The sequence below is a fragment of the Rhodococcus sp. RDE2 genome (assembly GCF_020885655.1).
In the GTDB taxonomy this organism is placed as follows: domain Bacteria; phylum Actinomycetota; class Actinomycetes; order Mycobacteriales; family Mycobacteriaceae; genus Rhodococcus; species Rhodococcus pyridinivorans.
In genome coordinates this window covers 286619-342433 of record NZ_AP025186.1, presented here as the reverse complement: position 1 = coordinate 342433, position 55815 = coordinate 286619, and the positions used below count along the sequence as shown (strand labels likewise).

At 68.9% G+C, this 55815-nt stretch carries 55 protein-coding genes, 2 tRNA genes and 1 other RNA gene (2 of these 58 only partly in view); 29 read left to right on the top strand and 29 right to left on the bottom strand.

What is annotated here, in order from left to right; translation table 11 throughout:
- Window positions 1–616, bottom strand: the 5' end (the start) of a protein-coding gene (locus tag LPH33_RS01590) for a PucR family transcriptional regulator (protein WP_229566846.1). 1037 nt of this gene lie to the left of the window's left edge; only the first 616 of its 1653 coding nucleotides appear in the window; its start codon is at window positions 614–616; its stop codon lies off the left edge, out of view.
- A 328-nt stretch (window positions 617–944) separates the two neighbouring features.
- Here LPH33_RS01590 and LPH33_RS01585 point away from each other — a divergent pair, with 328 nt between their 5' ends.
- The 8 genes from LPH33_RS01585 (at window position 945) to LPH33_RS01550 (ending at window position 7711) form a co-directional block, all read left to right on the top strand.
- Complete coding sequence (locus LPH33_RS01585; RefSeq protein ID WP_006552488.1) at window positions 945–1394, top strand: GlcG/HbpS family heme-binding protein; 450 nt, start codon at window positions 945–947, stop codon at window positions 1392–1394.
- Window positions 1395–1434: 40 nt separating this feature from the next.
- Window positions 1435–2154, top strand: a complete 720-nt coding sequence (locus LPH33_RS01580) for a TenA family transcriptional regulator (RefSeq protein WP_006552489.1) — start codon at window positions 1435–1437, stop codon at window positions 2152–2154.
- Window positions 2155–2223: 69 nt separating this feature from the next.
- Entirely contained in the window at window positions 2224–2625 is a 402-nt protein-coding gene (locus LPH33_RS01575) for a Rieske (2Fe-2S) protein (RefSeq protein ID WP_420714470.1), read from the top strand.
- On the top strand, window positions 2622–3848 hold the full coding sequence (locus LPH33_RS01570) for an NAD(P)/FAD-dependent oxidoreductase (protein ID WP_229566845.1): 1227 nt from the start codon (window positions 2622–2624) through the stop codon (window positions 3846–3848). Before LPH33_RS01575 ends, LPH33_RS01570 begins: the two co-directional genes overlap by 4 nt.
- Window positions 3845–5299: an aldehyde dehydrogenase family protein gene (locus LPH33_RS01565; protein WP_088899625.1), complete on the top strand. Its 1455-nt coding sequence runs from the start codon at window positions 3845–3847 to the stop codon at window positions 5297–5299. The genes LPH33_RS01570 and LPH33_RS01565 overlap by 4 nt, the downstream gene beginning before the upstream one ends.
- 39 nt (window positions 5300–5338) lie before the next feature.
- Window positions 5339–5695, top strand: a complete 357-nt coding sequence (locus LPH33_RS01560) for a Rieske (2Fe-2S) protein (protein ID WP_006552493.1) — start codon at window positions 5339–5341, stop codon at window positions 5693–5695.
- Complete coding sequence (locus LPH33_RS01555; protein WP_229566843.1) at window positions 5692–7290, top strand: gamma-glutamyltransferase family protein; 1599 nt, start codon at window positions 5692–5694, stop codon at window positions 7288–7290. The genes LPH33_RS01560 and LPH33_RS01555 overlap by 4 nt, the downstream gene beginning before the upstream one ends.
- On the top strand, window positions 7280–7711 hold the full coding sequence (locus tag LPH33_RS01550) for a RidA family protein (protein ID WP_229566842.1): 432 nt from the start codon (window positions 7280–7282) through the stop codon (window positions 7709–7711). Before LPH33_RS01555 ends, LPH33_RS01550 begins: the two co-directional genes overlap by 11 nt.
- A 99-nt stretch (window positions 7712–7810) precedes the next feature.
- Here the strand turns inward: LPH33_RS01550 and LPH33_RS01545 are convergent, their stop codons facing one another.
- Together LPH33_RS01545 and LPH33_RS01540 are read right to left on the bottom strand one after the other, a co-directional pair.
- Complete coding sequence (locus LPH33_RS01545; RefSeq protein WP_088899627.1) at window positions 7811–8389, bottom strand: DUF2231 domain-containing protein; 579 nt, start codon at window positions 8387–8389, stop codon at window positions 7811–7813.
- Between the two features lie 71 nt (window positions 8390–8460).
- Complete coding sequence (locus tag LPH33_RS01540; protein ID WP_229566840.1) at window positions 8461–10704, bottom strand: DNA polymerase III subunit gamma and tau; 2244 nt, start codon at window positions 10702–10704, stop codon at window positions 8461–8463.
- Between the two features lie 131 nt (window positions 10705–10835).
- On the opposite strand from LPH33_RS01540, the gene LPH33_RS01535 reads away from it, so the two are divergent.
- On the top strand, window positions 10836–11483 hold the full coding sequence (locus tag LPH33_RS01535) for a PadR family transcriptional regulator (protein ID WP_229566839.1): 648 nt from the start codon (window positions 10836–10838) through the stop codon (window positions 11481–11483).
- Between the two features lie 4 nt (window positions 11484–11487).
- On the opposite strand, the gene LPH33_RS01530 is transcribed toward LPH33_RS01535, so the two are convergent.
- Window positions 11488–12177, bottom strand: a complete 690-nt coding sequence (locus LPH33_RS01530; protein WP_060653963.1) for a GntR family transcriptional regulator — start codon at window positions 12175–12177, stop codon at window positions 11488–11490.
- Window positions 12178–12301: 124 nt separating this feature from the next.
- On the opposite strand from LPH33_RS01530, the gene LPH33_RS01525 reads away from it, so the two are divergent.
- From LPH33_RS01525 to LPH33_RS01515, 3 genes are read left to right on the top strand one after another with little or no spacing between them, the layout of a single operon-like run.
- Entirely contained in the window at window positions 12302–13198 is an 897-nt protein-coding gene (locus LPH33_RS01525; protein WP_229566837.1) for a sulfurtransferase, read from the top strand.
- 60 nt (window positions 13199–13258) lie between these two features.
- A complete protein-coding gene (gene thiM / locus LPH33_RS01520) occupies window positions 13259–14104 on the top strand; it encodes a hydroxyethylthiazole kinase (protein ID WP_229566836.1) in 846 nt (281 codons plus the stop codon).
- A complete protein-coding gene (locus tag LPH33_RS01515; protein ID WP_229566834.1) occupies window positions 14104–15210 on the top strand; it encodes an LLM class flavin-dependent oxidoreductase in 1107 nt (368 codons plus the stop codon). Before thiM ends, LPH33_RS01515 begins: the two co-directional genes overlap by 1 nt.
- 21 nt (window positions 15211–15231) lie before the next feature.
- Here LPH33_RS01515 and LPH33_RS01510 read toward each other — a convergent pair whose 3' ends face one another.
- The 5 genes from LPH33_RS01510 to ffs all read right to left on the bottom strand — a co-directional run bounded on the left by LPH33_RS01510 (window position 15232) and on the right by ffs (window position 19774).
- Window positions 15232–16008, bottom strand: a complete 777-nt coding sequence (locus tag LPH33_RS01510) for a trypsin-like peptidase domain-containing protein (protein ID WP_229566832.1) — start codon at window positions 16006–16008, stop codon at window positions 15232–15234.
- Window positions 16005–16577, bottom strand: coding sequence for an HhH-GPD-type base excision DNA repair protein (locus tag LPH33_RS01505; protein WP_088899157.1), 573 nt, complete (start codon window positions 16575–16577; stop codon window positions 16005–16007). The genes LPH33_RS01510 and LPH33_RS01505 overlap by 4 nt, the downstream gene beginning before the upstream one ends.
- Before the next feature lie 22 nt (window positions 16578–16599).
- Window positions 16600–18030 (bottom strand): hypothetical protein, encoded by a 1431-nt coding sequence (locus tag LPH33_RS01500; protein ID WP_229566831.1) that lies wholly within the window; start codon window positions 18028–18030, stop codon window positions 16600–16602.
- Between the two features lie 309 nt (window positions 18031–18339).
- Window positions 18340–19632: an aminotransferase class I/II-fold pyridoxal phosphate-dependent enzyme gene (locus LPH33_RS01495; RefSeq protein ID WP_324256225.1), complete on the bottom strand. Its 1293-nt coding sequence runs from the start codon at window positions 19630–19632 to the stop codon at window positions 18340–18342.
- Window positions 19633–19679: 47 nt separating this feature from the next.
- Window positions 19680–19774: signal recognition particle sRNA small type (ffs, locus tag LPH33_RS01490), an RNA gene on the bottom strand.
- Window positions 19775–19891: 117 nt separating this feature from the next.
- Between ffs and LPH33_RS01485 the strand changes: the two genes are divergently transcribed.
- Both LPH33_RS01485 and LPH33_RS01480 read left to right on the top strand, forming a co-directional pair.
- Window positions 19892–19979, top strand: a tRNA-Ser gene (locus LPH33_RS01485).
- Between the two features lie 85 nt (window positions 19980–20064).
- Entirely contained in the window at window positions 20065–20328 is a 264-nt protein-coding gene (locus LPH33_RS01480; RefSeq protein ID WP_016691009.1) for a hypothetical protein, read from the top strand.
- Between the two features lie 23 nt (window positions 20329–20351).
- On the opposite strand, the gene LPH33_RS01475 is transcribed toward LPH33_RS01480, so the two are convergent.
- Window positions 20352–21443, bottom strand: coding sequence for a GmrSD restriction endonuclease domain-containing protein (locus LPH33_RS01475; RefSeq protein ID WP_026060905.1), 1092 nt, complete (start codon window positions 21441–21443; stop codon window positions 20352–20354).
- Window positions 21444–21582: 139 nt separating this feature from the next.
- Here LPH33_RS01475 and LPH33_RS01470 point away from each other — a divergent pair, with 139 nt between their 5' ends.
- Together LPH33_RS01470 and LPH33_RS01465 are read left to right on the top strand one after the other, a co-directional pair.
- Window positions 21583–22248: a YoaK family protein gene (locus tag LPH33_RS01470; protein WP_088899131.1), complete on the top strand. Its 666-nt coding sequence runs from the start codon at window positions 21583–21585 to the stop codon at window positions 22246–22248.
- Window positions 22249–22301: 53 nt separating this feature from the next.
- Window positions 22302–22886 carry a TetR/AcrR family transcriptional regulator gene (locus tag LPH33_RS01465; protein ID WP_088899132.1) on the top strand — a complete coding sequence of 195 codons (585 nt, stop codon included), beginning with the start codon at window positions 22302–22304 and terminating at the stop codon, window positions 22884–22886.
- A gap of 62 nt (window positions 22887–22948) precedes the next feature.
- On the opposite strand, the gene LPH33_RS01460 is transcribed toward LPH33_RS01465, so the two are convergent.
- Together LPH33_RS01460 and LPH33_RS01455 are read right to left on the bottom strand one after the other, a co-directional pair.
- A complete protein-coding gene (locus LPH33_RS01460) occupies window positions 22949–23686 on the bottom strand; it encodes a 3-hydroxybutyrate dehydrogenase (RefSeq protein ID WP_088899133.1) in 738 nt (245 codons plus the stop codon).
- Entirely contained in the window at window positions 23683–25071 is a 1389-nt protein-coding gene (locus tag LPH33_RS01455; RefSeq protein ID WP_229566829.1) for an MFS transporter, read from the bottom strand. The genes LPH33_RS01460 and LPH33_RS01455 overlap by 4 nt, the downstream gene beginning before the upstream one ends.
- 123 nt (window positions 25072–25194) lie before the next feature.
- On the opposite strand from LPH33_RS01455, the gene LPH33_RS01450 reads away from it, so the two are divergent.
- The 5 genes from LPH33_RS01450 to LPH33_RS01430 all read left to right on the top strand — a co-directional run bounded on the left by LPH33_RS01450 (window position 25195) and on the right by LPH33_RS01430 (window position 29769).
- Window positions 25195–26094, top strand: coding sequence for a LysR family transcriptional regulator (locus LPH33_RS01450; protein ID WP_016691002.1), 900 nt, complete (start codon window positions 25195–25197; stop codon window positions 26092–26094).
- Between the two features lie 9 nt (window positions 26095–26103).
- A complete protein-coding gene (gene gluQRS, locus LPH33_RS01445) occupies window positions 26104–27036 on the top strand; it encodes a tRNA glutamyl-Q(34) synthetase GluQRS (RefSeq protein ID WP_088899134.1) in 933 nt (310 codons plus the stop codon).
- Between the two features lie 86 nt (window positions 27037–27122).
- The gene (locus LPH33_RS01440) at window positions 27123–28049 is read left to right on the top strand and encodes a hypothetical protein (protein WP_229566828.1); all 927 of its coding nucleotides are present in this window, start codon (window positions 27123–27125) and stop codon (window positions 28047–28049) included.
- A 110-nt stretch (window positions 28050–28159) separates the two neighbouring features.
- A complete protein-coding gene (locus tag LPH33_RS01435) occupies window positions 28160–28912 on the top strand; it encodes an RDD family protein (RefSeq protein ID WP_229566827.1) in 753 nt (250 codons plus the stop codon).
- Window positions 28913–29037: 125 nt separating this feature from the next.
- On the top strand, window positions 29038–29769 hold the full coding sequence (locus LPH33_RS01430; RefSeq protein WP_088899137.1) for a queuosine precursor transporter: 732 nt from the start codon (window positions 29038–29040) through the stop codon (window positions 29767–29769).
- 32 nt (window positions 29770–29801) lie between these two features.
- On the opposite strand, the gene tgt is transcribed toward LPH33_RS01430, so the two are convergent.
- The 3 genes from tgt to LPH33_RS01415 form a co-directional block, all read right to left on the bottom strand.
- On the bottom strand, window positions 29802–31061 hold the full coding sequence (tgt, locus tag LPH33_RS01425; RefSeq protein ID WP_229566826.1) for a tRNA guanosine(34) transglycosylase Tgt: 1260 nt from the start codon (window positions 31059–31061) through the stop codon (window positions 29802–29804).
- Window positions 31058–32296: an MFS transporter gene (locus LPH33_RS01420; protein WP_420714469.1), complete on the bottom strand. Its 1239-nt coding sequence runs from the start codon at window positions 32294–32296 to the stop codon at window positions 31058–31060. Before LPH33_RS01420 ends, tgt begins: the two co-directional genes overlap by 4 nt.
- Before the next feature lie 161 nt (window positions 32297–32457).
- Window positions 32458–35199 (bottom strand): calcium-translocating P-type ATPase, PMCA-type, encoded by a 2742-nt coding sequence (locus tag LPH33_RS01415; RefSeq protein WP_229566825.1) that lies wholly within the window; start codon window positions 35197–35199, stop codon window positions 32458–32460.
- A gap of 148 nt (window positions 35200–35347) precedes the next feature.
- Between LPH33_RS01415 and LPH33_RS01410 the strand changes: the two genes are divergently transcribed.
- Complete coding sequence (locus tag LPH33_RS01410) at window positions 35348–35767, top strand: pyridoxamine 5'-phosphate oxidase family protein (protein ID WP_026060903.1); 420 nt, start codon at window positions 35348–35350, stop codon at window positions 35765–35767.
- Window positions 35768–35803: 36 nt separating this feature from the next.
- Entirely contained in the window at window positions 35804–36670 is an 867-nt protein-coding gene (locus LPH33_RS01405) for a cation diffusion facilitator family transporter (RefSeq protein ID WP_229568230.1), read from the top strand.
- Between the two features lie 5 nt (window positions 36671–36675).
- Here LPH33_RS01405 and LPH33_RS01400 read toward each other — a convergent pair whose 3' ends face one another.
- The gene (locus LPH33_RS01400; RefSeq protein ID WP_229566824.1) at window positions 36676–37278 is read right to left on the bottom strand and encodes a LysE/ArgO family amino acid transporter; all 603 of its coding nucleotides are present in this window, start codon (window positions 37276–37278) and stop codon (window positions 36676–36678) included.
- Window positions 37279–37350: 72 nt separating this feature from the next.
- Here LPH33_RS01400 and LPH33_RS01395 point away from each other — a divergent pair, with 72 nt between their 5' ends.
- Window positions 37351–38232, top strand: a complete 882-nt coding sequence (locus LPH33_RS01395; protein WP_229566823.1) for a LysR family transcriptional regulator ArgP — start codon at window positions 37351–37353, stop codon at window positions 38230–38232.
- 43 nt (window positions 38233–38275) lie between these two features.
- Here LPH33_RS01395 and LPH33_RS01390 read toward each other — a convergent pair whose 3' ends face one another.
- From LPH33_RS01390 to LPH33_RS01365, 6 genes are all read right to left on the bottom strand, one after another.
- Window positions 38276–39313, bottom strand: a complete 1038-nt coding sequence (locus LPH33_RS01390) for a MarR family transcriptional regulator (protein ID WP_229566822.1) — start codon at window positions 39311–39313, stop codon at window positions 38276–38278.
- A gap of 116 nt (window positions 39314–39429) precedes the next feature.
- Window positions 39430–41319, bottom strand: coding sequence for an ABC transporter ATP-binding protein (locus tag LPH33_RS01385; RefSeq protein WP_016690972.1), 1890 nt, complete (start codon window positions 41317–41319; stop codon window positions 39430–39432).
- Window positions 41316–43043, bottom strand: coding sequence for an ABC transporter ATP-binding protein (locus tag LPH33_RS01380; protein ID WP_160876134.1), 1728 nt, complete (start codon window positions 43041–43043; stop codon window positions 41316–41318). The genes LPH33_RS01385 and LPH33_RS01380 overlap by 4 nt, the downstream gene beginning before the upstream one ends.
- Before the next feature lie 93 nt (window positions 43044–43136).
- On the bottom strand, window positions 43137–45473 hold the full coding sequence (locus LPH33_RS01375) for an MMPL family transporter (protein WP_229566821.1): 2337 nt from the start codon (window positions 45471–45473) through the stop codon (window positions 43137–43139).
- A 94-nt stretch (window positions 45474–45567) separates the two neighbouring features.
- Window positions 45568–46161, bottom strand: a complete 594-nt coding sequence (locus LPH33_RS01370) for a TetR family transcriptional regulator (protein ID WP_120281132.1) — start codon at window positions 46159–46161, stop codon at window positions 45568–45570.
- A gap of 96 nt (window positions 46162–46257) precedes the next feature.
- Window positions 46258–46722, bottom strand: a complete 465-nt coding sequence (locus tag LPH33_RS01365; protein WP_229566820.1) for an RrF2 family transcriptional regulator — start codon at window positions 46720–46722, stop codon at window positions 46258–46260.
- Window positions 46723–46919: 197 nt separating this feature from the next.
- On the opposite strand from LPH33_RS01365, the gene LPH33_RS01360 reads away from it, so the two are divergent.
- Window positions 46920–47867, top strand: coding sequence for a sterol desaturase family protein (locus LPH33_RS01360; RefSeq protein WP_120281131.1), 948 nt, complete (start codon window positions 46920–46922; stop codon window positions 47865–47867).
- On the opposite strand, the gene LPH33_RS01355 is transcribed toward LPH33_RS01360, so the two are convergent.
- On the bottom strand, window positions 47848–48534 hold the full coding sequence (locus LPH33_RS01355) for a YceI family protein (RefSeq protein ID WP_229566818.1): 687 nt from the start codon (window positions 48532–48534) through the stop codon (window positions 47848–47850). The two genes, LPH33_RS01360 and LPH33_RS01355, sit on opposite strands and share 20 nt — an antisense overlap.
- Before the next feature lie 38 nt (window positions 48535–48572).
- Window positions 48573–50114 (bottom strand): MFS transporter, encoded by a 1542-nt coding sequence (locus LPH33_RS01350; RefSeq protein ID WP_160876142.1) that lies wholly within the window; start codon window positions 50112–50114, stop codon window positions 48573–48575.
- Between the two features lie 98 nt (window positions 50115–50212).
- On the opposite strand from LPH33_RS01350, the gene LPH33_RS01345 reads away from it, so the two are divergent.
- Window positions 50213–50755, top strand: coding sequence for a TetR/AcrR family transcriptional regulator (locus LPH33_RS01345; RefSeq protein WP_267499186.1), 543 nt, complete (start codon window positions 50213–50215; stop codon window positions 50753–50755).
- Between the two features lie 63 nt (window positions 50756–50818).
- Here the strand turns inward: LPH33_RS01345 and LPH33_RS01340 are convergent, their stop codons facing one another.
- Window positions 50819–51313 (bottom strand): metallophosphoesterase family protein, encoded by a 495-nt coding sequence (locus LPH33_RS01340; protein ID WP_088899154.1) that lies wholly within the window; start codon window positions 51311–51313, stop codon window positions 50819–50821.
- Window positions 51314–51408: 95 nt separating this feature from the next.
- On the opposite strand from LPH33_RS01340, the gene LPH33_RS01335 reads away from it, so the two are divergent.
- Entirely contained in the window at window positions 51409–52206 is a 798-nt protein-coding gene (locus tag LPH33_RS01335) for an SDR family oxidoreductase (RefSeq protein WP_016690961.1), read from the top strand.
- Window positions 52207–52276: 70 nt separating this feature from the next.
- Window positions 52277–52897: a hypothetical protein gene (locus LPH33_RS01330; protein ID WP_229566817.1), complete on the top strand. Its 621-nt coding sequence runs from the start codon at window positions 52277–52279 to the stop codon at window positions 52895–52897.
- Here LPH33_RS01330 and LPH33_RS01325 read toward each other — a convergent pair.
- The 4 genes from LPH33_RS01325 to LPH33_RS01310 all read right to left on the bottom strand — a co-directional run bounded on the left by LPH33_RS01325 (window position 52851) and on the right by LPH33_RS01310 (window position 55082).
- Window positions 52851–53654 (bottom strand): alpha/beta fold hydrolase, encoded by an 804-nt coding sequence (locus LPH33_RS01325; protein ID WP_229566815.1) that lies wholly within the window; start codon window positions 53652–53654, stop codon window positions 52851–52853. The two genes, LPH33_RS01330 and LPH33_RS01325, sit on opposite strands and share 47 nt — an antisense overlap.
- A gap of 253 nt (window positions 53655–53907) precedes the next feature.
- Window positions 53908–53998 (bottom strand) — tRNA-Ser (locus LPH33_RS01320).
- 46 nt (window positions 53999–54044) lie between these two features.
- Window positions 54045–54521 carry a nucleoside deaminase gene (locus LPH33_RS01315; RefSeq protein ID WP_229566814.1) on the bottom strand — a complete coding sequence of 159 codons (477 nt, stop codon included), beginning with the start codon at window positions 54519–54521 and terminating at the stop codon, window positions 54045–54047.
- Window positions 54522–55082: a tRNA adenosine deaminase-associated protein gene (locus tag LPH33_RS01310; RefSeq protein ID WP_202400029.1), complete on the bottom strand. Its 561-nt coding sequence runs from the start codon at window positions 55080–55082 to the stop codon at window positions 54522–54524.
- A 48-nt stretch (window positions 55083–55130) separates the two neighbouring features.
- On the opposite strand from LPH33_RS01310, the gene LPH33_RS01305 reads away from it, so the two are divergent.
- Window positions 55131–55815 carry the 5' portion of a prephenate dehydrogenase gene (locus LPH33_RS01305; protein WP_419957095.1) on the top strand. Its footprint extends 278 nt past the window's final position, so only the first 685 of its 963 coding nucleotides appear in the window; it begins with the start codon at window positions 55131–55133; the stop codon falls past the right edge of the window.

The window sequence follows — 55815 nt, the reverse complement described above, 5'->3', positions numbered from 1 at the left end:
TGTCGTGGTGCGCGTGACGATCCGCGGCCGTCACCGTCGACAGCTGCTTGTGCAGGATCCCCGAGATCTCTTCCGCCCGAGCGGCATCCACACCGTGGAAGGCGACGGCCTGACCGCGCGCGTCGAGCGCGATCGCCGGATGCTGGGCGAGCGCCGAGACCTCCTTGACGAGCAGGTTCAGTCCCGCGCCGCGGTGCAGCAGGCCGGCGAGCGTCGAGTGCACGTGCGCGGAATAGCGCATGACGTGCACTTCCTGCATCAGCGACCGCTCCGCGAGCAACCGGTTGAGTGCCGCGAATCCGACGGGCAGGTCGAGTTCGATCACCACCAGTCCCGCCGGCCAGGACACTCCGGCGGGCACCGCGCCGTCGACGACCAGTGCCGCCGCGTCGCGGGCCGCGAGCGCGGACAGGGCGTGCGCACTGTCGGCCAGTGCCTCCGGCCGCATGTACACGGCGACACCGGTGAGATCGTCGAATCGGCCGACGACCTCGCCGAACGGCAGCACCCAGGTGAGCGCCCGGTCGAGATCGGCCTCCCGATCCACGACCCGGGCGCCCTCCATGAGCGGTTCGTCGAGCAGTCCTCGGACTGTCAGACGCGGGCTCGATTCCATGGGGACCTGCTTCCATCGGGAGCATCGGCGGGCCGTGAGGGGGTGGACCCGTTGACACCGTGGCGGTGTGCACTTTCTACACCAGTTACCAGAGTCATGCGTCCCAGACACATGTGCACTGTGTACACCGAATCCCGAAAACAACGGTGATCTTGACCGTCCCCATCGGCGCACGGCCCTGTTAGAAATGAGCCACGCCGGACACACCGCTCCACCGCTCCGGCACCCGCCGACACTTCAGCGACGCGGCATCGGCGGGACGCACACGGATCCCGACGCGGACCAGGAATCGTCCGACTCTCCGACCCGACTTCGAAAGTGGAGACCAATGCATCGAATCCACCGCATCACCCTCGACGACGCACTCCCCCTGCTGGCCGCCGGCCGCGCGAAGGCCGAGGAGATCGGCGTGAAGCAGACCCTCTGCGTCTGCGACGAGAGCGCGAACGTCATTGCTCTGCACCGGCTTCCCGGCGCCCGCCTCACCGGCGTCGAGATCGCCATGGCGAAGGCGTTCACCGCCGCCGGCCACGAGCGCGCCACCCACCTGTTCAACGAGGGTCCCAACGGACCCGCCCTCCCCGGCAACGAAGCATTCGGCATCAGCCACATGCTCCCCGGGAAGTTCGCGATCTTCGTCGGCGGCTTCCCCCTCGTCTACGACGGACAGATCGTCGGCGCCGTCGGCATCAGCGGCGGCAACGGCGAGCAGGACAAGGCGGTCGGCGCCGCCATGATCGCCGAATTCGAAGCTCTGACCTCCGCGATCAACGCCTGATCGCATCCCCCGCACGACCTCCTCATCGAAAGGCATCATCATGACCGAACTGCTCGGACGCGACGAATTCCGCGCCGCACTCGAAGACGCCATCAAGGGACGCGAGGCGAAGAACGCATCGTTCAGCAAGGCGTGGGCCGAGGGCAAGCTCGAGAAGCACCACTTCGCCCGGTGGGCCGAGAACCACTACCACTACGTCGGCCCCTTCGCCGACTACCTGGCGAACATCTACTCCAACACCCCCGATCACTTCACCGACGCCAAGGACTTCACCCTCCAGAACATGTACGAGGAGGAGCTGGCCGACATCCGGCACACCGACCTGCTCATCAAGTTCGCCGAGGCGTGCGGCACCACCAAGGAGCGCGTCGAGGATCCGAACAACATGAACGCGGTCACCCGCGGACTGCAGGCCTGGTGCTACGCGGTGTCGCAGCGCGAACACTTCGTCGTCGCCACCGCGGCCCTGGTCGTGGGCCTCGAATCCCAGGTGCCGAGCATCTACAAGAAGCAGATCGTCCCGCTCCGCGAGGTGTACGGCTTCACCGAGGACGAGATCGAGTTCTTCGACCTGCACATCACCTCGGACGTCGTGCACGGTGAGCGCGGCTACCAGATCGTCCTGGACTGCGCGGACACCCCGCAGCTGCAGCAGCGCTGCCTGCAGCTCGTCCGCTGGGGAGCGGAGATGCGTTTCTCGTACACGAAGGGCCTGTACGACACGTACGTCGCCCCCGATCTGGAGCTGGCGTCCGCCTGATCCGATGCGCGGGAGCGGAAGTCGCTCGCGGCTTCCGCTCCCGTTCTCGCACACGAGCGAAGGAGAAGCATGTCCACCGAAATCATGGGCAGCGGGACCCCCGGCACCGACACCGCCGCGGAGTCCCCGACCTGGGTCGCCGTCGCCACGGTGAAAGAGGTGACCCGCCGCCGCAAACTCCGCGTGGAGGTCGACGGCCTCGCGATCGCACTGTTCCATGCGAACGACCGCATCTACGCCTTCGCCGACCTGTGCATCCACCAGGACCGTTCGCTCGTGAAGGGCACGCTCCTGCACGGCCGGGTCATCTGCCCCGGCCACCAGTGGCGCTTCGATCTCGAGACCGGATACGAAGAGGACCAGGACCTCTGCCAGCCGGTCTATCCCGTCCTCGTGCGCGACGAGACCGTCCTCGTGGACCTCACCCCGCGTCCGGCACCGGCCGCATCCGGAAAGGAGTGCACGGCATGACCGTTCGCACCGTAGTCACAGTGGGCGCCGGCCAGGTCGCCGCCGTCGCCGCACGCACCCTGCGCCGCCGCGGCTTCGACGGACGCATCGTGCTGCTCGGCGACGAGCAGCACGCCCCCTACCAGCGTCCGCCCCTGTCGAAGGAATTCCTCGCGGGTCGTGAAGGAATCGACTCCCTCGCACTGCTGACCCGGAAATGGCTCGACGCCAACGACATCGACATCCGCACGGGCGTGTCGGTCCAGCGCATCGACACCGCGACCCGCACCGTCGAGTTCGACGGCGGCGAGATCGCCGCCGACGCGATCGTCCTCGCCACGGGCGGACGCCCCCGCACCCTCGCCACCACCGGTTCCCGGCCCGATCTCGTCCACTACCTGCGCACCCTCGACGACGCGACCGCCCTCGCAGCCCGCCTGACCCCGGGTTCGAGTCTCGCGATCGTCGGCGGCGGCTTCATCGGACTCGAGATCGCCGCGACCGCACAATCTCTCGGGGTGACGGTGACGGTCCTCGAACAGGCCGAACACCTTCTCGGAGGCATCCTCGGCGAGCAGGTCGGCCGGCACTGCGCCGAACTGCACCGCCGCAACGGTGTCGACCTGCGCACCGGCACGGGCGTCGCGTCGGTGACCACTTCCGATCGCGGTGTGCGGATCGAGACCACCACCGGCGGGATCGTCGAGGCCGACGCCGTGGTCGTCGGCATCGGCATCGTCCCCAACACCGACATCGCGGCGGCGAGCGGACTCGCCGTCGACGGCGGGATCGTCGTCGACGCCACCGGGCGCACCTCGGTCGAGAACATCTACGCGGCAGGCGATGTCGCGAAGCGGTTCTCCCCGCGCGAAGGCCGGCACGTGCGCGTCGAACACTTCGACAACGCGAACCGCCAGGCGGCGGTGGTCGCCGACACGATCGTCGGGCGGCAGTCGCTCTCCGACGACCCGCACTGGTTCTGGTCCGATCAGTACGACTCCAACATTCAGTTCGCCGGATCAGCCTCCGGAACAACCGAACTCGTCGTCCGCAGGGACACCGACAGTGGAGAATTCTCGGTCTTCTACCTCGCCGGCGACGTTCTGACCGCCGCCTTCGCGATGGACCGCGGCGAGGACATCATGGCGGCCCGCGAACTCATCGGCCGCAGGGTCGACGCAGCGCTGCTCGCCGACGAGGACACCGATCTGTGGGAGATGTACGAGGAGGTCGAGCCCGCATGACGATCACCGGACTGAACCACATCGACGGCAACTGGGTACCGGCCGCCTCCGGCGCGGTCTTCGAACGCCGCAACCCCGCCGACGAGACCGATCTTATCGGCACCTTCCCGGACTCCGACGCCATCGACGTCCGCAACGCCGTCGACGCCCTCGACAAGGCCGCACCCGAATGGGCCGCCACCCCGCCCGAACGTCGCGCCGCGATCCTCGAGGCAGCCGCCGACCATCTCGCGGCACGCTCGGCCGAACTCGTCGACGAACTGATCCGCGAAGAGGGCAAGACCCGAGCCGAGGCCACGATGGAGGTGAGCCGCACCCCCATGAACCTGCGCTTCTACGCAGGTGAGGCACTGCGCGCCACCGGCGCGACCTTCCCCGGTCCGGGCTCCACCACCGTCTACACCGTGCGCGAACCGATCGGGATCGTCGGTGCGATCACGCCGTGGAACTTCCCGCTCAACATCCCCTCCCGCAAGCTCGGGCCCGCGCTCGCCGCCGGCAACACGGTGCTGTTCAAGCCGTCCGAGATCACCCCGCTGATGGGACAGCGACTCGTCGAGGCCCTGCTCGCCGGTGGTCTGCCGGCCGGCGCGATCGCACTCGTACAGGGCGACGGCAAGGCCGGTGCGGCAGTCTCCGGCGACGAGCGGATCGCCGCGGTGACCTTCACCGGGTCCACCGAGGTCGGACGCGCCATCCACCGCAGCGTCGGCCCCGACCGGCGCGTACAGCTGGAGATGGGCGGCAAGAACCCCGTCGTCGTCCTGGACGACGCCGATCTCGACGCGGCGGCCGCACTGATCGTCAAGGGCGCCTTCGGACTGTCGGGCCAGGCGTGCACCGGCACCAGCCGTGTCGTCGCCGTCGACGCGATCCACGACGAGTTGCTCGAGAAGGTCGCCGAACGCACCCGCGCCCTGCGGGTGGGACCGGGTTCGGGTGCCGCCGTCGATGTCGGCCCGCTCGCGAGTCGCGGTCAGCTCGACAAGTTCCTCGAGTACGTCACCATCGGCACGGACGAAGGCGCACGGCTGGTGTGCGGCGGCGTGCGATGCGAGGACGACACGCTGCGTGGCGGATTCTTCGTGCGGCCCACGGTCTTCGCGGACACCGCACCGGGGATGCGCCTGCTGACCGATGAGATCTTCGGCCCGGTCCTGGCCTTCCAGCGCGCCGGTTCCTTCGACGAGGCCCTCGCCCTTGCGAACGACACCGCCTTCGGGCTCAGCGCCTCCGTCGTCACCCGGAGCCTGTCCGCCGCACAGCGATTCATCGCAGGGTCGCGGACCGGACTCGTGAAGGTCAACCAGCCCACCACGGGAATGGCCATGAACGCGCCGTTCGGCGGCTACAAGCAGTCGAGCACGCAGACCTTCAAGGAACAGGCCGGCCCCACGCTCATGCAGTTCTACCAGTCCGAGAAGACCGTCTACCTCTCCCCCGACGCCTGACCGGCGACACCGACCCTCGACAAGCCTGGAGGAAAGACCATGGAGTTCAAGCGAGTGGCCCGATCCGGGCAGGTGCCCGAAGGCATCGTCCGCCGGTTCTACGCCGAGGACTACGAGTTCGCCATCTCCCGACTGGACGGCAAGGCGTACGCCACGTCCAACTACTGCTCACACCTCGACTGCCTGCTGTCGTCCGGCAAGCTCGTCCAGGACGGCATCGGATGCTCCTGCCACGGAAGCGCATTCGACCTCGAGACCGGCGAGCCGATCTGCCCGCCGGCCACCGAACCCATCAAGACCTATCCGTGCGAGGAGCGCGACGGCGAGATCTTCGTCGGGATCGACCCCGCCGAGCCGCCGGAAGGACCCCGTCGACGTCGGATGCGGTCGGCATGACCCGGCGCGCGACACGACCGGCGACGCTCGCGACCGGAGGCATGGTCGCGTCCAGTCATCCACTCGCGAGCCTCGCCGGGGTCCGCGTCCTCGAGGACGGTGGCAACGCCGTCGACGCGGCCCTGGCGATGGCAGCGGTCACCTGGCTGACGCTACCCGGCCAGTGCGGCATCGGCGGTGACGCGTTCGCCGTGGTCCGCGAGCCCGACGGGTCGGTGTGGACCGTCAACGGCAGCGGTTACGGACCCGACGGCGGCACACCGGACTTCTACCGGGAGCGGGGACTCGACGCGATCCCGCTCGACGGGGCGCTCGCCGTCGCCGTCCCCGGCGCGCCCGCCGCGCTGGCCGCACTGCACCGGCGGGGAGCGAGCAGGTCGCTGCCCGAACTGTGGGCGCCGGCAGCCCGGATCGCCGAGAGCGGCCTGCCGTGCTCGGCGAAGACCCGGACCGATGTGCAGGTCGCGCTGCGTGCGATCCGCGGCGACGCCGGACTCGCCTCGGTGTACACACCGGGCGACCACGTCCCGCGCCTCGGCGACGTGCTTCCCCAGCCCGATCTGGCCCGCACGATCCGTGCGCTGGCCGAGGATCCGGGCTCGTTCTACACCGGCACGCTCGCCGAGCGCTGCGTGGCTACGCTGCAGGGGGGCGGAGCACCGTTCAGCGGCGACGAATGGCAGGCCGGGGCGGCAGTGGACGCGGAGGCGGCTCTCACCGGCACCTATGCGGGGCACGTCGTGCACCAGACCCCGCTCCCGACGCCGGGATGGATGGTCCTGCACCAGGCCGCCCTGTGCGACGACGCGCTCGGTACCCACCCTGTGCTCGGCGCGGCGTCGATCGACCGGATGGCCCGCGCGGCCACCGTCGCCTTCGAGGACAGGCTCCGCTGGTGCTCGTCGGACAACGACGGGGTCGCACGGGTGCTCGAGCCCGCGAACATCGCAGCCGGTCGCGCACGGATCGAAGAGCGTGCACTCGCCGAGGCCTTCTCGGTCTCCGCCGGGGACACGACGTCGTTCGTCACCGTGGACTCCGAGGGGCGGGCGGTGTCGTTCATCCATTCGCTGGCGTTCACCTTCGGAGCGAAGCTCACGGTGCCCGGTACGGGCATCGTGCTCAACAACCGACTCGGTCGCGGTGCCTACCTGATCGACGGGCATCCGAACGAGGTGGCGCCGCGCCGCAAGCCCCTGCACACGCTCAACGCGTGGATCGTCACCGACTCGGCGGGCGAACTGCGGCATGTGGGCAACACGCCCGGCGGCGACGGGCAGGTGCAGTGGAACATGCAGTTGCTGTCGCACCTGCTCGACCACGGTCTCGACCCCCAGGAGGCGGTCTCGGCGCCGCGCTTCACCGTCTTCCCGGGATCGGACGCCAACGTGCTCGGCGAACCGACCGCGTTGCGGATCGAAGGCGACGTCGCCGACGGCGTGTGCGACGAACTGCGCGAACTCGGTCACCGGGTGGAAGTGCTCGAACCACTGGGCGCAGACGGAAGCGCACAGGTGATCTCGATCGACGACCGCGGAGTGCTGTCCGGAGGCAGCGATCCACGACAGGAGGGGGTGGCGCTGGGTGTCCTCTGACATTGCTGCTGTTGCACCTCGGCCGCAGGGCCGGTACGTCCCGGCCGTGCTGGCCGGTGACACCGTCCGCACGGCGGGCATGACCCCGCGTCGCGACGGCGAACTGATCCTCACCGGACGGGTCGGCGCGGAGGTCACCGTCGAACAGGCCCGGGCCGCCGCGGTCGTCGCGGTGGGCAACGCGTTGGCGGCGATCCGCGCAACGGTGCCGGAGGGCACGTCGTTCCGGCCGGTCGAGATGGTCGTCTACATCGCGAGCGCGCCCGGCTTCGTCGACCTGTCGGTGGTCGCGGACGGCGCGTCGGACGTGATCGAACGCGAACTCGGTGTGGACGCACTACCGGCACGCACCGCAGTCGGCGTCCACACCCTGCCCGGTGGAGCGCCGCTCGAGATCGCGCTGACCGCCGTGTGCCGGTAGGCGGGGGTTCACAACCGAGAAACGAGGCTCACAACCCTGGTGGTCGACCCTCAGGGTTGTCAGCCTCCTCTGTGGGTTGTGAACCTCGGCGACGAACGCTCAGCGCTTCGCGCCGATGTCCTCGAGTTCGGCTGCAAGATCGACGCTCTCGGACGGTCGCTGCCACCGATACACTCCCCCGCCCTGGGCGTAGGAGAGGTGACCGCCGAGGGCACCACCGACACCGACGGCGCCGAGACCGATCAGGGTCCACACCGTCCCCGCCCGGTCGTGGCGGGCACGTCGCGCGCGATAGGACGTCGCCATGCAGATCACCCCGATCGCGTTCGACACGGCGTGCACCGCGCCGACCCTGCGCTGAGGGACCTCCTCCAGCGTGGAGAAGTCGGTGTACCCGGTGACGATCGTCGGGACGGCCGCGCCCAGTCCCAACGCGACGAGTCGCCGGGACGCGGTGCGCTGCCCGGGCAGCGCGTCCAACGCCGCCGCGGACACCCACGACCCGATCGGGACGGTGACGAGAAGGGGATGGACGGGGTGTCCGAGCCAGGAACCTCGGAGCAGGTCGTCGACGACGGAGCCGTCGAGGACTCGCCGTATGCGCTGCGCGATGCGCTCGGCGGGCCGATCCACAGCGTCGAAGGATTCGACGGCGCGCAGGAGTTCGTGCAGGTTCATGATGAGGCCATACCCGTCGACAGCAGAGACGAATCGCCGACGCGGTCGATGCGACCTGGGACTCGGTACGACTACTTCTCGTCGAGCGGTTTCGCTCCCAGCACGTCCTTGAGCAGCTCGATCGCGACTTCCTCCGGATCGCGGCGCGTCGACGGGTCGCCGGGCGTGGCGGCCTCGGCGAACATCTCCTCGACGTCCGCCTCCGTCATCTGCGACGGGTCGGGCGGCGGCGCGTCGTAGCCCGAGCCCGGATCGTCGGGAAGGTCGGGCGCTTCGGGCGGCGGAATGTCGTCGACGTTCTCCGCGGACGGACGTGTGAACGTCGGAGCAGCCGACGGTGCCGCCGCCGGTCGCTGCGGTGGGGCGGGGGCTTCGACGGGAGCGGGCGCCGCGGCGTTCTTCGCCTGACTCGGCCGGGAGAAACGCGGTTGACCCGCCGGACGCGAATTCTTCTCGGGCGCCGGGGTTCTGGCAGGCGCCTCCGCAGCAGCGGAACCGTGGACGCAGGTGACCTCGAACTCCCCGCCGAAGACCGCCTTCAGCGCATCGGCGATGACCGTGGCGTTGCGCGCGTCGGCGAGTCGCTTCGCGAGCGGAGCGGAGTCGTGCACGAGCACGACGCGGGTGCCGTCGACCGACCGCACGGTGGCGCCCGAGAGCATCACTTCGACGGTGCGGCTGCGTTCGCGGACCTTCGCACGCACCTCCGACCACACACCCCGCATCTGGGCCGCGTCGGGACCGCCTGTCGCGCGGGCGGGTTCGGGTTCGGGTTCGGGAGCAACCGGCTCCTCGGGGGCGGGCGGCGGAACCTCCTGCGCGGCAACCTCGTCGGGCACACTCTGCGGCTGCGGCGCCTCCGGGACGACGGGAGGTTGCGCGGCGGCGGGAGACGGCGTCGGGGTCGGTACCGGCTGGGCCGGTTCGGGCTGCACCGGTTCGTGCTGGGCAGGGGGTTGCTGGGCAGGAACTTCCGGTTGCGGCTGCGCGGCCTCGCGGGGCTGAGCAGTCTCGGTGGACGGTGCGGCAGGTGCCACCTCGGCTGCCCGGCGCTGGGAGGGACGCTGGAAACGTGCCGCGGGTTCGTCGGGCGAGATGGGCGGTGCGGCAGGCGCGGCGGGTGCTGCCACCGGCTTCGGCGCGGCACCTCCGACAGGAGCCGCGACGATGCCCTGTTCGAGTCGTTCGAGACGTTGCAGGACAGCAGTTTCCCCGTCGGACGCCGCGGGGAGCAGCATGCGCGCGCACATCACCTCGAGCAGCAGACGCGGCGACGTCGCACCGCGCATCTCGCCGAGCCCGGCGTGCACGATCTCGGCGTAGCGGGTGAGGGTGGCCGGGCCCAAGCGGGTCGCCTCGTCGCGCATCCGCTCGAGGACGTCGCCGGGTGCGTCGACGAGTCCGCGCTCGGCGGCGTCGGGGACGGACTTCATGAGGATGAGATCGCGGAGGCGTTCGAGGAGGTCGACGGCGAAGCGACGCGGGTCGTGCCCGGCGTCCATGACCTTCTCGACGGTGCCGAACAGCGCCGCGCCGTCGCCGGCCGCGAGCGAATCGACGGCCTCGTCGATGAGCGCGACGTCGGTGACGCCGAGCAGCGACAGGGCGCGCTCGTAGGTGACACCCTCGGGGCCGGCACCGGCGAGGAGCTGGTCCATCACCGACAGCGAGTCGCGGGGGGATCCACCGCCGGCACGGATGACCAGCGGATAGACCGCGTCCTCGACCGGCACGTTCTCCTGGCCGCAGATCTGTTCGAGCAGACCCCGCATCGCCGTGGGAGCGAGGAGCCGGAAGGGATAGTGGTGCGTGCGCGACCGGATGGTGGGCAGCACCTTCTCGGGCTCGGTGGTCGCGAAGACGAAGATGAGGTGCTCCGGCGGCTCCTCCACGATCTTGAGCAGGGCGTTGAAGCCCTGCGTGGTGACCATGTGCGCCTCGTCGATGATGAAGATGCGGTAGCGCGACTCGGCCGGAGCGTAGAACGCGCGGTCGCGGAGTTCGCGGGTGTCGTCGACACCGCCGTGGCTCGCGGCGTCGAGTTCGGTGACGTCGAGGTTGCCTCCACCGCCCGGGCCGAGCGACACGCACGACCGGCACGTGCCACACGGCGTGGACGTGGGGCCGGTCTCGCAGTTGAGCGAGCGGGCGAGAATTCGGGCCGAGGACGTCTTGCCGCATCCCCGAGGACCCGAGAACAGGTAGGCGTGGTTGATGCGGCCCGTGTCGAGCGCCGTGCTGAGGGGCACGGTGACGTGCTCCTGCCCCACCACCTCCGCGAAGGTCGCAGGTCGATACTTCCGGTACAGAGCCACGCGCCGAGCGTACCGGCGGCTCCCGACATGCACGGAGGTCGGTCCGTCGACATCTGTGGCCGAGACCACTCTTGCGTTAACGATATATCGAGATCTATCGTGATCGTATCGACAAAGAAGGAGACGCACAGATGCGCACCCACGAACATCCCCGCGGCCGTCGCCGCGCTATGCACGATCGAAATCTCCCCGGCGGCCCGTTCCGCGCCGACGGACCCCGCCGTCGCGGACACCACCCGCACGACGACGAACCCGGCTTCCACCCGCACCGCGATGGCGGCGGACGGGGACGCGGAGGCCCGCGAGGAGGACGACGCGGCCGAGCACAGCGAGGCGACGTCCGCGCGGCAGTCCTGCGCCTGCTCGGCACCGAGCCGATGCACGGCTACCAGCTCATGGAAGCGATCGCCGAACGGACCGGCGGCGCCTGGCGCCCCAGCCCCGGCGCGATCTACCCGACGATCTCCCAGCTCGAGGACGAAGGACTCGTCACGGTCGAGAAGGAGGGCGGACGCAAGCTCGTCTCACTGACGGACGCGGGCCGCACGTACATCGACGATCCGGGGAACGAACTCATCGACCCCTTCGCCGGTCACGACGCCGATTCCGGCGCCCCCGACCTGCGACTCGCACTGCGCGAACTGCAGGTCGCGACTCGGTCGGTCGCCATGAGCGGTTCCGACGCCGAGGTCGCCGCGGCACACGCGGTCCTCACCGAAGCCAAGAAATCCCTCTACCGGATCCTCGCCGGGGACACCGACACGTCCGATCAGGAGTGAAGGCTCAGCCGCGGGCGAAGAGGCGGATGCGCTGCTCGCGGCTGCGCTCGAGATGAGCACGCATGTGCTCGCGGGCCGCGGACTCGTTCCGCGCCCGCAACGCGTCGAGAATCTGCGCATGCTCCCGGTTGAGCAGATCGGGCTCGCCGTAGTTGGACGGCGGCCCGGAGTCGTAGATCCGCAGCTGGGTGGTCAGTCGCACGAGCAACGCCATGATCGTCGAATTGTGCGCGGCCTGCCACAACGCCTCGTGGAACCGGAAGTTCCCGATGCGCACCGCGGCGTCGTCGGTGGCGGAGCAGCACGAATCGTGCAGCCGCTCGAGCCTGGCCATGTCGAGATCGGTGTGCCGGATCGCCGCGGCACCGGCCGCCTCGGATTCGAGCGCGACGCGCGCCGCATAGATCTCGATGACGTCCTCGGGGGTGCCCGAACGCACCCGGAAGCCGCGACTCGCCCGCTCGAGCAGACCGTCGTGCGCGAGCCAGTTGAGCGCCTCGCGGATCGGGGTGCGCGACGCCCCGTAGGTCTCGCTGAGCTGGGTCTCGTGCAGAGCGGCGCCGCGCGGGAACTTCCCCGCGAGGATGTCCGAGCGCAGGCGCAGGTACTGCTTGGAGGTCTGGTCGTCGCGCCCGGTGGGCGATTCGACGAGAAGAGAGCTCTCCAGCTCGGCCGTCGCGTCCTGCTCGGTCATCTACATCCTCCGTAGGCATGCCGTTTACGTGCGCCGATTATGCCACCGTCAACGTACGCATACTTGCGTATACGTTATTCGTCGTTTAGCGTCGCTCCTCGAACACGACGAGAGGACCCAACGCGTGACCGAGGCGGCTTTCCGGGACGAACAGGTGCTGATCAGCGCCGAAGAACTCGCGAGCGACCCCGGCGCACACACGGTCCTGCACGCCACGGTCACCTTCCCGAAGCCTCGTTTCGACGGCGACTACCGACCGGAATCCGGTTACGCGACCTGGCGCGCCGCGCACATCCCGGGATCCGTGCACGCCGACCTGCTCGGCGGATTCAGCGCCCCCGGCACCGAGCTGCACTTCTCCCGCCCCGCCCCCGACGACCTGGCGGCGGCCCTGGCCGAACTCGGCGTGGCCCCCGACGCCGACCTCGTGATCTACGACGACGGTGGCATGACCTGGGCTTCCCGGCTGTGGTGGATGCTGCGCAACATCGGCATCTCGGCCCGAGTCCTCGACGGTGGCTTCGCCCGTTGGACCGAGCTCGATCTGCCCGTGGAGACCGGCGACGCCGCCGAACGCCGCGTCACCACATCCCGGACCGGTCTGCCCGACCGCGGCCTGTGGCGCGACCGCGACGACGTGCTCGCCGTGGTGTCCGGTGACGCACCGGGCACCCTCGTCTGCGCGCTCGACGCCGAGCAGTTCGCAGGCACCGCCACCACTCGTTACGCGCGCCGCGGGCACATCAGCGGGAGCCGGAACCTGCCGGCCAAGAGCCTGCTCGCCGACGGCGTCCTGCGGAGCACCGATCGGATCGCCGAGATGGCCGAGCAGGCCCTCGCCGATACGGCCCGGCCCCTGATCCTCTACTGCGGTGGCGGCGTCTCGGCCTGCCTGGTGGCGCTCGCACTGGTCCGGACGGGCCACGACGACATCGCCGTCTACGACGGATCCCTCGAGGAGTGGACGGCCGACCCCGCGCTCCCCATGCGGACACTCGGAGAAGGGAAGGGCGACGCATGATGCGATGTCCGCGATCCTGACCCGCTTCGTCCCCTCCCCCATCTCCCGACAGGATCTTCCGTGACCACAACCCCCACCGTCGACGATCTCGCCGTCACCCTCGACGCCCTGCGTGCCCGGACGCCGCTCGTGCACTCGCTGACCAACATCGTCTCGGCCAACTTCCTCACCAACGTGCTGCTCGCCGCGGGCGCCAGCAACGCGCACATCGACAACGCGCACGAGGCAGGCGATTTCGCACGCATCGCCGGTGGAGTGCTCGTCAACCTCGGTACGCCCTTCGACGAGACCTCGGTGGCCTTCACCCGCGCGGCGGAGGCCGCGCACGACGCCGGCACCCCGTGGGTCCTCGACCCCGTCGGCGTGGGCGGACTCGCGTGGCGCACCTCGCTCGCCGCCGACCTGCTGAAGTTCCACCCCACCGCGATCCGCGGCAACGCCTCCGAGATCATCGCGCTCGCCGGCCTCGGCGGTGACACGCGCGGCGTCGACAGCGCCGACGAGGCCGCTGCCGCCGTGCCCGCCGCGCTCGCGCTGCTCGACCGCGCGGGTGCCGTGTCGGCCTCCGGTCCCGTCGATCACCTCGTCGGCCGCGACCGCGTCGGCGGGATCGTCGGAGTGCGCATCGCCGGTGGCAGCGCCATGCTGCCGCGCGTGACCTCCACCGGATGCTCCCTCGGCGGACTCGTCGCGGCCTATCTCGCGGTCGCGGAGACCCCTCTCGTCGGACTCGCGACCGCCCACACGCACGTCGCCGTGGCGTCCGAGATCGCCGAGGAGAACTCCACCGGCCCCGGCTCGTTCGCCGTCGCCTACCTCGACGCCCTGTTCGCCGTGGACGCCGACACGCTGCGTGCTCGCGCCCGCGTCGAACCGTTCGAACTCCCCTCGAAGGACACGAAGTAATGCCCATCAAGACCTTCTGGTATCTCACCCAGGCCGACGGCGACTACCCCTGGAGCCCCGGCGGGTTGTACCCGGTGGACGGGCAGCGGCAGATCGAACTCGCGAAGACCATCGACGACGGCGGCTTCGAAGGTGCGCTCGTCGCGACCTGGCCGAACGACCCCTTCATCTCGGCGACCTGGGCCGCGGCGCACACCAGCCGGATGAAGTTCCTCGTCGCGATCTACGCGAACATGACGCCCGCGCGACTGCTCGCCGAGAAGGCCCTGACCTTCGACGCGTTCAGCGGTGGTCGTCTGATGATCAACTCGGTCAACGGCCGGGAGAACATCCTCACCAAGTACGACATGAACGTCGAGCACGACCGTCGGTACGAGCTCGGTGAGAAGTACTGGGCGGAGTTCCGGCGCATCTATGCCGAGGGCACCGCGTCGAACTTCCCGAACACCCCGCTGCGCATCGATGCTCCTGCGGACCACTCGGTCCCGCTGTGGGGAACGGGCGACTCCCCCGCCGGTCTGCAGAACGCCGGCAAGGTGCTCGACGCCTACCTGATCATGCTGCGCGAGACCTCGTTCGTCACGGAGAAGTTCACCGCTGCACGCGAATCCGCTGCAGCGGAGGGACGCGAGTACACCGACTTCGGCGCCCTGTCCGGCGTCATCGTGCGTCCGAACCGGGACGAGGCACTCGAGCGGTTCCGGTCGCTGTTCGAGAAGGCCGGGATCGAGCAGATCCAGGACGTGCTCGACAAGGCGGTGCGCCGCCGCACGCACGGCAAGCAGGATCTGAAGACCTTCACCGCGCGCGACGCGCAGCGGCAGGGCTGGGTCGACACCATCAACGCCGGCAAGCTCCCCGAACCCGAGGACCTGTATCTCGGCGACGGACTCTACGCGGGCATCACCGCGTGGTCACCGCTGGACATCTTCGCCACGGGCTCGTCGGCGGTCTACTACGTCGGCGATCCGGACGAGATCACCGGCCACGTGCGCACCCTGCGCGACGCGACCGGACTGACCTCCCTGATCCTCGCCGGATGGCCGCTCATCGACGAGGCGAAGAACGTTGCGGAACATCTGATTCCGCGTTTCGACACGCTCTGACGGTAACGCGGGCGGGATCGGTCAGGGGGTGTCGACGAGACGGAACCCCGAGCCGATTCCGTCGTGCGCGTCGATCTCGGCGAGGATCCGATCGGCCCGCTGGTAGGCGGCGAACCTCGTGTCGGGAACCTGCCGGTCGTCGGAGACCGCGGTCTGCGGGAACCGGTAGCCCACCGACAGTCCCATCCATTCCCCCGTCTCGGCGCGCACGAGCGGACCGCCGGAGTCGCCCGGCCGCATGAGCAGCGGCGACGACATCAGGTTCCCGTCCACCCGCACATCGCCGGTCGCGCAGGCCACCGACGTGCTCCGCCCTGCCGCACAATGTGTTCCGACCGGCAGTTCACCCTCGCCGAACGCCGCGACCGATTCGAGCACGACACGCTCTCCCCGGTCGTTGGGCACCGACGTGTTCGATCCCCGCACGCGGGTCTCGTCGAGCAGGACCACCGCGTAGTCGGCGATCTCGTCGGTGGGGAATCCCAGCTGATCGACCGAACCCGTACTCGCGACGTCCGTTTCGGTTCCGATCGGCCCTCGATGTTGCTCGTCGACCTTCCAGACGGGCGACGATCCCGTCTGGTAGCAGTGCCCCGCCGTGATCGCGACGAGACGACCCGCGTCGTCGTGTCCGACCGCTGCCACGGAACACCAACCCGGTGTCGGCTCTGCGGAGAACACGATCCCGTCGCCGGGCCGGAGGACGACCCGGTCGTCTCCCCCGCCGGCCGAGGCCACACCCACGGCCCCCGCGGCGAAGGCGACGGCGGCGCCGCACACTGCTACGACACGCCTCATGACTTCTTCGCTGCCTTCATCGACTTCTTGAACTCGCGCACCTCGCGCAGCGACTGCTCGTCGACGACGTCGGCGATCGACCGGCGCGCATCCTCGTGCCCGTAGTCGCCGGCGGCCTCGCGCCATCCCTCGGGCCGCACACCCATCTGCTTGCCGAGCAGCGCCAGGAAGATACGTGCCTTCTGGTCGCCGTAGCCCGGCAGCTTCTTCAACCGTCGCAGCACTTCCTTGCCGTCCGGGTCGCCGGAGGTCCACAGTGCGGAGGCGTCTCCGTCGTAGTCCTCGACGATCGCCGCGCACAGCGCCTGGATCCGCTGTCCCATCGACTTGGGGAACCGGTGGACGGCCGGTTGCTGCGCGCACACCGCGACGAACTCGTCGGGATCGGCCGACGCGATGCGGTCCACGTCGAGACCGCCGAGACGGTCGGCGAGTTTCTTCGGTCCCGCGAACGCAACCTCCATCGCCACCTGCTGGTCGAGCAGCATGCCGATGAGAAGCGCCAGCGGGTTCTCGGCCAGCAGTGCGTCGGCGTCGGGATCTCCGACCAGGTTCAGCGTCGATGACATGCAGACGATCATGCCCTGCGCGTCAGGGGCGGCGCCACACGACCACCGCGATCACGATGCCCAGCGTGAGCGCGATCGACGTGGTCAGAGCATGCAACCAGTGCGGGAAGAGTGTCGGTTGTGACGTTGCCGGAACGGCAGCGAGTGCGGCGAACAGCGCCACGACGGCGATGACCGAGGCCGCCGCGGACCAGCCCTGGGCCAGGCGGGTGTGCCTCGCGCCGCGCAACTCCGCACTGCGCAGCAGGGCGTGCTCGACGACGTCCACGGCCTCGGACAGTTCCGCGTCGAGTTCGGCCAACTCGTCGGCGACCCGGCCGGCCATGAGCGCTCGCAGCTGGGTGGGTTGCGTCCACGAATGGAACCGATCGTCGTGGATCGATTCCTTGCGCAGCAGGGCACGCTCCATCCGGCGGGCCTGCATGACCGCAATGTCGTCGAGGACCGTGGCCAGCCGATCGCCGTCGAGCCCGTCGGGGTGGCGCAGATGCTCCACGGTCGTCCAGTAGTCGGCGGAGGCCCGTGCCCGCACCGCCACCCACGGGATGAGCCCGTAGATCATCTCGCGGGTGCCGTGCCCGACGTAGTCGCTGCCGAGGGCGGTGGCTTCGAGGTCGAACAGCACCGCACCGGAGTCCTCCCGCACGGCGATGGCCGCTCCCGGCTGCACGGGCCGGTCCACCAGCGGAACCCGATCCCACTTCCACAACACGCCCCAGGACCGAGCGGCGGCGCGGGCCTGGGGTCCGATGCGCGGACCGTCGACGAGCGAGCGGACCCGTTCGCCGCCGCTCGAGACCACTTCCACGACCATCCCCTCGACGACCTCCCGATCACCGACCCCCCGGTGACGGTGGACGACGAGTTCGTGCAGGGGCCGGTAGGTCGTCGGCGCGCACAACCGCCTGTTCAGTCCGGGAAACACGTCGTTCAGGCAGGCGTCGGAGGTCAGTTCGAAGGGCGCGAGGAACTCGCCGAGCACCGGGCGCAGACCGGCGCCGTCGCGGTCCTGCAGCGGGTCGCTGCGCCAGTCGATCAACGGCGGGCCGTGGTCCGTCAGCGACTCCAACGCCAGGACGAGGCCATGGCCGGGGACGTCCCACAGCGACACGCATGTCGCGGGGTGTCCCACATACGGCCGGGTCGCGTCCGGCGCCTCACGCAGCGAACCCGTCGATGCACCGAACGAGACCTCCGGTCGTGTCGGGTCGACGACGTGCCGGAACGCGAGCAGACACGGCGGACGAACACCGTGGTCCGAATCGGGCCGATCGGCGATACGTGCCGGCAGGAAAGGCTCCACCTTCTCGACGGGCGGGACCCGCGGTGGCGTCTCGGGCGCCGCCTCGATGTCGAGCGCCAGGAGGAACACCTTCAGCACACCGAGACACCCCGTGACAGATCCGACGGCCGATGCGCCGACTCCGGAGTTCACGAGAGCGCGGTTTTCCATCACACTCACCACTTCCGAACCCGCCGCACGGTATGCGGCGACCCTGACCAGCGAGTATGTCAGGTCGGTCGGGGAAAGCAAGTCGCTGTCACGGCGGGTACCGATAACGCCCCGACCAGGGGTGATCCGAGTTGTCCACCGTCGGTCCACGTGTTGTGCACAACTTTATCCACAGGTTGGGAACAAACTCACACTCGGAGTGCAGATTGTTGCCGACGGAGGCACGCAACAAAGAAACGAGGCTCGCAACGTCGGCAGTGACTGCCGATGTTGCGAGCCTCGTCCTCGCGTTGCGTACCTACCCGCGCACTACTTGTCGGCGAGCGCCTTCTCCGCCGCGGCCAGCAGCACGCAGGTCGCGACGCCGTCCATGGCCTTCTCGAGCTCGCCGAGCGAAGGGAAGCTCGGCGCGAGGCGGATGTTCTTGTCCTCGGGGTCCTTCTTGTACGGGAACGCCGAACCGGCACCCGTCAGCGCGATACCCGCTTCCTTCGCCAGGGCGATGACGCGGGCCGCCGTGCCCTCGACGACGTCGAGGCTGATGAAGTAGCCGCCCTCGGGCTCGGTCCACGACGCGACCTTCGACGAGCCGAGACGCTCCTCGAGGATGCGGCGCACCAGCGCGAACTTCGGCGCGAGGATCTCGCGGTGCTTGGCCATGTGGGCACGCACGCCCTCGGCGTCGCGGAAGAAACGCAGGTGACGCAGCTGGTTGACCTTGTCGGGGCCGATGGTCTTGATGCCCAGATGCTTCTGGTACCAGGTGAGGTTCTCGGTGGAGCTGCCGAAGAAGCTCACGCCCGAACCGGCGAAGGTGATCTTCGAGGTGGACGCCAGCGCGAACACACGGTTGGGGTGACCGGCCTGCGCGGCCAGACCGAGGATGTCGATCGCGGGCGCGAGGTGCTCGGTGAGCGGGTGCACCGCGTAGGCGTTGTCCCAGAAGATGCGGAAGTCGGGAGCGGCCGTCGGCATCGACACCAGCTCGCGGGCGATCTCCTCGGAGTACACCGCGCCGGTGGGGTTCGAGTAGGTCGGCACGGCCCACATGCCCTTGATCTGCGGGTCGTTCGCGACGAGATCGGCGATGAACCGCACGTCGGGGCCGTCCTCGCGCAGCGGCACGGGGATCATCTCGATGCCGAGCGACTCGGTGATCGCGAAGTGCCGGTCGTAGCCGGGCGCCGGGCACAGGAACTTGACGACCGATTCCTGCGACCACGGGCGCGGCGAGTCGACGGTGCCGTGCAGCAGCGACCAGACGACGAGATCGTGCATGATCTCGAGGCTCGCGTTGTTGCCGGCGAGCAGGTTCTCGACCGGGATGTTCAGCAGCTCGGCGAAGATCGCGCGCAGCTCGGGCAGGCCGGTGAGGCCGCCGTAGTTGCGGGTGTCGGTGCCCTTGCCGTCGCGGAAGTCGTCGGCGCCCGGCAGCGACAGCAACTCCGCGGAGAGGTCGAGCTGCTCGGGCGAGGGCTTGCCGCGGGTCAGGTCCAGCGTCAGCTTCTCCGACTTCAACCGTTCGTAGTTGGCGGACTGGCGCTCGTTCTCTGCAACGAGTTCCTCATGGCTCATCAACCCGTACTGGGTCTGCGTAGGCATGCGGAGGGACCTTTCACCGTGCACGGCGACACGGGCATCGGCGGAAATTAAGAGGACCCCGCGCACCCGGCAGAGCCCGTTGACCCTTGCTGCCTTCCGGCCCTGGGGGAGTTCACAGGATGCGCGCCGCGCGGGATCCATCGGCAAGTGTAGAGGAACGAGCGCCCCGGCGGCGAACCCGCCCCCGCAGCACCCCCGGAACCAGGGTGCGACGTGCTCGTTTGGCAAGTTGGGGTCTCCATTCGGTATGCTTCCCCACGGAGGATTCGCCTAGTGGCCTATGGCGCTCGCCTGGAACGCGGGTTGGGTTAACGCCCTCAGGGGTTCAAATCCCCTATCCTCCGCCACGGAACCCCGTGGGGCGCACAGCGTCCCACGGGGTTTCTGCTTTTCCGCCGCCCCTGTTCGCGTACCGGGCCGATCTCGGGCACGATGCGTCTCGTGACCGCGGACGACAATTTCCCGCTCGCCGGCGACGCCGACCACGAGCAGGCTTCGGTCTGGGTGGAGATGCTGGACCGGGAGATCGACGAGGTGTCCGCAGCCATCGAGAAGACCGAACAGAAGGCCCTCGCCGAACACCGGGTGGGGGCCGTGGACCGGGCGCGCCGGTTCGACGCCGAGGTCGAGCGGCTGGGCGCCCAGCTCCGCGAGCTGCACCGCATGCGCCGCAATCTCACCGACCGCTTCAGCTGACCTGGAGATCACGGCGGTGTGCGCTACTCGCAGGCGACGCCGTCCCCGTCACCGTCCATCTTCGGCCGGTAGCCGGGCTCACCCACATACAGCGGCGCAGCTCCGGCGGCCCGGGCCGCCGCGCAGTTCTTGTAGTACACGTCCGCCGGAGCAGGGGCCGGCTCGGCGGGTGCGGGTGCGGGTGCGGGTGCCGGAGCCGGAGCCGGTTCGGGTGCCGGCGCAGGCGCGGGGGCCGGTCGCGTCGTCGTGGTGGGTGCGGGAGCGGGTGCAGCGGCGGGAGCTCCGCCTCCGCATTCGGTGAGGACCCGCACCATCGCGTCGTGCTCGGCCTGCGTCACCCACAGGCCGTAGATCGCCTTGACCTCGATCTGCCGCGCGACGTACGTGCAGCGGTACGCGCGGTTCGGCGGCAGCCAGGTCGCGGCGTCGCCGTCGCTCTTCTGCTGGTTGGTCGGCCCGTCCACGGCCTGGAGGTTGCGCGGGTCGTTGGCGAAATCGGCACGGGTTCCCGCGTCGAGCTGCTGCGCACCCTTCTGCCACGCGTCCGACAGCGCGACGACGTGATCGATCTGCACCGCGGTCGAGGTGTCCTGGCCGCGCGTGAACGCGATCGTCGTGCCGGTGTACACGTCGTTCAGGGTTCCGGACGCGACGACGCAGTCGCGGGTACCGGGCCGGTAGACGATGTCGACGAGGTCGCGTCGCAGGATGTCGTTGCGGGTGTCGCAGCCGTTGCCTCCGAACTCCACAGACACGTCGTCGCTCCACGCCTGGCCGAACAGGTCGCGGCTGTACCCGGTCTTGGGTGCGCGCCCCTTGACGGGCAGGGTCGCCAGCCGGGCCAGGGCCTCCGACGAATCCGCCGACGCTGCCGGGTTCGACACTGCCGGGTTCGACGCAGCCGGACTCGGTGCAGTCGTCGAGGTGGGGCGCGTCGTGGTGGGTGACGGTGTCGTCGTGGGAGTTTCGGAGCTCGGCGCCGGGGACTGTTCGGAAGTCGCCGCCGGAGCGACGGAGGTGTCCTCGGTGGTCGAATCGCACCCGGTGAGGGTCAGACCCGCGACCGTCGCGACGACGAGCAGGGACAGCCGGGACGACAAGCGGGGCAAGGACATCGAGGGAACTCCTGAGAACGACGGTGCCGGACGGCTCCCCTTGTCCATCGCGCCCATGACGCCCGGTCGTTACACCGCGTAAGTATCCGGGAGCCGACGTCGTCGGCATCCCGGCGGGAACGGTTCCTACTATCGTCTGGTGGTCGGTTACGGCAGGCAGTTGCAGGGACTCGCCATCGCGCTGTCCTCTCTCGCAGGGTTCATCGATGCCCTCGGTTTCATCACCCTGGGCGGCGTCTTCGTGTCGTTCATGAGCGGCAACTCCACGCGTTTCGCGGTCGGGGCGGCCGACGGTGCGTGGCAGACGGTCGCCCTCATCGGCGGCGTGCTCGCGCTGTTCGTGGTCGGGGTGATCCTCGGCAGCGTGGTGGCGGAACTGACGGACCGAGATCGGCGGACCCGCAAGACCGCGGTTCTGGCGACGGTGACGGTGTTGCTGACGATCGCCGCCGCGGCCGTGCTCGTGGGCTGGACGCCGGTCGCTGTGATCGCGATGACCTTGGCCATGGGAACGGAGAACTCGGTGTTCCGGCGGCACGGGGAGACGACCGTCGCCCTGACCTACATGACGGGTGCGCTGGTCAAGATCGGGCAGCGGATCGCGGCGGCGTTCTTCGGTGGTCCGCGCTGGAGCTGGCTGCCCTATCTGGGTCTGTGGGGCGGTCTGGTGACGGGTGCCGTTCTCGGCGCGCTCGCCCACCGGGTGCTGGGTTTGCACGCCCTGTGGATCGCAGCGGCGTTCGCGGCCGCGCTGACGGTATCGGTCCGTTTCCTCTCCGATCGCGAGCTCACCGGCGGGATGTGATTCCCGCCTCCCCGTACGTTCGTACGGTGGAGAGCTCGGCTACGGTGCTCCCCATGCGCACGCGCCCCTACGTCACCACCAGCCCCACCAGGCTCGCTGCGGCCCTGCTCGACGTGGCCGCACGCAACGGTCTCGACGCGGCGAGTGTGCGGGAGGTGGCCAACGAGGCAGGGGTCTCGATCGGGGCGGTGCAGCACCATTTCCCGACCAAGGACGAGATGCTCGCGTACTCGTTCCGCACCCTCTCGGACCGGGTGCTGAACCGGTTGACGAACGTCGATCCCGACATCGATCCGGCGCGCACCCTGTTTTCCGCGCTCAGCCAACTGCTCCCGCTCGACGAGGAACGCGGCAGCGAGGTGCACGTGATGTCGGCGTTCGCCGTGCGGGCGGTCACCTCCCCCGCGCTGAGCGCCATCCGCACCGCCACCCTGTTCACGATCCGCACCGGCATAGCGCGCGTATTGATCCGCGCGGGTACACCCGATCCGGAGACCCGGGCCGCCCTGCTGCTCTCGGCCGCGAACGGGCTCGCGCTCGACGCGGCGGCCAGCCCCGAGCTCTACCCGCGGGAGTATCTGACCCACGCTCTGCACGCCCAGGTCCAGCTCGTCCTCGACGGCGCCGACGCGCACTGACCCGCGCCCCGGAATCCGGGACGCGGGTCGGTGAAGGCGATCGCACAGTGCGATCAGTGCGGTCAGTGGGCCGACCAGCCGCCGTCCATCGTGTACGACGCGCCGGTGACCATCCCGGCCTCGTCGGAGGCCAGCCACGACACGAGCGAGGCCACCTCCTCCGGCTCGACCAGCCGGGTCACCGCCTGATCGGTGAGCAGGACATCCGAGAGCACGCGATCCTCCGGGATGTCATGCGCGCGAGCCTGTTCCGATATCTGCTTCTCCACCAGCGGGGTACGCACGTAACCCGGATTGACGCAGTTGCTCGTCACGCCGTGGGGGCCACCCTCGAGCGCGACGACCTTGGAGAACCCCTCGAGGCCGTGCTTGGCGGTGACGTACCCGGCCTTGAAGGCCGACGCCCGCAGCCCGTGGACCGACGAGATGTTCACGATCCGGCCGAAGCCCCGCTCGTACATTCCGGGCAGCGCGGCCTTCACGAGCAGGAAGGGCGCCTCGACCATGAGCGTCTGGATGCGGCGGAAGTCGGCGAGGGCGAAGTCCTCCACCGGCCGCACCACCTGGATGCCGGCGTTGTTGACGAGGATGTCGACGTCGAGGCGGAAACCGTCGAGGCCGTCGGTGTCGAGCAGGTCGACGCTCCACGCCTCTCCCCCGATCTCGTGGGCGAGCGTCTTCGCGGCGACCTCGTCGACGTCGGCGACGGTCACGCGGACTCCCTGCCGAGCGAGCGCGCGGGCGCAGGCCGCCCCGATCCCGCCGGCACCACCGGTCACGAGTGCGGTGCGGGCCCTCATGCCGAGACCCTGGTGTTCTCGGCGGCCTTCTCCTGGGCGACCGTCTCCGCGTCCGCGGCGTCGATGTCGCGCAGCGAGATGCCCTTCGTCTCCCGGGCCACGATCACCGCGACGATCGTGATCAGCGACGATCCGAGCAGGTAGAAGGAGATCGGGACCGACGAATCGAAACGGCTGAGCAGGCTCGCGGCGATGATCGGGGCGAGCGACCCGGCGACGATCGAGGTGACCTGGTAGCCGAGCGAGACGCCCGAGTAGCGCATGCGGGTCGGGAACATCTCCGCCATGATCGCGGGCTGCCCGGCGTACATGAACGAGTGGAAGACGAGTCCGATGACGATCGCCGAGACGATCCACGCGCTGTTGCCGGTGTCCATCATCGGGAAGGCGAGGAAGCCCCAGGCACCGGCGGTGACGGCACCGATCATGTAGACGGGGCGGCGTCCCAGCGTGTCCGACAGTCGCCCGACCACCGGGATGATCACGAAGTGCACGGCGTGCGCGGCGAGCATCCACCACAGGATGTGGCTGGTGTCGGCACCGACGACGATCTTCAGATAGGTGATCGAGAAGGTGACGACGAGGTAGTACATGACGTTCTCGGCGAACCGCAGGCCCATCGCCGTGAACACGCCGCGCGGGTAGCGCTTGAGCACCTCGAAGACGTTGAACGACGTCTCCTTGAGCTTGTCGGCCTCCTGCTGCGCTTCGAGGAAGATCGGGGCGTCGGTGACCTTGGTGCGGATGTAGTAGCCGATCAGCACGATGACGGCCGAGAGCCAGAACGCGACTCGCCAGCCCCACGACAGGAAGGCCGATTCGGGCAGCGTGGTGGTGAGAACGAGCAGGACGATCGTCGCGAGAAGATTGCCCATCGGAACGCCGGCCTGCGGCCACGACGACCAGAACCCGCGCGAGCGGTTGGGGCTGTGTTCGGCGACCAGCAGCACCGCGCCGCCCCACTCGCCGCCGACCGCGAAGCCCTGGACGAACCGGAGCGTCACGAGCAGCGCCGGCGCCCAGTACCCGATGGCACCGAAGGTCGGCAGGCAGCCCATGAGGAAGGTCGCGACGCCGACCATGATGATGCTGGTCTGCAGCAGCTGCTTGCGTCCGAACCGGTCACCGAAGTGGCCGAAGACGATGCCGCCGAGCGGCCGGGCGACGAAGCCCACGGCGTAGGTGACGAACGCCGCGATGATCGCGTCGAGTTCGTTGCCGCCGTCGGGGAAGAAGACCTTGGCGAAGACGAGGGTCGCGGCGGTGCCGTAGAGGAAGAACTCGTACCACTCGACGACGGTGCCCGCCATGGACGCACCGACGACCCTGCGCAATGCCGACGGCGAGCCCTCCGGCCCGTCCGTTCGTGCCTGTTCGACGCTCATGCCTGCACCCTCCCGGAATGCTCTGTGACGGGGAACACTTCCAAACACATATGCCGAGTATCGGTACGCACATATGCATCCACAATGACGCGATTCGCAGATGCGATCTGCAAAACTGCACACATGAGCGTGCCTTCGGCCGATGACCTCCTCGTCCTGCTCGCCGTCGGGCGCAGTGGCAGGTTCACCAGCGCCGCCGACGACCTGGGCGTCAACCACACCACGATCTCCCGGCGGATCGCCGCGCTCGAGCGCAGCCTCGGCGGTCGCGTGCTCACGCGGTCGGCGGCGGGATGGGAACTGACCGACCGCGGTCGCGAGGCGCTCGAGGCCGCCGAACGCATCGAGGCCGCGGTCGGAAGTCTGCGGAACCCCCGGGGTGAGCGCCGCCTCGAGGGCGTCGTGCGTATCTCCGCCACCGACGGCTTCAGCGCCTACATCGCCGCCCCGGCCGGCGCGCTCGTGCGGCAACGCCATCCGGGTATCTCCGTCGAGATCGTCGCGACCACCCGTCGCGCCTCACAGCAGCGGTCCGGCATGGACATCGAGGTGGTCGTGGGACGCCCGCAGGTGCATCGGGCCGAAGCGCACCGTCTCGCCGACTACAACCTGGGCCTGTACGCCTCGCGCGACTATCTCGCCACGCACGGTTCCCCGTCGTCGGTCCGCGACCTGCGTGAGCACACCCTCGTGTACTTCATCGATTCGATGCTGCAGGTCGACGATCTCGACGTCGCGCGGCGCATCGCCCCCGACATGCAGGATTCGATCAGCTCGACGAACGTGTTCGTGCACGTCGAAGCGACCCGCGCCGCCGGAGGCCTCGGTCTGTTGCCGTGCTTCATGGCCGACCGGCACCCCGATCTCGTCCGGGTCCTGCCCGGCGAGGTCGAGGCGCGTCTGGCCTACTGGCTCGTCGCGCGCTCGGAGACGCTGCGGCGGCCGGAGGTCGCGGCCGCAGTCGCGGCGATCCGGGAGGTCGTGCACGCCCAGCGAGCGGTGCTCCTGGGTGTCGCTCGATAGAGTGCACGGGTGTCACTTTCGGACGAGGACGAAGCAGGAGCGGGTCGCTTCGCACCGAGTCCCTCCGGCGACCTGCATCTCGGCAATCTGCGCACCGCCGTCCTGGCGTGGTTGTTCGCGCGGTCGACGAACCGCCGGTTCCTCGTGCGCGTCGAGGATCTCGACCGGGTGCGTCCCGGCGCGGAGCAACGCCAGCTCGCGGATCTCGCGGCGATCGGTCTCGACTGGGACGGTCGGGTGGTCCACCAGTCCCGCCGCCGGCGCCTGTACGACGAGGCGATCGCGCGGCTCGAGCAGGCCGGCCTGACCTACGAGTGCTACTGCACCCGACGCGAGATCCTCGAGGCCACCTCCGCACCCCACGCCCCTGCGGGCGCCTATCCGGGCACCTGTCGCAATCTCACCGACGAGCAGCGGGCCGAGCGCCGGGCCTCCGGCCGCGCCCCCGCGATCCGGCTGCGGGCGACCGAGGAGTGGTTCACCGTCCACGACCTGCTGCACGGCGATTTCACGGGCATCGTCGACGATCTCGTGTTGCGCCGCAACGACGGAACCCCCGCGTACAACCTCGCGGTGGTGGTCGACGACGCCGACCAGGGCATCGATCAGGTGGTGCGCGGCGACGATCTGCTCACCTCCGCGCCCCGACAGGCCTGTCTCGCACACCTTCTCGGACTGTCGGAGCCCGTCTACGCGCACGTGCCGCTCGCGCTCAACAAGGAGGGCAAGCGACTGGCCAAACGGGACGGCGCGGTGACACTGGCCGATCAGCTCGCGCTCGGACACACGGCCGCCGACGTGCTGGGCACGATCGCCGTGTCGCTGCGACTCGCCGACCCCGGCGAGCCCGTGTCGCCGGAACTGTTGCTGGACCGCTGGAATCCCGTGCTGCTTCCCCGGGATCCGTGGGTGTTCACCCCGTCGGAGGAAGGCATCCGATAGGACACGATGCGGACATAGCGGATGCAGACCCGAGGTGATATCCGTACTCTCTCGGAAGTGTCCGATCCCGGAGACGAGAGGCAGCCATGACCACCGGTGGTTACGACCCGAATCAGGATCCGAAGAACCCGGGTGGTTATCCGCCACCCGGAAGCTATCCGCCGCCCTCGGGCGGTGGCACTCCCCCGCCGGGTGGGAACTATCCGCCGCCCGGCAACTACCCCCCTCCGGGGAACTACCCCCCGCCCTCGGGTGGCAACTACCCGCCGCCGGGTGGGTCCTACCCGCCGCCGGGGAACTATCCGCCTCCCCCGTCGGGTGGTGACTACCCGCCCCCGCCGGGTGCGTACGGCGCCGGGAGCTTCGGTGGTCCGCCTCCGAATCAGCTGAGTGTCGGCGACGCGATCTCCTACGGCTGGTCGAAGTTCAGCGGTAACGCCGGCGTGTGGATCGTCTTCATGCTCGCCGCGTTCGTCATCCAGGGCCTGATCAGTGGCATCTTCAACGGGTTCGACTTCACCGGTGAGGCGACGGACTTCACCCTGCTGAGCGCCATCGGCAGCATCGTCTCGGCGATCGTCGGATACCTGATCCAGGCCGCCTTCGTGCGCGGTGCGCTGGCCGAAACCGACGGGCAGCGCCCTGCTTTCGGGACGTTCCTCCAGATCGGCCCGATCGGTGCGGTCATCCTCGCAGGTCTGCTCGTGGGCATCGGCACGTCGATCGGTCTCGTGCTGTGCATCCTCCCGGGCCTGGTGTTCGCGTTCTTCGCGTGGTGGACGATGCAGTTCGTCATCGATCGCAATCAGGATGCCGTCACCGCGATCAAGTCGAGCTTCAATGCCGTCAAATCGAATGCGGGAACGCTGGTGTTGCTCGCCCTCGCACTGCTCGGCATCAATCTCCTCGGTGCCCTGTTGTGCCTGATCGGCCTGCTGGTCACCGTGCCGGTGTCGATCATCGCCGTCACGTACGCCTACCGGGTCACCACGGGTGGTCCCGTAGCGGCCTGACACAACCCCGGCGGGACCCTCCCGTCGCATCCGTAGGCATATCTACCGACGCGCCACGGCACGCTGTACCGTGGCGCGTTGCCATGCCGATCGCGACAAGGGAGACATAAGTGACCACTGGTGGCTATCCACCCCCTCAGCAGGATCCTCGGGCGACGGGCGGTCATCCCGGCGCCCCCTCGTACGGCGCCACCCCGCCCGATTACACCCAGCAGTTCCCGCAGTACGGCGCGCCCCAGAACGGTGGCCCCCAGTACGGCGCTCCTCAGTACGGAACCCCGCAGAACGGAACGCCCCAATTCGGTGCGCCCCAGTTCGGCGCTCCTCAGTACGGTGCACCCCAGTACGGGGCGCCGCAGGACGGTGGGTTCGGCGGCCCGGGATTCCCCGGCCCGGATCCGAATTTCGGTGCCGGCACCCCGGGGGAATTGCTCCCGCGTCTCGGCGCCCGCATCATCGACGGCCTCATCGTTGGTATCCCCATGGGGATCCTGAGCGCGATCATGATCCTCGCGAGCGGTGGAAGCGGTTTCGTGGACTTCTTCATGACGGTCGTCAGCGGTGTCGTCGCCTTCGGCTACTGGACGTACATGGAGTCCGCTCGGGGCGCGACCGTCGGCAAGAAGCTCCTCGGCCTGTCGGTCGCCGGCCCTGCCGGTGGCAATCCCACCCTCGAGCAGGCCGCCAAGCGCAACGCGTTCGTCGCGTTGCAGATCCTCACCGGTGTCCCGCTGCTGGGCTTCCTCGCCGGTCTGCTGTCGCTCGCCGCATACATCGGTATCGCGGTCACCATCGAGCAGGACGGCAACAAGCAGGGTTTCCACGACAAGTTCGCCGGCGGCACCCGGGTACGCAAGTCCTGATCTCCCGCGCGCTCCGGGTCCCGTCCCCGCCAGGACGGGACCCGTTCGTCGCATATGGGGTGTTCGCGCACGTACAGACCATCCGCAACTTCGTGATCGCCCCGTGGTGATGCTTGGATGTCCGGGTGACCGAGCACGGATCGAACACCTCCCCCGCCCTCTTCGACCACGCCGCCTTCGCGCGCGTGGGCCGCAGCCCGTACACGGGGATCGTCGTGCTGTTCACCGCGGTGCTGATGATCTCCAACATCTCCGCGACGAAGGGCATCGCGTTCTTCACCGACTCCGAGTTCGCCGTCGGCCCGCTGCAGATCCTGCCGATCATCACCGACGGCGGGTTCTTCCTGTTCCCCCTCGCCTACATCCTCGGCGACGTGCTCAGCGAGGTGTACGGCTTCGCGGCCACCCGCCGCGCCGTCTTCTACGGCTTCGGGGCGGTCGCGCTGTCCGCGCTGTGCTTCTGGATCACGCAGCAGCTGCCCCCGGCCGACTTCTACGCCGGTCAGGAGTCCTTCGAGAACGTCCTCGGCGTGGTGCCCCGGATGCTCATCGCCGGGCTCGCGGGGTACGCGGTCGGGCAGCTGCTCAACTCGTACGTGCTCGTCCGCATCAAGGAACGCACCCGGGAGAAGCACCTGTGGGCGCGGCTGATCGGGTCGACCGTCGTCGGCGAGTTCGCCGACACCCTCATCTTCTGCTCGATCGCCGCAGGGGCCATCGGCATCACGACCTGGGCCGACTTCGTCAACTTCGTGATCGTCGGGTTCCTGTGGAAGACGCTGGTCGAGATCGTCGTGCTCCCGGTGACCTACCGCGTGATCGCGTACGTCAAGAAGCGCGAACCCTCCTACGCGTGACGACTCACGCCTGACGACTCGAGCCGGACGACTCAGGCCTGGCGCCGGCTCGCGTAGAACCGGCCGAGCGTCTCGGCCTTGAACTCGGCGAGGGTGCCGTTCTCCATGTTCGTCCGGATGTCGTCGACGAGGCGCACCGTGAACCGTTCGTTGTGGATCGTGCACAACGTCGAGGCAAGCATCTCCTTCGCCTTGAACAGGTGGTGGATGTACGCCCGCGTGTAGTTCCGGCAGGTGTAGCAGTCGCAGTTCTCGTCGATCGGCGTGAAGTCGCGCCGGTGACGGCTGGTGTTGATGTTGAACCGGCCGTCCGGATGGTAGATCGCGGCGTTGCGCGCGACCCGCGACGGATTGACGCAGTCGAAGGTGTCGACGCCGTGCTCGACCGCGACGAAGATGTCGTCGGGTTCACTGATGCCCAGCAGGTGCCGCGGCTTGTGCTCGGGCAGCTCCTCGGTGCACCACTGCACGATCGTGCCGAGATTGTGCTTCTCGAGCGCCCCACCGATGCCGTAGCCGTCGAACCCGCGGCCGGTCTCGCCGACGATGGACTCGAGGCCCCGGCACGCCTGTCGTCGCAGGTCCTCGTATTGCGCGCCCTGCACGACGCCGAACAACGCCTGGTAGGGACGGTGGGCACGTTCGGCGGTGAGCTTCTCGTGCTCGGCGATGCACCGCACCGCCCACGCCTGGGTCCGCTCGAGGGAGCGTTCCTGATAGCCGCGGGTGTTCATGAGGGTCGTGAGCTCGTCGAAGGCGAACATGATGTCGGCGCCGAGCTCGTGCTGGATGCGCATCGACACCTCGGGGGTGAACCGGTGCCGCGACCCGTCGAGGTGCGATTTGAAGGTCACCCCGTCGTCGTCGACGTGGGCGAGCCGTTCCTTGCCCTTGGCGATGACGTCGTCGTTCTGGACGCCGACGGACTCCATCGCGATGACCTTCTTGAACCCGGCCCCGAGCGACATGACCTGGAATCCGCCGCTGTCGGTGAAGGTCGGGCCGGGCCAGTTCATGAACTTCCCGAGCCCGCCGGCCTCGTCGACGATGTCGGAGCCGGGCTGCAGGTAGAGGTGGTAGGCGTTGGCGAGCAGCGCCTGCGAGCCGAGCTCGGCCATCGTCTCGGGCAGCACCGCCTTGACGGTCGCCTTCGTACCCACCGGGACGAAGGCCGGGGTGCGGATGTCTCCGTGCGGGGTGTGGATCGTGCCCGTGCGGCCGAGTCCGTTGTCGAGACGCGCTCCGACCGTGAAGAAGGGATCGGGCGGGGTCGGAATGCTGGAATCGGTCACTTCCGTATCCAATCACGTCGGGAAGGTGCGGCCTTCTCACGGCGGCGAACGGAGATCGCGAACACGGCGACACCGGCGAGCGCCAGCAGCACACCGACCGCGGCGGGAGCGGTGTAGCCGAATCCGGCCGCGATCACGACCCCGCCGATCCACGCACCGAACGCGTTCGCCAGGTTGAACGCGGCGTGGTGCAGCGACGCCGCGAGCGTCTGGGCGTCCTCCGCGACATCCATCAACCGCACCTGGAGAGCCGGGCCCACCGCGGCGCATCCGACACCCAGACCGAAGACCATCACGAAGGCGGTCCACGGGTTGTGGGCCGCGGCGACGAACAGCGCGAGCAGCACCGCGAGCGAAGTGATCGACGCGTAGACGCCGGGGATCACACCGCGATCGGCGACGCGACCACCGATGGCATTGCCGACGACCATGCCCACGCCGAAGAGCATCAGCGCGACCGGCACGAGCGATCTCGACACTCCGGCGACGTCGGTCAGCGTGGTGCTGATGTAGGTGTACACCGCGAACACACCACCGAAGCCGATGACGGCCACGGCGAGCGTGAGCCAGACGGTGCTGCTCTTCAACGCCCCGAGTTCGACCCGCACGCTGGTCGTCGGTATCGACAGTGTCGGCACCCAGGCGGCGAGAGCGACGACGGTGGCCACTCCGATCACCGCGACCAGCACGAACGCCGCGCGCCAGCCCAACGCCATGCCGAGCCACGAGGCGGCGGGCACCCCGACGACGTTCGCCACCGACAGCCCCATCATCACCAGCGACACCGTACGCGCGCGGCGACCGGGTCCGGCGAGATGCGCCGCGACCAGCGCGGCGACCCCGAAGTACGCGCCGTGCGGCAGGCCGGCGACGAACCGGGAGACGACGAGCAGACCGTAGTTCGGGGCCAGCACCGTGGCGGCGTTGCCGAGGGTGAACGCGACCATCAGCGCGACCAGCAGTGTCTTGCGCGGCACGCGGGCGGCGATCGTCGCGATGAGCGGGGCACCGACGACGACACCGGCCGCGTAGGCGGAGACGACGTGGCCCGCGGTGGGTTCGGAGACCCCGATGCTCGTCGCGATCTCGGGGAGCAACCCCATGGCGACGAACTCGGTGGTTCCGATCCCGAACCCGCCGAGGGCGAGCGCCCACATCACGAGCGTGCGCGCGGGATGTCCGGAGTCGGTGTGGGCAGGATCGTCGAGTGGGCGGCCGGAAGCCGTGGTGGTCATCGGTGAGGAAACCTTCGATCTGTCGATGGTCCCGGAGCCGGAGGTCGTGCGGGCCGGGACGCGGGCGCGCTCGGGGAGCGACGCGGGGCAGCCTCCATTCTGGGGCAGTCCGGCCCCGCACTTCTCCCCGCGGCGACGTGAGTTCCGCCATCTCCCGATCGTCAGGTGAGGAAGGTCGTATCCGCCCGCTCGGCCCTGCGCGCCTCGATCCTCCTGGCGACGAACTTGCCGAGCTCGTCCACCCACAGCACCGACGAGCCGACGGCGACCGCGAGCAGCCACTGTTCGGAAGTGAGCGAGGTGGTGTCCATGAATCCCTGCAGGGCGCCGAGTTGCACGACGCAGATCTGCAGGACGACGACGGCGATGATCGCGATCCAGATGGTGTGGTTGGTGAACGTCTGTGCCGAGAACACCGATCCGAGATCCGAACGCACGTTGAACAGGTTGAACACCTGGTAGAAGACGAACGTCGTGAACGCGAGGGTCGTGGCGAACAGCGGGTCGGATGCGCTGTCGGGGAACAGTTCCGGGCCGAAGTGCAGCACCGCGATCGTGCCCACCGTCATCACGATGCCGAGGCCGAGGATGCGCTGCACCCGGGAGCGTTCGAGCAGGGCCTCGTTCGCGGGCCGCGGTCGTCGCCTCATCGCGTCGGGGGCGGTCGGGTCGACACCGAGGGCGAGCGCCGGCGGTCCGTCCATGATGATGTTCACCCACAGGATCTGCAGTGCGCTGAAGGGCGCGCCACCCGCGAGTCCGAGCACACCGGCCGTCAGGAAGATGAGGACGAAGCCCCACGCCGTGGTGAGCTGGAACTTCACGAATTTGACGATGTTGTCATAGATTCCGCGTCCCTCGGCCACGGCGGCGACGATGGTCGCGAAGTTGTCGTCGGTGAGGATCATGTCCGCGGCGCCCTTGGAGACGTCGGTTCCCGTGATCCCCATGGCCACACCGATGTCGGATTGTTCGAGCGCGGGAGCGTCGTTGACGCCGTCGCCCGTCATCGCGACGATCTGCCCGTCGGCCTGCAGCGCTTCGACGAACCTGATCTTGTGTTCGGGCGCCACGCGGGCGAGGACGCCGAATTTCTTTGCCCTCCGGCGCAGTTCGTCGTCGGTGAGTTTGTCGAGATCCGAACCGGAGGCAGCCGACCCGCGGATTCCGAGTTCCTCGGCGATCGCGGAAGCCGTCACCAGATGGTCGCCGGTGATCATGTGCACCGAGATGCCCGCCTCGTGGGCGACGGCGATCGCATCCTCGGCTTCGGTCCGCGGCGGGTCGACGATGCCGACGATCGCGTGGATCGTCAGGTCGGCCACCTTCTCCTGCAGCGCATCGGTGTCGCCGCGGGGAACGGCATCGAGGTCGCGACCGGCGATCATGAGGGTTCGCAGACCTTCCGACGCGAGCGCCTCCACGGCCCGGTGGATCCTCGCGCGACCGTCGTCGTCGAGCGGAATCGGGCCGTCGGGACCGGCGATCGAGGTGGCACGATCGAGGAGCACACCCGGCGCGCCCTTCACGAAACAGCGGTATCCGCCGTTCAGCAGGGTGTGGAAGGTGGCCATGTACTTGTAGTCCGAGTCGAACGGCACCTCCGAGATGCGGTTCAGCGCGGCCCGCGCACCCTCGACGTCGATGCCGCCCTTCTCGGCGAGCACCACGAGGGCACCCTCGGTGGGATCGCCGACCAGCACTCCGTTGCGCACGGTCGCGTCGTTGCACAGTCCCATCCCGAGCAGTGCGTCCGTGAAGTCCGGTGCGGGCAGACCGTCACCGACGAGGATCTTGCCGTCGGTTCCGTACCCGGTGCCGGTGACGCGGAAGGCACGACCCGCGACGAGCAGTCGCTGCACCGTCATCTCGTTGAGGGTGAGGGTGCCGGTCTTGTCGGTGCAGATGTGGGTGGTGCTGCCGAGCGTCTCGACCGCGGCGAGGCGTTTGACGATCGCACCGCGGGCCGCGAGACGTGAGGCTCCCATCGCGAGGGTGAAGGCGACGACGGCCGTGAGCCCTTCGGGGATCGTCGCGACCGCCAGCGACACCGCGGTGACGAGGAGATCCGACCAGGTCTGTCCCCGCAGCAGACCGAGGACGAACACCAGCGCCACTGTCACGATCGCGACGATCGTCAGGGTCTGGGCGAGCTGGCCGATGCGCCGTTGCAGCGGCGTCTGTTCGCCACCGGCCGATCCGAGAAGGGTTGCGATGGCACCCATTTCGGTACGCATGCCCGTGCCGGTGACGATCATCGCGGCACGTCCGCGTGTGACCTCGGTGTTCATGAACAGCATGTCGGTGCGGTCGCCGAGCGGCGCGTCGGGATCGTCGACGACGTCGGCCTGTTTGTCGACGGGCTGGGATTCACCGGTGAGGGCGGCCTCCGCGACCTGCAGCCGGACGGCGGTGACGAGTCGGCCGTCGGCCGGGACGGTGTCGCCGGCCTCGAGGAGCACCACGTCTCCGGGGACGAGTTCGGCGCGGGGCACCTCCGTCCCCCTGCCGTCGCGCAGCACCCGGCTGGTCGACACCGACATCTTCTTCAACGCGGCGAGGCTGCTCTCGGCCCGGGATTCCTGCACGTAGTTCAGCACGGTGTTGAGCGCGATCACCGCGAAGATGACGACGGGGGTCTCCCACTCGCGGGAGACGGTGGCGCTGACCACCGCCGCCACGACCAGAACGAGGGTCATCCTGTCGGCCAGCAGCGAGAGCACGCGCCGCCAGGTCGGTACCTTCTTCGCCTCGTCGAGCAGGTTCGGGCCGTACTCGCCACGCCGTCGTTCGACCTCGTCCGCACTCAACCCTCGTTGCGGATCGACCTCGAACGCCTCGGCGACGTCGGTCGCGGCGCGGGTGTGCCAACTCGAGGTGGTCGCGGGAGCTTGTGCGGACATCGGCACTCCTCGTTCGGGCTGCTCTCGGCGGATCGGGCGAACACGGTCCTGACGGCCGGTTTCACCGTAACCGGCGGAGCGTTCCACTGCGCCGGAAGCCGGTTCGTGATGTGCTGGATACGGCAGCGGAACCGGAGGAGTGAACGCGATGAGCGACAACCCGAACACCGACGATCCTGTCGTCCCACTCGACGAGGACCAGTGCTGGGACCTGCTCGCGACGGGCAAGGTGGGCCGCCTCGTCACCGTCGTCGGCGGGCGACCGGAGATCTATCCCGTCAACTACGTCACCGACGATCGCACGGTGTACTTCCGCAGCGGTGAGGGCAGCAAGCTCTCCGAACTGGCGGTGCACCCGCAGGTGGCCTTCGAGGTGGACGAGATCCGCGAGGACTCCGCGTGGAGCGTCGTGCTGCACGGGCACGCCCGGATCCTGCGGAGCTTCGACGACGCGGCGCGGATCGACGCCCTCGGACTGTCGCCGTGGGTTCCCACCCCGAAATACGACTACGTCGCGCTGACGGCCACCGACCTCACCGGGATGCAGCTCACGCTCGTCAAGCGGTGAACGGTGGCGCCCTCTGCGCAGCAGCACCGCCTGTTGATGCGGTTCATGCTGCTGTCGGTGGCGACCGCGCTCGCGACGATGCTGCTGAAGGCATCGGCGGCGTGGATCACCGGATCGGTGGGTCTGTTGTCGGACGCGCTCGAATCCGGGGTCAACCTCGTCGCGGCGCTCGTCGGTCTCGCGGCGCTACGTCTCGCCGCGAAGCCGGCCGATGCGAACCACGATTTCGGGCACGGGAAGGCCGAGTACCTCTCCGCCGCGGTCGAGGGCACCATGGTCTTCGCCGCCGCGACGGTGATCCTGTGGACCTCGGTCGAGCGCCTGATCTCCCCGCAGCCGGTGACCGAGGTCGGACTCGGTCTCGTCCTGTCGGCCGGATCCTCGGCGCTCAATCTCGTGGTCGGTCTCCTGCTCATCCGGCAGGGCCGCGCACACCGGTCGATCACGCTGGTCGCCGACGGGAAACACCTGCTGACGGACGTGTGGACGTCGGCGGGCGTGCTCGTCGGCGTGGCGCTGGTCGCGCTGTCCGGCTGGGACGTGCTCGACCCGATCGTGGCGATCCTCGTCGCCCTGAACATCCTGCGGATCGGTTTCGGGCTCGTGCGGCAGGCGGTCGTCGGCATGCTCGACGCGGTTCTTCCCCCGGAGGACGTGACGGCGGTGAACGCCGTCCTCGACCGCTACCGGGAACCGGGGGTGGTGACGATCCTGCCGCCGCGCACCCGCGAATCGGGACGTCAGCGCTTCGTCTACCTCGTCGTACGGGTGCCGGGCGACTGGACGGTGCGGGCCGGCCACGACCTGCTCGACCGCATCGAGGCCGATCTCGGCGAGGCGCTGCCCGGCGTCGTGGTGTTCAGCCATCTCGAGCCGGACCGCACCCCCACCGGACGCAGGTGAGGTGATCAGGCCGAGGCGACGAGTCCGGCACCGAGGCCGAGCATCAGCACCGCGACGCCACCGTCGAGGATGCGCCACGAGGACGGCTTGGCGAACCAGGCGCGCAGATAGCGGGCGCCGTACCCGAGGGCGGCGAACCACACGACGCTCGCGGTGATCGCCCCGGCACCGAACCACCACCGGCCGGGGTTGCCGTAGTGGTTGGCCACCGAACCGAGCATGAGCACGGTGTCGAGATAGGTGTGCGGGTTGAGCCAGGTCAGCGCCAGGCAGGTCAGTAGGGCCGCGCCGACGGTGACGGCACCGCCCGGGGCGGCGGACAGCGCGGACGGCTTGAGCGCGCGACGCGCCGCGAAGAGTCCGTAGCAGATGAGGAAAGCGGCACCCGCCCAACGGATCACGTCGATCGCTCCGGGTGCGCGGTCGAGGATCGTCGCGATCCCGGCGATGCCGGCGGTGATGAGCACGGCGTCGGAGATCACGCAGATCGCGATCACAGGCAGCACGAATCGTCGCGCGATGGCCATGCGCAGGACGAAGGCGTTCTGCGCACCGATGGCGACGATGAGGGACAGACCTGTGACGAATCCGGCGACGACGAGTGACATGGCATCGACGCTAGGAATCCTGTCGAGATAAGAACAGTTGATTTTGCTGTACCTGCATTAGAGTTTCTTGATGTGGATCTCGACTTTGCTCAACTTCGCACTTTTGCAACGGTATTGGACGAGGGCACTTTCGAGGGTGCAGCGGCTGTTCTTCGTGTCACACCGTCCGCGGTGAGCCAGCGCATCAAGTCGCTCGAGCAACACGTCGGTCAGGTGCTGTTGCGTCGGACCCGGCCCGTGAGCGCGACGGCGGCCGGCGAAGTGGTGATGCGACTCGCCCGGCAGGTCGCGCGCCTGGAGCAGGACGCCTCCGAGGAACTCGGCCTCGGCGCCGACACGGGGAGTTACGCCACGATCCCGCTCGTCGTCAACGCCGACTCGATGTCCACCTGGTTGCTGCGTGCCCTGGCCCGGATGCCCGTGCGCTATCGCGCACTGTTCGAACTGCACCGCGAGGACGAGTTCCACTCCACGGATCTGTTGCGCGACGGCACCGCCATGGCGGCGGTCACCTCCGTCCCCGAACCCGTGCAGGGCTGCACGTCCGAGAAACTCGGCGCCATGCGCTATCACGCCATGGCGAGCGTGGACTTCGCCGAACGCTGGTTCCCCGAGGGCATGACCCCCACCGAACTGCGGGAGGCCCCGATGCTCACCTTCGACCGCAAGGACGACATGCAGGATCGCTTCGTCCGCAAGCGGACCCGGCGGCGGCTGGATCCGCCGCGCAACTACGTTCCGGGCGCCCTCGAATTCGTCGAGGCCGCGCGGCTGGGATTGGGCTGGGCCATGCTCCCCGACGCGATGGTCACCGACACCACCGATCTCGTGAGCCTGGCCCCGGACGACCCGATCGCCGTGCCGCTGTACTGGCAGCGGTGGCGGCTGGACTCCCCCGTGCTCGACGCGCTGACCGATGCGGTCCGTCGCACCGCGCGCGAGGTGTTGCACTGAAATCCGGGACGATTCGATCACACCGGTGCCCGGACGCCCGTTCTCACCGCGCCTGCATCGCGCCGATCGGATCGACGTACATCACCCGCGACGCCGCACCGAGCGCCGCCGCCGACCGCAGATCGTCGTCGGGTTCCGAGAAACGCAGCGGCACATCGTTGTACGACGACCGCTGCCGGTAACCGTCGGACACGTCCTCACGCTCCCGTCCGTGCCGGGCGAACGCCTCACCACCGACGGTCACCACGTCGGGATTGACGACGTCCCGCACCGACGCGACCGCACGGCCGAGGAGCACCGCCCGGTTCGGCGACGGGTCGGTGCCATCGGCGCTCCCCGGTTCGAGTACAGCACAGAACGATTCGATGTCGTCTGCCGAGGACCGTGCGAGGCCGTCCACGAGCCACGCCATCGAGATCGATTCCTCCGCACACAGATACAGCCAGCTCTCGGGTCGTCGCCGGAAGGCACTCTCGAACCGGCGGTATTCGACCTCCGCGACCGCCTCCACGTACGGAACGACCGTGTACGGCGTGGGCACGATCGCCCGGAACAACACGTCCACGGGCGCTTCGCACCAGCCCAGCCGCGGGTGGTCGAGCGCCCCTCGGCGCTCGTCGTACAGACCACCCACCGCGAGGCCGGCCCACAGCGGCTGCCTGCCGTGCAGCTGTGACTCGTGCACCCGCAGCGCCGCACCGATCGCGGCGAAGACATCGAACGCCGACGCCGGTGTCGCGAAGGTCGTCCGGTGCAGCTCCCGTCCGAGCAGGTCGCCGGAGACCAGCCGGGTCTCCCGCTCCCCCAGATGGATACCGGTGAGGAAGCCCCGTTCGGTGTCCACCTCCACCGGCACGTGCGGCCGTCCCACCCGCCCCCGCGGAGCGAGATCGGGACGGTCGCGCAGCAACCCGTGATCGAGCAACGACGTCACCGCCCGGTTGACCGTCGACGCCGACAGGCCCGTGAAGTCGGCGAGCATCGTGCGCGTCGCCGGTCCCCCACGTCGTAGGTGCTGCATGATCCACCCCGCCGGTGTGGTCTCGTCGACCCGGAAGACCCCCGGTCGCGCAGAACGCACGAGATCGAGAGTCGACCGTACCGCCGTTGTCCGCACCCCCGTCATGGCCAGAAGTGTCCCGCTCCGCCCGCGAGGACGGAATGGTTTGTATCAGGCCGCGCCGAAGTCTCCCGCGTTCACTCCACGAGTGCCTTGAACTGCGCGTCGTACAGCCTCGCGTACGCACCGGCCGCCTCGAGCAGCCCCTCGTGCGTGCCCTGTTCGACGATCCGTCCGTCCTCCATCACCACGATGCGGTCGGCGTTGCGGATGGTCGACAGGCGGTGGGCGATGACGAAGCTGGTGCGGTCGTCGCGCAACCGCGCGGTGGCCTGCTGGACGAGCAGTTCGGTGCGGGTGTCGACCGAGCTCGTCGCCTCGTCGAGGATGAGGATCGACGGCTTGGACACGAACGCCCGCGCGATCGTGATGAGCTGACGCTCGCCGGCGCTGAGGTTGCCGTCGTTCTCCTCGTCGATGATCGTGTCGTAGCCGTCGGGCAGGGCCCGCACGAAACGGTCGACGTAACTCATCCTGGCCGCGGACATGATCTGGTTCTCGGTCGCGTACGGGTTGCCGTAGGCGATGTTCTCGCGAATGGTGCCGCCGAACAGCCAGGTGTCCTGCAGGACGATGCCGATGCGCGAGCGCAGTTCGTCGCGGGACATCGAACGGATGTCCACGCCGTCGACGAGGATCCGGCCCGCGTCGACCTCGTAGAAGCGCAGGATCAGGTTGATGAGGGTGGTCTTGCCGGCGCCCGTGGGTCCGACGATCGCGATCATCTGGCCCGGTTCGGCCCGCAACGACAGGTTCTCGATGAGCGGCCGGTCGGGGGTGTACGAGAAGGCGACGTTCTCGAACTCGACGAGTCCGTGCCGGCTCCACGGCATCGTCGGCGCCGCGACCTCCGGTTCCTCCTCCGGTTCGTCGAGCACCGCGAACACCCGCTCGGCCGACGCCGACGCCGACTGCAGGAGGTTGACCATCGCGCCGATCTGCGCGAGCGGCTGCACGAGCTGACGCGAGTACTGGATCATCGCCTGGATCTCGCCGAGCGTCGCGGTGCCCGACGCGATCCGCAGACCACCGAGCACCGCGATGACGACGTAGCCGACGTTGCCGAGGAAGGTCACGAACGGCATCACCAGGCCGGACACGAACTGCGCGCGATAGGAGGCCTGGTACAGCGACTCGTTGGTGTCGGTGAAGCGTCGCTGCACCTCCGCGGTGCGGCCGTAGGCGGTGATGAGCTCGTGCCCGGTGAAGGCCTCCTCGATCTGCCCGTTGAGCTTGCCGGTCGTCTCCCACTGCGCGAGGAAGTGCTTGCGCGAGCGACGCGCGATCACTGCCGTCGCCACGACCGACGCCGGGACGGTCAGAATCGCGACGAGCGCGAGCATCGGCGAGATGAACAGCATCATCACCACGAGACCGAGCAGCGTCAGCACCGCGAGGACGAGCTGGGAGATGGACTCCTGCATGCCCGCGGCGACGTTGTCGATGTCGTTGGTGACGCGGCTGAGCAGGTCGCCGCGCGAATGCGTGTCGAAGTACCGCAGCGGCAACCGGTGGATCTTGCGTTCGATCCGCGACCGCATGTCGCGCACGACGCGCTGCACGATCTCGTTGAGGCCGTAGGCGGCGACCCAGATCAGACCGGACGAGAGCAGGTACAGCGCCAGGACGATGACGAGGATCCGGCCGAGGGCCGAGAAGTCGATGCCGAGTCCGGGCACCACGTCCATCCCCGAGACCATGTCGGCGAACTGGTCGCGGCCCTCGGCGCGCAGACCGGCGACGGCTTCGTCCTTGGTCTGTCCGGCGGGGAGCTGCATGCCCACCACCCCGTCGAAGATGACGTCGGTGCCGCGGCCGAGCACGAAGGGCGCCACCGACATGCTCACGACACCGAGGAAGGCGGACAGCAGCACCGAGTAGACGGCGTAGCGGTGCGGGTGGAGCAGGCCGAGCACCCGGCGGATGGTGCGCAGACGCGACGGTGCCGCCGCTTCCGGAGTCGTCATACCGTGGCCATCCTCTGCGACTCGACGATCTCCGAGTACGTCCGGCACCGGCCGAGCAGACCGAGATGCGTCCCGGAATCGACCATGACGCCGTTGTCGAGGACGACGATGCGGTCGGCGTCCTGCACGGTGGAGACCCGCTGCGCGACGATGAGCACGCACGCGTCGCGCGTCTCGGGTTCGAGCGCCGCGCGCAGGCGGGAGTCGGTCGCCGGGTCGAGTGCGGAGAAGGCGTCGTCGAACAGGTAGATGGCGGGCCGGCGGACGAGGGCGCGGGCGATCGCGAGTCGCTGCCGCTGTCCGCCGGAGACCGTGGTGCCGCCCTGGGAGAGAACCGTGTTCAGTCCGTCCTCGGTCTTGTGGACGAAGTCGGCTGCCTGCGCGACCTCGAGGGCGTGCCACAGTTCGTCGTCGGTGGCGTCGGCGCGTCCGTACCGGAGGTTGTCGGCGATGGTGCCGGAGAACAGGTAGGCCTTCTGCGGCACGACGGCGATGCGCGAGCGCAACACGTCGGTGTCGAGTGCCCGGACGTCGACACCCGCGACGAGCACCTGCCCGGCGGTGACGTCGATCAGCCGCGGCACGAGCCGCATCAGGGTGCTCTTGCCCGAGCCGGTGCCGCCGATGATCGCGGTGGTGGAACCGGGGTCGGCGCGGAACGACACCCCGCTGAGCACGGGAGCGTCGGCACCGGGATACGAGAAACCGGCATTGCGGAGTTCGAGGGTGACGCGGGTCGGGAGTTCGCGGACCGGTTCGGCGGGGGAGGACACCGTCGGTTCGGTGTCGAGCACGTCGAGGATGCGCTCGGCGCAGACCGCGGCGCGCGGAGCCATGATCGCGACGAACGACGTCATGAGCACGGCCATGAGGATCTGGGCGATGTAGGTGATCATGGCGGTAATGGAGCCGACCTGCATCGCACCGGAGTCGATGCGGTGGGCGCCCACCCACAGGACGCCGACGGTGCTCACGTTCGAGATCAGCAGCACCGCCGGGTACAGCACGGAGTTCACGCGGCCGACGCGCAGGGCGGTGGCGGTGAGGTCGTCGTTGGCGCCGTCGAAGCGGGCCTTCTCGGTCTCGTCGCGCACGAATGCCCTGATCACGCGGATGCCGGTGATCTGCTCGCGCAGCACCCGGTTCACCGAGTCGATGCGCTTCTGCATGACCCGGAAGCCGGGCAGCATGAGCGCGATGAGCGTGACCATGGTGAAGATCAGCACCGGGACGGCGACGACCAGCACGAGCGAGGTGCCGGGGTCCTGGCGGATCGCCATGATGACGCCACCGATCCCCATGATCGGGGAGGTCACGACGATGGTGCAGGTCATCAGCACCAGCATCTGGACCTGTTGCACGTCGTTGGTGTTGCGGGTGATCAGCGACGGGGCACCGAACGTCCCGAACTCGCGTGCCGAGAACCGCCCCACATTCCGGACGAGCGCGAGCCGCACGTCGCGGCCGAAGCCCATCGCGGCACGCGCCGCGAAGTAGACGGCACCGGTCGCGGCACCGACCTCGACGGCGCTGATGACGAGCATCAGCAGACCGGTCCGGACGATGTAGTCGATGTCCCCGGTCGCCACGCCGTTGTCGATGATGTCGGCGTTGAGACTCGGGAGCAGCAACATGCCCCCGGTCGCGACCAGCTGCAGGAGTACGACCCCCGCGAGGGCACCCCGATAGGGCGCCATGAAGCGGCGCAACAGCCGTAGCAACATGGGCATTACGCTACCTGCGACTCCCTGCAGCAATCTTCACGAACCACCCGGACGGCCACGTACCGTGTCGGGTACGTGGCCGGGCGGGGTTCGTCACACTCGTGCGGATTCCGGTGCGGGCTCGGTGGCGCCGAGCTCGCGGGTGAGCTTCTCGCCCTCGACGTCGACGTTCGGAAGGATCCGGTCGAGCCACTTCGGCAGCCACCACGCCTTGTCGCCGAGCAGCGCCATCACCGACGGGATGATGACCATGCGGACGATGAAGGCGTCGAAGAAGACCGCCGCCGCGAGTGCGAAACCGATCGACTTGATCAGCGAGTCCGGTTCGGCGATGAACGCCGCGAACACCGAGATCATGATGATCGCCGCTGCGCTCACCACGCGGGCGCCGTGCGCGAAGCCGCTGCGGACGGCCTCGAGTGCGCTCGCGCCGTGGACGTAGTCCTCACGCATACGCGTCACCAGGAACACCTGGTAGTCCATCGCGAGACCGAAGACGACGCCGATGAGGATGATCGGCATGAAGCTCACGATGGGCTGCGGGTTGGCGATCAGGCCGCCCCAGCCCTCCTGGAAGACCGCGACGGTGGCACCGAAGGTCGCCAGGACGCTGAGCAGGAAGCCGAGGGTCGCGGTGAGCGGGACCAGGATCGAGCGGAACACCAGCATCAGCAGGATGAAGGCGAGGCCGACGACGACCGCGAGGTACGGAGCCAGTGCGCTCTGGAGGCTGTCGGAGATGTCGCCCTCGAGCGCGGTCTGGCCGGTCACGCCGTAGGACAGGCCGAACTCCTCGTTCAGCTCGGTCTCGCCGTCGCGGATGCTCTGGACGAGGTCCATCGTCGCGGGATCGGTCGGGCCGCTGCGCGGGGTGACGAGGATCTGGGCGGTGTCGCCCGCCTCGTTCACTGCGACGATCTGGGCGTTGACGACCTCGTCGTTCTCGTACAGCTTGCCGACGACGGCACCGAACGCGACCGGGGCCTCCACGTCGGCGTCCTGGGTGTCGACGACGACGACCAGCGGGCCGTTGCGTCCGGGACCGAATCCCTCGTCGACCAGGTCGTAGGCCTTGCGGGCGCTGGTCGCCGGGTCGGAGGTGGCCTCCGACGGCAGGGCGAGGTTCAGTCCGGTGGCGGGCAGCGCGAGCGCACCGAGGAGGACCACACCGGCGATGAGCGGGATGGCCGGGCGGCGCGTGATGAGGCCGACGAACTTGGCGCCTGCCTTGGGGGTGTCGTCGTCGGAACCGCGCTTGTTCAGGAACGGGATGCGTCCGGCGAAGGCCTTCTCACCGAACAGTCCGAGCACGGCGGGCAGCAGCGACACGGCGATGAGCACGGCCATGAGCACCGTGAACGCGGCGGCGTAACCCATGACCGACAGGAACGGGATGCCGACGACGCTCAGCGCCATGAGGGCGATGATGACCGTCAGGCCGGCGAAGACGACTGCGGAACCGGCGGTGCCCACGGCACGGCCGGCAGCCTCGGTGCGATCCGAGGTGATGGTGAGTTCGTGCCGGAAGCGCGAGACGATGAACAGCGAGTAGTCGATCGCCACGGCCAGGCCGATCATGACCGCCAGCGTCGGGGTCATCGAGCTGAGGTCGGCGAAGCCGGAGGCGATGGTGATGCCGAGGCTGCCGATGCCGACGCCGACGAGTGCGGTGATCAGCGGAAGTCCGGCGGCGACGAGCGAGCCGAAGGTCAGGGTGAGCACGATCGCGGCGATGCCGATGCCGATGAGTTCGGCGGTGCCACCGGGCATGCCCATCTCGGCGGCGGCCGTACCGCTGACCTCGACGGTCAGGCCGGCGTCACGGCCGATCTCGGCGGCGTCGAAGATCTGGTCGCGTAGGGCCTGGTCGACGTCGGTGATCTCGCCCTCGAACGGGACGGTGACGAAGCCGACGGTGCGGTCGGCGCTCAGCGGCGACAGGGCCTGGGCGTCGGACAGCGCAGCCTCTTCGGGAGTGCCCTGCTGCGCGGCGACGGCCTTCATCTGTTCGACGAGACCGGCGTCGGCGAGGACCGGGTTCACCAGCGCGCCGGCCTGTTCCTCCGGCGAGGCGGTGGCGGGATCGACCTTGGCGGGCGGCGAGACACGGTCGATGCCGCGGACCGCGGCGAGGACCTCGTCGACGGCGGCCAGGTTCTCCGGGTCGTCGAGCGTCTGCCCGTCGGGCGCGGCGAAGACGTAGCGCGCGCTGAGCCCGTTCATGGGGTCCTCTGTCGACGGGAACCGCTCCGCCATGAGGTCCTGGGTCTTCTGCGCGGGGGTGCCCGGAAGCGTGAACGCATCCGTGGTGGGCCCCGACAGGGTTGCTGCACCGACCCCGAAGAGGACGAGCAGCGCGATCCAGAAGGACAGCACTGCGCCCTTCCGTCTGTGGGCGAACTTGCCCAGCCGGTACAGGTAGGTCGCCACGGGGCACCCTTTCTATGTCGGAAGATCCTGCGGGGTCGGATGGTGGGGCGGTGACAGCGGTGACAGCGGTGACAGCGGTCGGGCGGGGCTACGGCTACGGGAAACCACGGCGGAGCCGGTCGAACGCCTCGCGGATCAGCTCTTCGACCGATCGGTCCGTCGTCCCGGTCGCGTGTGTCTCCATGGCCGCGCGCACGGCACCCATGGCGGCGTAGTTCAGCAGCGAGGGATACAGATCGGCGTCGGGGTCGGTGCCGGTGCGTTCGGCGATGATCTCGACGAGCAACTGCGACGAGCGCCGCTCGACCTCGATCTGCCGGGACAGCAGCACGTTGCTCTCTTCGAGCAGGGTGATGCACGCGACGATCTCGTCGAACGGCCAGTCGGGGTTCTGCACGACGTCCAGGGCCACCGTGAGCAGCGAATCCATGATGTCCTCGTCGGCGGGACGATCGCGCAACAGGTCGATCCACTCCTCGACGCGGGTCTCGAGGTACGCGAGGACGGCGTCTTCCTTGCTCGCGAAGTAGTTGTGGAAGGTGCGGGTCGAGACGTCCGCGCGCGCTGCGATCGCATCGGCCGTCACGGCGGACAGACCGTGTTCGCGGGCCAGTTCGGCCGCGGCGGTCGCGAGGGCCGCGCGAGTGGCTGCCTTCTTGCGGTCGCGCAGGCCGGGAGTGATGGTCACTCCATCCAAGGTACCGATTTTGCAGAGCTCTGTAAGTTTGCAGAGTCGTGCAAAGTTATGACATCGCCCACAGGCGATCCCGGCCTATCGCGGGCTTCACACCCGGCGGCGCTCCCAGGCCCCCGGATCATTTGTGAGGTCCTCCACGAAACCGGGGAGATCTCCCGTGACGACGTCCGCGAGCGACACCTCTTCGAGCACGGCGCGCAGGTTCACGCGCACCGCGATCCACACGTCCTTCAGTCGTTCGGCCGCCCCGCCGTAGACGACATCCTCGGGCCGCTCGCCGCGCACCGACGCCAACGGGCCCTCGACCGTGCGGATGATGTCGGCAATGGAGATCTCGGTCGCGGGTCGCGCGAGCCAGTAGCCACCCTCCGGCCCCCGCCGGCTGTTCACCAGCCCGCCGCGACGCAGGTCGGCGAGAACGGCCTCGAGAAACTTGTGCGGGATGGTCTGCGCCGTCGCGAGGGTCTCCGCCTTCGTCAGGCGACCGTCCTCGATCGCCGCGAGTTCGAGCAGGGTCCGCACGGCGTAGTCGACCCTCGCGGTGATGTGCATGCCATGCCTCTCGCGCTGCCTGATGTCGTCGGCCGGCCCGTCTCGACGGGACGGGTCAATTCCTACCAGCAATACCGAACCACCCGGAATCGTGCGGACGCGAGTCGCCACCCGGGTCGCGATTCGAGGACCCTGGTGATCCAAGCCACACCAGCGGTAATGTGGACGGTTGTTCACAGCTATCGGAGGTCGTTGCGATGTGGGAAACCCTGCAGGAATCGTGGGGGTCGCTGCTCGACCCCCTCCACGATCCGGTGACCCTGGCGATTCCCGCCTTCCTCACCTTCCTGGTCCTCGAATGGATCGCGGCCCGCACTCTCGAACACGTCGAACCGGGCCCCGACGGACGCGCCCATCCCCCGCGCGGCGGCTACGAGAAGCGGGACGCGCGCGCGAGCATCTCGATGGGTCTGGTCTCCATCGTCACGAGCGCCGCCTGGAAGGTGCTGGCTCTCGTCGGATATTCGGCCCTGTGGGTCTACGTCGCGCCGTGGCATCTGCCCGCCGACGCCTGGTACACGTGGGTGATCCTGCTCGTCGGCATCGACGTCCTCTGGTACTGGTACCACCGGATGGCGCACCGTGTCCGCCTGGTCTGGGCGACCCACCAGGCGCACCACTCGAGCGAGTACTTCAACTACGCGACCGCGCTGCGCCAGAAGTGGAACAACAGCGGCGAGATCATCATGTGGCTGCCGCTCCCCCTGATCGGCATCCCGCCGTGGATGGTCTTCGTCGGCTTCTCCGTCAGCCTCGTCTACCAGTTCTTCGTACACACCGAGCGGGTCGGCAAGCTCCCCCGCCCGATCGAGTTCGTGTTCAACACGCCCTCGCACCATCGGGTGCACCACGGCTCCGATCCCGACTATCTCGACCGCAACTATGCCGGCATCCTCATCATCTGGGACCGGATGTTCGGCACCTTCAAGGCCGAGGAGCACCGCCCCACCTACGGGCTCACCAAGCCCGTCGGCACGTACAACATCTGGGACCTGCAGACGCACGAGTACCGGGCGATCGCCCGCGACTGGCGTACGGCCGGGACGTTCCGCGACAAGCTCGGTTACGCCTTCGGCCCGCCCGGCTGGGCGCCGAAACAGACCCACGCGGAGGAGACCGAGAGCGTCAGTTCTGCTCGAGCGTGACGAGGAAGTCGACGCTGCCCGCGCCGTCGACCGTCACGAATCCGAGGTTCGGCGGCTCCACGCCGTAATCGGTCCAGGTGGTGGGGATGCTCCCCGACGCCACGAGACGCTCACCCGTGCGCAGGACGTCGACGTCGACGGTCACGGGCCGTTCGGCGCCGCGCAGGGTGAGCGTGCCGGTCGCGGTGACGGTACTGATGCTGCCGTCGTCAGGCAGGGACGACAGGTCCACCGGCTCGGTGAGCGCGAACGTCGCCGTCGGGTGCGTCGCGGTGTCCATCACCCGGGTGCGGAACTGGCCGTCGCGCTGGCCGCTGTCGGTGGTGATGCCCTCGACCTGCACGACGACCTCGGCGGCCTCGAGGGTGCCGTCGGTGACGGTCGCCGAACCGGAGACCTGGTCGGTGCTGCCGACCACGGTGACGTCGGCGCCGCGCAGGATCTCGTGCACGGTGTAGCCCGCGGCGGTGCGGTTGGGTTCGGCACCCTCGACGACGATCCACTCCCCGTCGAGCTCGCCGGTCGCGGCTTCGGCGCCCTCGGTCGAAACGGACGCGGCGGGTGCGTCGTCCTCGGCGATGAACGTCCCGTATACCCATGGGGCAACGAAGAAGCCGAGCAGCGCCACGACCACGACGGCGACGAGCACCCACACCAGTTTCCGCATCCTGCAAATTTAAACGATGTCGGATTCCGCGTGGGGTGCTACGTCACGGGCGGCGTCGCAGCGTGAACCACGCGATTCGGGCGCAACGTGAACCACGCGATTCCGGCGGAGGCGATCATGAGGACCACGCCGATTCCGGAGGTGATGGTGACGCCGCTGTCGAACGCCGATCCCGCTGCGGCGAGCAGTGCGTCGGCCCGGTCGGCGGGCAGGGTCCCGGCCACGGCGTGGGCGCCGCCGAGTGTCTCGCGGGCGGCCTGCGCCTGTTCTGCGTCCAGCCCGGCGGGAAGCAACAGGTGTGCGCTGTAGGACGCGGACAGCACCGACCCGAGGATCGCCGTACCGAGCACGGCACCCATCTCGTAGGCCGTCTCCGACACCGCCGACGCGGCACCGGCCTTCGCGGGCGGGACGCTGGAGACGATGAGGTCGTTCGACAACGTCTCCGCCGCACCGATACCCGCGCCGAGGACCGCGAACGCCACGATGATCGGTGCGAATGCCGACGGTGAGGCCAGCAGGAACACCAGCGCGTAGCCGGTCGCCGAGAGCAGGAGCGCGCAGACGATGATCGACGACGGCTGCACCCACCGTACGAGCGCGACCACCGACATCCCGGCCACGACCATCACCGCCAGTCCCGGGACCAGGCTCAGTCCGGCTTCCATCGGGCTCTGCCCGAGCACCAGTTGCAGGTGCTGGGACACGAAGAACAGGAAGCCCACGAGGGAGACGACGGACAGCAGGTTCACCGCGACGGCACCGGAGAAGGTGGGCACGCGGAACAGACGGACGTCGAGCATCGGATTCGGGCGACGCAGCTGCCGGCGCACGAAGGCGACGAGCGCGACCACGCCGACCACGGCCGGGACGATGACGACGGCACCGACGCCGCTGTCGGCGATCTTCTTGATCGCGAAGACGATCGGGGCGAGGGCCAGCATCGACAGAGCGATGCTCACGACATCGATGCGGCCCGGATTGGGGTCCTTCGACTCGGGGACGAAGATCGGCGCGAGCACGAGCAACGGAATCAGCACGGGCACCGCCAACAGGAAGACCGAACCCCACCAGGCGTGTTCGAGGAGGAATCCGCCCACGATCGGCCCCAGCGCGGCACCCGCCGCGAAGCACGACGCCCATATCGCGATGGCGAGGCGCCGCTGGGCGGCGTCGAGGAAGATGTTGCGCAGCAACGACAGTGTCGACGGCATGAGCATGGCGCCGAAGAAGCCGAGCACGCCGCGCGCCGTCACGAGCAGTTCCGCGGAGGGTGCATAGGCCGCGGCCACCGAGACGGCGGCGAAGCCGGTCGCGCCGACGAGCAGCAGCCGGCGTCGCCCGATGCGGTCGCCGAGACTGCCCATCGCCACCAGCAGGCCCGCGAGCACCAGCGGATAGATGTCGATGATCCACAGCTGTTGCGCGGCGGTGGGCTGCAGCGCGGACGAGATCCCGGGCAGTGCGAAGGCCAGGACGGTGTTGTCCACCGACACGAGCAGCACGGGGAGCATGAGCACCGCGAGGGCGACCCAGTCCCGAGCAGCCGCCTTCACCGCGGTGGGTTCCGAAACAGGCACAGATGTCGCCACGGATATCGAACTTTCGCGAGAGAGGAAACGAACCCCCGTTACTGTACCATCTGGACGGTACAGTAACGAGGTCGTACGATCGGGCCGTGCCACCCGCCCCAGCCGCCCGCGCCAAACTCCTCGACGCCTTCGTGACGATCCTGCTCGAACAGGGCGAGCGCGCCGCGACCCTCGAGGCCGTCGCCGCAACCGCCGGCGTCTCGAAAGGTGGTCTGCTCTACCACTTCCCGTCGAAGGACGCTCTGGTCGAAGGTCTCGCCGAGCACGTCGAAGCGCTCGGGGCCGAGGACGTCGAACGCATGCGTGCGGCTCCCGAAGGGCCGGCGGCGTATTACATCCGCACGTCGGTCTTCGCCGACACTCCGATCGACCGGGCCATCGTCGCCCTGACCCGCCTGAGCCAGACCGCGAACCCGCGCGCCCAGCAGGCACTGCGTCATATCCACCAGGGCTGGTTCGACGCCCTGGCGGAGGAGGTCACCGATCCCGCGGCAGCGCGCGCGGTCGCGCTCATCGGCGACGGTCTCTACTACGGCGCCGCCATGTCGGGCGAGACAAGCACGACGCCGCCCGAGGACGTCGACGAACTCCTGAAAGTCGTGCGGAAACTGATCGGCCCGAGCGACTGAGTTCGGGGAGGTTGCGTGCGTCCGTTCGCGAAAATACGCACACAACCTCCCCTTCGATCGCCCTCACCCGAGCCGATGCAGTTCGACGTCGCGGAGCACGCCGTCGTCGATGGTCGCGGTCATGTAGGTGCAGTACGGCTGCCGACGCCGGTCGGTGGGTGAACCCGGGTTGAGCAGGCGCAACCCGCTCGGTGCCGTCGTGTCCCACGGGATGTGCGAGTGGCCGAAGACGAGGACGTCGGTGTCGGGATAGGCCGCGGCCATCCGCTTGTCGCGCCCGGTCGACGCTCCGGTCTCGTGCACCACCGCGACGCGCACACCGTCGAGGGTCACCCGCGCGACCTCCGGCAACCGTTCCCGCAGGATCGGACCGTCGTTGTTGCCCCAGCACGCCACCAACTGCTGCGACCGTTCCTCCAGCGCGTCGAGCAGCGCCACGTCCATCCAGTCGCCCGCGTGGATCACCACGTCTGCGCGGTCCACCTCGTCCCACACCTGCGACGGCAGGTCGCGGGCGCGCGTCGGTACGTGGGTGTCGGCGAGCAGCAACAGACGCATGGTCCCAGTCTGCCGTGGGGTCACAGTCTGCCGTGGGGTCACAGTCTGCCGTGGGTTCGCAGTGTGCCGCGGGCGCTCATGGGTAACCACGAGGCATGACCACTCCAGCTCACGACAGACTCGCCATCGTCACCGGCGCCGACTCCGGCATGGGCAAGGCGACCGCCGAACTGCTCGCCGCCGAGGGGTTCGACGTCGGCATCACCTTCCACACCGACGAGGCCGGGGCCGAGGACACCCGTGCCGCGGTCGAACAGCGCGGACAGCGGTGCTTCGTGACCCGACAGGACCTGACCAGTCCGAACACCGCCGACGTGATCGACGAACTCACCGGAAAGCTCGGCGGTCTCGGGGTCCTCGTCAACAACGCCGGCACCGGACACCGCGACGAGGTGCTCGACCTGTCCTTCGAACGGTGGCGGGAGATGCTCTCCACCGACCTCGACGGCCCGTTCCTGTGCTCCCAACGCGCCGCGCGACACATGATCGACGCAGGTCGCGGCGGTCGCATCGTCAACATCACGAGCGTCCACGAACACATCCCCCGCTACGGGGCCTCGGCCTACTGCACGGCGAAGGCCGGGCTCGGCATGCTCACGCAGTGCCTCGCCCTCGAATGGGCGCGGTACGGCATCACGGTCAACTCGGTCGCTCCCGGTGAGATCTCCACGCCCATGACCGGCATGGACGAATCCGAGGCCTTCCACGAGGAGCGACCGGGCAACCCCACCGGGCGCCCCGGGCACGTCAACGAGGTCGCCTCCGTCGTCGCCTTCCTCGCGTCCCCACGCTCGTCGTACCTGACGGGCCGCTCGATCCCCGTCGACGGCGGCCTCATGCTCATGGCCGCACACGGACACGACATGAACGACGGGAGTTGGCGCGAACTCTGACGACGAGCGGCCACCCATCCGCTAGCGTCCACAGGCGGACCGGTGGCCGACTCGGAGTTGGGGGAACTGGATGCGCACGACACCGCCTGCGGAGCGATTCGGAGCGGGAACGGCGAGGGGTTACCGAGCGACCCATCGTCCCGAGGTGTGGGGAGCGTTGATCGGCGCGGGCGGCGCGTCGGCTTTCATGCTCGTGAACGGCGCCGCTCTGGGATCGCCGTGGACCGGGATCGTCGTTGCCGGGTGGGTCTGCGCCATCGTTGTTTTCGTCTGGGCCGTGCTGGTTCGGCCGCGGAGATTCGAGCAGTTGGAGCCGCCCTCGAAGCAGGCGTCGACGATCTACCTCGTGTCGGTCGCGGCCATGGTCGTGCTGATCGTCGGTGGCGCAAGGCTTCTCGCGTCGTTCGATCGTTCGGAACTGACGGTCGCGTGGGTGGTCTGCGTCGTCGGTGCGCACTTCGTTCCGTTCGCACGTGCCTTCGACCGCGCGTTGTTCCGGGTCATGGGCTGGGGAATGCTGCTGGTCGGAATCGCCGGTCTGGCAGGTGGTCTCGCATCATCCGCCGTTGCCGCTGCGGCAGGCGTCGCGGCGGGATTGTGGATGTTCGCCGTGATGGTCGCCGACGCTGTCGGCCGACCTCTCGTCAACGGGCGTCGGCCCGGCTCCACAATTCGTCGAGCGCCTCGTTGACAGTTTCCGGCTGCTGGACGTGCGGGTAGAAGCCGGGAACCTCGAGTAGTTCTCCATCGATCCGGTTTGCGACGACCCGCGCCGTGATCGTCAGCGGATCTCCCGCCAGTCGCTTGTACTCGTCGGGTGCGCCCGCCCAGTCACCGATGACGACGAGCTTCGGCCACGGCGCCGCCGCGAGCGGCTCGAGGGGGATGTCGGCGTCCCAGCAAGGCCTCTCCCGCATCGACGTCGCCGCTGCGCGTAGCCGCTTCGGGGTGGGTTCCGCCGGCGGCATGCCGACGCTCTCCGTGGTGAGACGCAGATAGTCCTCCGCAGTGAGCTCGGGCGGGAGCGCCGCCTGTGCCCCGCGAGCACGGGCGAGGTTCTCGGCGACCATCGGTTCACTCTCCGCAACCTTCAGGCACCCGGGCTGGATCAGGCACAGCGAACGCACCAGGTCCGGCCGTTCCGCCGCCGCGAGCATCGCTGCGACCGCACCGTACGAATGCCCGGCGAGGTGGGCGCCGTCGCCGAGCAGTTCGACGATGTCGGCGGCGTCCACCTCGTAGTCGGTGCGATAGGCCCCGTCGAGATCCGGCGAGTCGCCGTGCCCGCGCCGGTCCATCAGGATGAGCCGACGTGACGCCCCCAAAGGTCGTTGCCGCCCGAATCCGTAGGTCTCGTCGTCTCCCCAGGCCAGCACCCCGTGCACGAGAACGGCCGGCGGGACGTCGGACTCGGCGGGTCCGACGATCGTCGAGCTGACGCGATCCACTGTTCTCCCTCCCGATGGCGAGCGTGCAGGCGCGAACCTATCGGAAGACCTGTGCGCGTGCAGCCGTCCCGATCTACATTCCCTCAGGCGCACCTCGTCGCCTCTCCCAGTCATTCGCTACAGCTTTCGCTATCCGCTACCGCAATTGCCGCAGCGGATGGCAAAAGCTGTAGCGGATGTTTCCGGCCCCGGCCCTTGGCGACCTCCAGAGGTGAGAAAAGCCCCTCACCTGCTTGAACAGGTGAGGGGCTTCTGGCGGTGGCGGTGGGATTTGAACCCACGGACGGGGGTTACCCGTCACGCGCTTTCGAGGCGCGCTCCTTCGGCCGCTCGGTCACGCCACCGCTGACGACTCTAGCGGATTGCATGCCTCATCCTGAAATCGCCTGGTCACAGCTCCGAGGCCGGACCTCGGTGTTCCCGGAAGAACGCTTCGAGCACGGCCGCGCACTCGGCTTCGAGCACACCAGCGCGCACTTCCGGACGGTGCGTGAGGCGCCGATCGCGCACCACGTCCCACAGCGACCCGACGGCGCCCGTCTTCGGTTCCCACGCCCCGAAGACCACCCGCGACACCCTGGAGAGCACCAGCGCGCCCGCGCACATCGTGCAGGGTTCGAGGGTCACGGCGAGGGTTGCGCCCTCGAGACGCCATCCGTCGCCGTAGACCTGCGCTGCCGCGCGCAGGGCGAGCACCTCGGCATGCGCTGTGGGGTCGCCGGTGGCCTCGCGGGAGTTCGCCGCCCGCGCGATCTCGGTGCCGTCCGGCCCGAACACCACCGCGCCCACCGGTACGTCACCGGCGGGCGCGGCAGCGGCGGCCTCCAGCGCGACCCGGATCAATGCCTCGTCGTCGCGCAGCCCCATCTAACGGAGCTTGTCCAGGGTGTTGCCCAGGACGTCGTCGAAACCGAGTCGCTGGGCGATCTCGTCGAGCTGCTCGTCGGGATACAGGTCGGTCTCCGACAGGATCACCGACAACACCGGCTCGGGCAGACCCATGTCGGCCAGGATGCCGAGGTCGCCCTCCTCCCACGGCTCGATGTCGTCGAGCTCGTCGGGATCGATGTCGGGGATCTCGATGTTCAGCGCATCGAGGACGTCGGCGGCGATGTCGTAGTCGACGGCCATCGTCGCGTCGGACAGCAGCAACCTCGTTCCCGCAGGTGCGGGACGCACGATGATGAAGAATTCGTCGTCCACGTTCAGCAGACCGAACACTGCACCGGAGCTTCTCAGCTCCCGCAACTCGGTCACTGCGGTATCGAGACTCGTCAGTGCGGCACCGGACAACGCCCGGCACTTCCAACGACCTTCCTCCCGCGTCACGGCGACGGCGAAGCCGTCGAGGTCGTCGCTCGAATTCCCGGCGGTGTTCCCGCTCTGGGTCACGGAAGGGCTCTTGTTCCCTACACGCTGTGCAGCCATGGGCGCAACGGTAGTCGGCCATGTCCGGTGAATGAAGCCCAGCACGGGATATGCCAACCTGATGAGGTGTCCTCAGCCGTCTCTTCCCCGCCAGTCTGTGTCCTCGGCCTCGGTCTGATCGGTGGTTCGCTGCTGCGCGCCGCCGCGGCGACCGGAAGGCAGGCGTGGGGTTACAACAGGTCGTCGCAGGCCGTGGAGGCCGCCGTCGCCGACGGCTTCGACGCGTCCACCGACCTCACCGCGACGCTGCGTCGCGCCGCCGACACCGACGCCCTGGTGGTGATCGCGGTGCCGATGCCGGCGGTGGGCAGCATCCTCGAGGCGGTGGCCGAGCACGCCCCCGACGTCGCACTCACCGACGTGGTGAGCATCAAGGCGGAAGTGGCCGCTGCCGTCGCCGCTCACGGCCTGTCGCGGCGTTTCGTGGGTGGGCATCCCATGGCGGGTACGGCGGAGTCCGGCTGGACCGCTGGGACCGCCGACCTGTTCCGCGATGCGGTGTGGGTGGTGACCGTCGACGACGGCACCGATCCCGAGGTGTGGCGGCAGGTCGCCGACCTCGCGCTCGACTGCGGATCCGTCGTCGTGCCCGCCGAGTCCCGGGAGCACGACGCGGCGGTCGCACGGGTCTCCCACCTCCCCCACCTCCTTGCCGAAGCGTTGGCCCTGTCGGGCGCCGGAGGCGGCGATCTCGCACTCGGTCTCGCCGCCGGCTCCTTCCGGGACGGCACGC

What these genes read in the sequence shown, in the direction of transcription:
- LPH33_RS01310 (WP_202400029.1), bottom strand. Translation starts at nt 55,082, where the DNA reads ATGGCTGCACAGCGTGTAGGGAACAAGAGCCCTTCCGTGACCCAGAGC.
- LPH33_RS01510 (WP_229566832.1), bottom strand. Translation starts at nt 16,008, where the DNA reads ATGAGGCGTGTCGTAGCAGTGTGCGGCGCCGCCGTCGCCTTCGCCGCG.
- LPH33_RS01355 (WP_229566818.1), bottom strand. Translation starts at nt 48,534, where the DNA reads ATGCGGAAACTGGTGTGGGTGCTCGTCGCCGTCGTGGTCGTGGCGCTG.
- LPH33_RS01500 (WP_229566831.1), bottom strand. Translation starts at nt 18,030, where the DNA reads ATGGAAAACCGCGCTCTCGTGAACTCCGGAGTCGGCGCATCGGCCGTC.
- LPH33_RS01565 (WP_088899625.1), top strand. Translation starts at nt 3,845, where the DNA reads ATGACGATCACCGGACTGAACCACATCGACGGCAACTGGGTACCGGCC.
- LPH33_RS01585 (WP_006552488.1), top strand. Translation starts at nt 945, where the DNA reads ATGCATCGAATCCACCGCATCACCCTCGACGACGCACTCCCCCTGCTG.
- LPH33_RS01400 (WP_229566824.1), bottom strand. Translation starts at nt 37,278, where the DNA reads ATGTCACTCGTCGTCGCCGGATTCGTCACAGGTCTGTCCCTCATCGTC.
- LPH33_RS01440 (WP_229566828.1), top strand. Translation starts at nt 27,123, where the DNA reads ATGACCACCGGTGGTTACGACCCGAATCAGGATCCGAAGAACCCGGGT.
- LPH33_RS01465 (WP_088899132.1), top strand. Translation starts at nt 22,302, where the DNA reads ATGCGCACGCGCCCCTACGTCACCACCAGCCCCACCAGGCTCGCTGCG.
- LPH33_RS01575 (WP_420714470.1), top strand. Translation starts at nt 2,224, where the DNA reads ATGTCCACCGAAATCATGGGCAGCGGGACCCCCGGCACCGACACCGCC.
- LPH33_RS01380 (WP_160876134.1), bottom strand. Translation starts at nt 43,043, where the DNA reads ATGTTGCTACGGCTGTTGCGCCGCTTCATGGCGCCCTATCGGGGTGCC.
- LPH33_RS01530 (WP_060653963.1), bottom strand. Translation starts at nt 12,177, where the DNA reads ATGACCGAGCAGGACGCGACGGCCGAGCTGGAGAGCTCTCTTCTCGTC.
- LPH33_RS01455 (WP_229566829.1), bottom strand. Translation starts at nt 25,071, where the DNA reads ATGAGCGTCGAACAGGCACGAACGGACGGGCCGGAGGGCTCGCCGTCG.
- LPH33_RS01535 (WP_229566839.1), top strand. Translation starts at nt 10,836, where the DNA reads ATGCGCACCCACGAACATCCCCGCGGCCGTCGCCGCGCTATGCACGAT.
- LPH33_RS01420 (WP_420714469.1), bottom strand. Translation starts at nt 32,296, where the DNA reads ATGACCACCACGGCTTCCGGCCGCCCACTCGACGATCCTGCCCACACC.
- LPH33_RS01340 (WP_088899154.1), bottom strand. Translation starts at nt 51,313, where the DNA reads ATGCGTCTGTTGCTGCTCGCCGACACCCACGTACCGACGCGCGCCCGC.
- LPH33_RS01570 (WP_229566845.1), top strand. Translation starts at nt 2,622, where the DNA reads ATGACCGTTCGCACCGTAGTCACAGTGGGCGCCGGCCAGGTCGCCGCC.
- LPH33_RS01415 (WP_229566825.1), bottom strand. Translation starts at nt 35,199, where the DNA reads ATGTCCGCACAAGCTCCCGCGACCACCTCGAGTTGGCACACCCGCGCC.
- LPH33_RS01315 (WP_229566814.1), bottom strand. Translation starts at nt 54,521, where the DNA reads ATGGGGCTGCGCGACGACGAGGCATTGATCCGGGTCGCGCTGGAGGCC.
- LPH33_RS01505 (WP_088899157.1), bottom strand. Translation starts at nt 16,577, where the DNA reads ATGTCATCGACGCTGAACCTGGTCGGAGATCCCGACGCCGACGCACTG.
- LPH33_RS01480 (WP_016691009.1), top strand. Translation starts at nt 20,065, where the DNA reads ATGCGTCTCGTGACCGCGGACGACAATTTCCCGCTCGCCGGCGACGCC.
- LPH33_RS01385 (WP_016690972.1), bottom strand. Translation starts at nt 41,319, where the DNA reads ATGACGACTCCGGAAGCGGCGGCACCGTCGCGTCTGCGCACCATCCGC.
- LPH33_RS01545 (WP_088899627.1), bottom strand. Translation starts at nt 8,389, where the DNA reads ATGAACCTGCACGAACTCCTGCGCGCCGTCGAATCCTTCGACGCTGTG.
- LPH33_RS01365 (WP_229566820.1), bottom strand. Translation starts at nt 46,722, where the DNA reads ATGCACATCACCGCGAGGGTCGACTACGCCGTGCGGACCCTGCTCGAA.
- LPH33_RS01475 (WP_026060905.1), bottom strand. Translation starts at nt 21,443, where the DNA reads ATGTCCTTGCCCCGCTTGTCGTCCCGGCTGTCCCTGCTCGTCGTCGCG.
- LPH33_RS01555 (WP_229566843.1), top strand. Translation starts at nt 5,692, where the DNA reads ATGACCCGGCGCGCGACACGACCGGCGACGCTCGCGACCGGAGGCATG.
- LPH33_RS01330 (WP_229566817.1), top strand. Translation starts at nt 52,277, where the DNA reads ATGCGCACGACACCGCCTGCGGAGCGATTCGGAGCGGGAACGGCGAGG.
- LPH33_RS01335 (WP_016690961.1), top strand. Translation starts at nt 51,409, where the DNA reads ATGACCACTCCAGCTCACGACAGACTCGCCATCGTCACCGGCGCCGAC.
- LPH33_RS01460 (WP_088899133.1), bottom strand. Translation starts at nt 23,686, where the DNA reads ATGAGGGCCCGCACCGCACTCGTGACCGGTGGTGCCGGCGGGATCGGG.
- LPH33_RS01515 (WP_229566834.1), top strand. Translation starts at nt 14,104, where the DNA reads ATGCCCATCAAGACCTTCTGGTATCTCACCCAGGCCGACGGCGACTAC.
- LPH33_RS01495 (WP_324256225.1), bottom strand. Translation starts at nt 19,632, where the DNA reads ATGCCTACGCAGACCCAGTACGGGTTGATGAGCCATGAGGAACTCGTT.
- LPH33_RS01360 (WP_120281131.1), top strand. Translation starts at nt 46,920, where the DNA reads ATGTGGGAAACCCTGCAGGAATCGTGGGGGTCGCTGCTCGACCCCCTC.
- LPH33_RS01580 (WP_006552489.1), top strand. Translation starts at nt 1,435, where the DNA reads ATGACCGAACTGCTCGGACGCGACGAATTCCGCGCCGCACTCGAAGAC.
- LPH33_RS01405 (WP_229568230.1), top strand. Translation starts at nt 35,804, where the DNA reads ATGCGGTTCATGCTGCTGTCGGTGGCGACCGCGCTCGCGACGATGCTG.
- LPH33_RS01450 (WP_016691002.1), top strand. Translation starts at nt 25,195, where the DNA reads ATGAGCGTGCCTTCGGCCGATGACCTCCTCGTCCTGCTCGCCGTCGGG.
- LPH33_RS01560 (WP_006552493.1), top strand. Translation starts at nt 5,339, where the DNA reads ATGGAGTTCAAGCGAGTGGCCCGATCCGGGCAGGTGCCCGAAGGCATC.
- LPH33_RS01410 (WP_026060903.1), top strand. Translation starts at nt 35,348, where the DNA reads ATGAGCGACAACCCGAACACCGACGATCCTGTCGTCCCACTCGACGAG.